Source organism: Mucilaginibacter dorajii (assembly GCF_024808255.1).
Classification (GTDB): domain Bacteria; phylum Bacteroidota; class Bacteroidia; order Sphingobacteriales; family Sphingobacteriaceae; genus Mucilaginibacter; species Mucilaginibacter dorajii.
Window position 1 is genome coordinate 57,672 of record NZ_JANTYS010000018.1, and the last position, 57,671, is coordinate 115,342.

50 protein-coding genes (2 of these 50 cut by a window edge) are annotated in these 57,671 nt (G+C 44.2%); 27 read left to right on the forward strand and 23 right to left on the reverse strand.

Annotated elements, in window-relative coordinates:
• The 5 genes from FHS10_RS21290 to FHS10_RS21310 all read right to left on the reverse strand — a co-directional run.
• A protein-coding gene (locus tag FHS10_RS21290; RefSeq protein WP_259094411.1) for an MBL fold metallo-hydrolase crosses the window boundary here: on the reverse strand, positions 1-652 show its 5' portion. Its footprint begins 239 nt before the window's first position; 652 of the gene's 891 nt are visible here — the first part of the coding sequence; it begins with the start codon at positions 650-652; its stop codon lies off the left edge, out of view.
• Between the two features lie 81 nt (positions 653-733).
• Complete coding sequence (locus tag FHS10_RS21295; protein ID WP_259094413.1) at positions 734-1,315, reverse strand: Crp/Fnr family transcriptional regulator; 582 nt, start codon at positions 1,313-1,315, stop codon at positions 734-736.
• A gap of 22 nt (positions 1,316-1,337) precedes the next feature.
• Positions 1,338-1,667 carry a DMT family transporter gene (locus FHS10_RS21300; RefSeq protein WP_259094415.1) on the reverse strand — a complete coding sequence of 110 codons (330 nt, stop codon included), beginning with the start codon at positions 1,665-1,667 and terminating at the stop codon, positions 1,338-1,340.
• Positions 1,668-1,974: 307 nt separating this feature from the next.
• The gene (locus tag FHS10_RS21305) at positions 1,975-2,097 is read right to left on the reverse strand and encodes a hypothetical protein (RefSeq protein WP_259094417.1); all 123 of its coding nucleotides are present in this window, start codon (positions 2,095-2,097) and stop codon (positions 1,975-1,977) included.
• A 50-nt stretch (positions 2,098-2,147) separates the two neighbouring features.
• Positions 2,148-2,300, reverse strand: a complete 153-nt coding sequence (locus FHS10_RS21310) for a hypothetical protein (RefSeq protein WP_259094419.1) — start codon at positions 2,298-2,300, stop codon at positions 2,148-2,150.
• Positions 2,301-2,561: 261 nt separating this feature from the next.
• Between FHS10_RS21310 and FHS10_RS21315 the strand changes: the two genes are divergently transcribed.
• A complete protein-coding gene (locus FHS10_RS21315) occupies positions 2,562-3,605 on the forward strand; it encodes a DUF4097 family beta strand repeat-containing protein (RefSeq protein ID WP_259094421.1) in 1,044 nt (347 codons plus the stop codon).
• A gap of 538 nt (positions 3,606-4,143) precedes the next feature.
• On the opposite strand, the gene FHS10_RS21320 is transcribed toward FHS10_RS21315, so the two are convergent.
• The 4 genes from FHS10_RS21320 to FHS10_RS21335 form a co-directional block, all read right to left on the reverse strand.
• Complete coding sequence (locus FHS10_RS21320) at positions 4,144-4,818, reverse strand: phosphonatase-like hydrolase (protein WP_259094424.1); 675 nt, start codon at positions 4,816-4,818, stop codon at positions 4,144-4,146.
• 46 nt (positions 4,819-4,864) lie between these two features.
• Positions 4,865-7,225 carry a DUF5690 family protein gene (locus FHS10_RS21325; RefSeq protein WP_259094426.1) on the reverse strand — a complete coding sequence of 787 codons (2,361 nt, stop codon included), beginning with the start codon at positions 7,223-7,225 and terminating at the stop codon, positions 4,865-4,867.
• Positions 7,226-7,399: 174 nt separating this feature from the next.
• The gene (locus tag FHS10_RS21330; RefSeq protein WP_259094428.1) at positions 7,400-7,873 is read right to left on the reverse strand and encodes a carboxymuconolactone decarboxylase family protein; all 474 of its coding nucleotides are present in this window, start codon (positions 7,871-7,873) and stop codon (positions 7,400-7,402) included.
• A 374-nt stretch (positions 7,874-8,247) separates the two neighbouring features.
• Positions 8,248-8,592 (reverse strand): winged helix-turn-helix transcriptional regulator, encoded by a 345-nt coding sequence (locus tag FHS10_RS21335; protein ID WP_259094431.1) that lies wholly within the window; start codon positions 8,590-8,592, stop codon positions 8,248-8,250.
• A 19-nt stretch (positions 8,593-8,611) separates the two neighbouring features.
• On the opposite strand from FHS10_RS21335, the gene FHS10_RS21340 reads away from it, so the two are divergent.
• Entirely contained in the window at positions 8,612-9,259 is a 648-nt protein-coding gene (locus tag FHS10_RS21340) for a hypothetical protein (protein WP_259094433.1), read from the forward strand.
• 99 nt (positions 9,260-9,358) lie between these two features.
• Here the strand turns inward: FHS10_RS21340 and FHS10_RS21345 are convergent, their stop codons facing one another.
• The 6 genes from FHS10_RS21345 to FHS10_RS21370 all read right to left on the reverse strand — a co-directional run bounded on the left by FHS10_RS21345 (position 9,359) and on the right by FHS10_RS21370 (position 20,622).
• Positions 9,359-11,347 carry a retaining alpha-galactosidase gene (locus FHS10_RS21345; RefSeq protein ID WP_259094435.1) on the reverse strand — a complete coding sequence of 663 codons (1,989 nt, stop codon included), beginning with the start codon at positions 11,345-11,347 and terminating at the stop codon, positions 9,359-9,361.
• Between the two features lie 249 nt (positions 11,348-11,596).
• A complete protein-coding gene (locus tag FHS10_RS21350) occupies positions 11,597-12,487 on the reverse strand; it encodes a hypothetical protein (RefSeq protein WP_259094438.1) in 891 nt (296 codons plus the stop codon).
• Between the two features lie 283 nt (positions 12,488-12,770).
• Positions 12,771-13,997: a family 16 glycosylhydrolase gene (locus FHS10_RS21355; protein WP_259094441.1), complete on the reverse strand. Its 1,227-nt coding sequence runs from the start codon at positions 13,995-13,997 to the stop codon at positions 12,771-12,773.
• A 150-nt stretch (positions 13,998-14,147) separates the two neighbouring features.
• On the reverse strand, positions 14,148-16,025 hold the full coding sequence (locus FHS10_RS21360; protein ID WP_259094443.1) for a glycoside hydrolase family 30 beta sandwich domain-containing protein: 1,878 nt from the start codon (positions 16,023-16,025) through the stop codon (positions 14,148-14,150).
• Between the two features lie 981 nt (positions 16,026-17,006).
• Positions 17,007-18,917: a 7TM diverse intracellular signaling domain-containing protein gene (locus tag FHS10_RS21365; RefSeq protein WP_259094446.1), complete on the reverse strand. Its 1,911-nt coding sequence runs from the start codon at positions 18,915-18,917 to the stop codon at positions 17,007-17,009.
• Positions 18,918-19,134: 217 nt separating this feature from the next.
• Positions 19,135-20,622, reverse strand: coding sequence for a glycoside hydrolase family 30 protein (locus FHS10_RS21370; RefSeq protein WP_259094447.1), 1,488 nt, complete (start codon positions 20,620-20,622; stop codon positions 19,135-19,137).
• A gap of 211 nt (positions 20,623-20,833) precedes the next feature.
• On the opposite strand from FHS10_RS21370, the gene modA reads away from it, so the two are divergent.
• The 3 genes from modA to FHS10_RS21385 are packed head-to-tail and all read left to right on the forward strand — an operon-like array spanning position 20,834 to position 22,911.
• A complete protein-coding gene (modA, locus tag FHS10_RS21375) occupies positions 20,834-21,610 on the forward strand; it encodes a molybdate ABC transporter substrate-binding protein (protein WP_259094449.1) in 777 nt (258 codons plus the stop codon).
• 15 nt (positions 21,611-21,625) lie between these two features.
• Positions 21,626-22,297, forward strand: a complete 672-nt coding sequence (gene modB / locus FHS10_RS21380; RefSeq protein WP_259094451.1) for a molybdate ABC transporter permease subunit — start codon at positions 21,626-21,628, stop codon at positions 22,295-22,297.
• Positions 22,294-22,911, forward strand: coding sequence for an ATP-binding cassette domain-containing protein (locus tag FHS10_RS21385; RefSeq protein WP_259094453.1), 618 nt, complete (start codon positions 22,294-22,296; stop codon positions 22,909-22,911). Before modB ends, FHS10_RS21385 begins: the two co-directional genes overlap by 4 nt.
• Position 22,912: 1 nt before the next feature.
• Here the strand turns inward: FHS10_RS21385 and pnuC are convergent, their stop codons facing one another.
• Together pnuC and FHS10_RS21395 are read right to left on the reverse strand one after the other, a co-directional pair.
• Complete coding sequence (pnuC, locus tag FHS10_RS21390) at positions 22,913-23,530, reverse strand: nicotinamide riboside transporter PnuC (protein ID WP_259094455.1); 618 nt, start codon at positions 23,528-23,530, stop codon at positions 22,913-22,915.
• 620 nt (positions 23,531-24,150) lie between these two features.
• On the reverse strand, positions 24,151-25,092 hold the full coding sequence (locus FHS10_RS21395) for an NADP-dependent oxidoreductase (RefSeq protein ID WP_259094457.1): 942 nt from the start codon (positions 25,090-25,092) through the stop codon (positions 24,151-24,153).
• An 88-nt stretch (positions 25,093-25,180) separates the two neighbouring features.
• Between FHS10_RS21395 and FHS10_RS21400 the strand changes: the two genes are divergently transcribed.
• The 9 genes from FHS10_RS21400 (at position 25,181) to prfH (ending at position 36,406) form a co-directional block, all read left to right on the forward strand.
• On the forward strand, positions 25,181-26,032 hold the full coding sequence (locus tag FHS10_RS21400; protein ID WP_259094459.1) for a helix-turn-helix domain-containing protein: 852 nt from the start codon (positions 25,181-25,183) through the stop codon (positions 26,030-26,032).
• A gap of 403 nt (positions 26,033-26,435) precedes the next feature.
• A complete protein-coding gene (locus FHS10_RS21405) occupies positions 26,436-27,845 on the forward strand; it encodes a glycosyl hydrolase family 18 protein (RefSeq protein WP_259094461.1) in 1,410 nt (469 codons plus the stop codon).
• 472 nt (positions 27,846-28,317) lie between these two features.
• A complete protein-coding gene (locus FHS10_RS21410) occupies positions 28,318-28,938 on the forward strand; it encodes a hypothetical protein (RefSeq protein WP_259094463.1) in 621 nt (206 codons plus the stop codon).
• The gene (locus tag FHS10_RS21415) at positions 28,935-29,237 is read left to right on the forward strand and encodes a winged helix-turn-helix domain-containing protein (RefSeq protein WP_259094464.1); all 303 of its coding nucleotides are present in this window, start codon (positions 28,935-28,937) and stop codon (positions 29,235-29,237) included. Before FHS10_RS21410 ends, FHS10_RS21415 begins: the two co-directional genes overlap by 4 nt.
• Before the next feature lie 50 nt (positions 29,238-29,287).
• The gene (locus FHS10_RS21420; RefSeq protein WP_259094466.1) at positions 29,288-31,783 is read left to right on the forward strand and encodes an XrtN-dependent VIT domain-containing protein; all 2,496 of its coding nucleotides are present in this window, start codon (positions 29,288-29,290) and stop codon (positions 31,781-31,783) included.
• Entirely contained in the window at positions 31,764-33,122 is a 1,359-nt protein-coding gene (gene xrtN / locus FHS10_RS21425) for an exosortase N (protein ID WP_259094467.1), read from the forward strand. Before FHS10_RS21420 ends, xrtN begins: the two co-directional genes overlap by 20 nt.
• A gap of 676 nt (positions 33,123-33,798) precedes the next feature.
• On the forward strand, positions 33,799-34,377 hold the full coding sequence (locus FHS10_RS21430) for a hypothetical protein (protein ID WP_259094469.1): 579 nt from the start codon (positions 33,799-33,801) through the stop codon (positions 34,375-34,377).
• 12 nt (positions 34,378-34,389) lie between these two features.
• Entirely contained in the window at positions 34,390-35,787 is a 1,398-nt protein-coding gene (locus FHS10_RS21435; protein WP_259094471.1) for an RtcB family protein, read from the forward strand.
• 4 nt (positions 35,788-35,791) lie between these two features.
• A complete protein-coding gene (gene prfH, locus FHS10_RS21440) occupies positions 35,792-36,406 on the forward strand; it encodes a peptide chain release factor H (RefSeq protein ID WP_259094473.1) in 615 nt (204 codons plus the stop codon).
• Between the two features lie 24 nt (positions 36,407-36,430).
• On the opposite strand, the gene hemH is transcribed toward prfH, so the two are convergent.
• The 5 genes from hemH to FHS10_RS21465 all read right to left on the reverse strand — a co-directional run bounded on the left by hemH (position 36,431) and on the right by FHS10_RS21465 (position 41,662).
• A complete protein-coding gene (gene hemH, locus FHS10_RS21445) occupies positions 36,431-37,462 on the reverse strand; it encodes a ferrochelatase (RefSeq protein ID WP_259094475.1) in 1,032 nt (343 codons plus the stop codon).
• A 223-nt stretch (positions 37,463-37,685) separates the two neighbouring features.
• Positions 37,686-38,426, reverse strand: coding sequence for a tyrosine-protein phosphatase (locus FHS10_RS21450; protein WP_259094477.1), 741 nt, complete (start codon positions 38,424-38,426; stop codon positions 37,686-37,688).
• Positions 38,427-38,428: 2 nt separating this feature from the next.
• Positions 38,429-39,481, reverse strand: a complete 1,053-nt coding sequence (gene rfbB / locus FHS10_RS21455; RefSeq protein WP_259094479.1) for a dTDP-glucose 4,6-dehydratase — start codon at positions 39,479-39,481, stop codon at positions 38,429-38,431.
• Between the two features lie 15 nt (positions 39,482-39,496).
• On the reverse strand, positions 39,497-40,519 hold the full coding sequence (gene galE / locus FHS10_RS21460; protein ID WP_259094481.1) for a UDP-glucose 4-epimerase GalE: 1,023 nt from the start codon (positions 40,517-40,519) through the stop codon (positions 39,497-39,499).
• A gap of 159 nt (positions 40,520-40,678) precedes the next feature.
• Positions 40,679-41,662 (reverse strand): UDP-glucuronic acid decarboxylase family protein, encoded by a 984-nt coding sequence (locus FHS10_RS21465; protein WP_259094482.1) that lies wholly within the window; start codon positions 41,660-41,662, stop codon positions 40,679-40,681.
• 266 nt (positions 41,663-41,928) lie between these two features.
• Between FHS10_RS21465 and FHS10_RS21470 the strand changes: the two genes are divergently transcribed.
• The 8 genes from FHS10_RS21470 (at position 41,929) to FHS10_RS21505 (ending at position 49,813) form a co-directional block, all read left to right on the forward strand.
• Entirely contained in the window at positions 41,929-43,155 is a 1,227-nt protein-coding gene (locus tag FHS10_RS21470) for a 3-deoxy-D-manno-octulosonic acid transferase (RefSeq protein WP_259094486.1), read from the forward strand.
• Positions 43,156-43,845: 690 nt separating this feature from the next.
• The gene (locus tag FHS10_RS21475) at positions 43,846-44,655 is read left to right on the forward strand and encodes an alpha/beta fold hydrolase (protein ID WP_259094489.1); all 810 of its coding nucleotides are present in this window, start codon (positions 43,846-43,848) and stop codon (positions 44,653-44,655) included.
• 4 nt (positions 44,656-44,659) lie between these two features.
• Positions 44,660-45,283, forward strand: a complete 624-nt coding sequence (locus tag FHS10_RS21480) for a lysophospholipid acyltransferase family protein (protein ID WP_259094492.1) — start codon at positions 44,660-44,662, stop codon at positions 45,281-45,283.
• 467 nt (positions 45,284-45,750) lie between these two features.
• Positions 45,751-46,371 carry a 1-acyl-sn-glycerol-3-phosphate acyltransferase gene (locus FHS10_RS21485; RefSeq protein WP_259094495.1) on the forward strand — a complete coding sequence of 207 codons (621 nt, stop codon included), beginning with the start codon at positions 45,751-45,753 and terminating at the stop codon, positions 46,369-46,371.
• Between the two features lies 1 nt (position 46,372).
• The gene (locus FHS10_RS21490) at positions 46,373-47,461 is read left to right on the forward strand and encodes a glycosyltransferase family 2 protein (RefSeq protein WP_259094499.1); all 1,089 of its coding nucleotides are present in this window, start codon (positions 46,373-46,375) and stop codon (positions 47,459-47,461) included.
• Positions 47,440-48,114, forward strand: a complete 675-nt coding sequence (locus tag FHS10_RS21495; RefSeq protein ID WP_259094501.1) for a carotenoid biosynthesis protein — start codon at positions 47,440-47,442, stop codon at positions 48,112-48,114. The genes FHS10_RS21490 and FHS10_RS21495 overlap by 22 nt, the downstream gene beginning before the upstream one ends.
• Before the next feature lie 148 nt (positions 48,115-48,262).
• Positions 48,263-49,114, forward strand: a complete 852-nt coding sequence (locus tag FHS10_RS21500; protein ID WP_259094552.1) for a 4-hydroxy-3-methylbut-2-enyl diphosphate reductase — start codon at positions 48,263-48,265, stop codon at positions 49,112-49,114.
• 30 nt (positions 49,115-49,144) lie between these two features.
• A complete protein-coding gene (locus FHS10_RS21505; protein ID WP_259094504.1) occupies positions 49,145-49,813 on the forward strand; it encodes a fatty acid desaturase in 669 nt (222 codons plus the stop codon).
• 197 nt (positions 49,814-50,010) lie between these two features.
• On the opposite strand, the gene FHS10_RS21510 is transcribed toward FHS10_RS21505, so the two are convergent.
• Positions 50,011-52,197, reverse strand: coding sequence for an alpha-galactosidase (locus tag FHS10_RS21510; RefSeq protein WP_259094506.1), 2,187 nt, complete (start codon positions 52,195-52,197; stop codon positions 50,011-50,013).
• 456 nt (positions 52,198-52,653) lie between these two features.
• On the opposite strand from FHS10_RS21510, the gene FHS10_RS21515 reads away from it, so the two are divergent.
• The 5 genes from FHS10_RS21515 to FHS10_RS21535 form a co-directional block, all read left to right on the forward strand.
• The gene (locus FHS10_RS21515) at positions 52,654-53,688 is read left to right on the forward strand and encodes an SAM-dependent methyltransferase (protein WP_259094508.1); all 1,035 of its coding nucleotides are present in this window, start codon (positions 52,654-52,656) and stop codon (positions 53,686-53,688) included.
• Complete coding sequence (locus FHS10_RS21520; protein WP_259094510.1) at positions 53,685-54,818, forward strand: alpha/beta hydrolase; 1,134 nt, start codon at positions 53,685-53,687, stop codon at positions 54,816-54,818. Before FHS10_RS21515 ends, FHS10_RS21520 begins: the two co-directional genes overlap by 4 nt.
• A gap of 1 nt (position 54,819) precedes the next feature.
• Positions 54,820-56,112, forward strand: coding sequence for an NAD(P)/FAD-dependent oxidoreductase (locus tag FHS10_RS21525; RefSeq protein WP_259094512.1), 1,293 nt, complete (start codon positions 54,820-54,822; stop codon positions 56,110-56,112).
• Positions 56,113-56,127: 15 nt separating this feature from the next.
• The gene (locus FHS10_RS21530) at positions 56,128-56,934 is read left to right on the forward strand and encodes a DUF1365 domain-containing protein (RefSeq protein ID WP_259094514.1); all 807 of its coding nucleotides are present in this window, start codon (positions 56,128-56,130) and stop codon (positions 56,932-56,934) included.
• A gap of 88 nt (positions 56,935-57,022) precedes the next feature.
• A protein-coding gene (locus FHS10_RS21535) for an SAM-dependent methyltransferase (protein ID WP_259094516.1) crosses the window boundary here: on the forward strand, positions 57,023-57,671 show its 5' portion. It continues 590 nt past the right edge of the window; the window shows 649 of its 1,239 coding nt (coding positions 1-649); the start codon lies at positions 57,023-57,025; its stop codon lies beyond the right edge, outside the window.

Genomic DNA, 57,671 nt, shown 5'->3' on the forward strand with positions numbered 1-57,671 from the left:
TGTTTAAAACACCGATCCATTGTGTGCGGGCTTCCGCTGTTTGCGCATCGGCCATCCAAAGATTGAAGGTGGTTCCAAAGATGTTGATACCGCCTACAACTGCTTTAATGGATGGTATCCACACAAACGTTTTGGCCGGGAACTCATCTAAGCCATAAACCTCTAATTTCTGGCCTTCCAGATCAATACTATTCCCTTTTAATACCTGCGGTAAAATAACATTTGAGGTTACCTTATTGCCCAATTGCCCACCCCAAACATCTAATTTCTTTTGAGCAGTAGCTTTAATATGATCTACAGTTGATGCCGAGGCATAAGCCGTAACTTCGGGAAAATACTTTTTGAATACTTCAAGGCCGAAGTAAAAATCAGGATCGCCGTAAGAAACATAAATAGCTGTTAACTTCTTACCGGATTTTTTGATCTCCTGAGCCACTTTTTCAGCATCCGCCAGGGTAAATTGCGCGTCGATCAGCACAGCATCAGTTTTTCCTGATACGATGACTGATGCTACGCCAAAACTGTTTTCTGCCGCGTTGTAAATCTGAAGTTTTAGATCGTTTGCTTCAATAACTTTGAAGCTTTGTGCCTGTACGTCCATTTTGAATAAAATTAAAGTGGTTAGTAATACAATTGAAAAAATTTGTTTCATCTTCTTAATTTAAATGATGAATCAAAAATGCTTACAGTACACGCCTTAAAACATTGAACAAGTTCAATAAATGCAGGCCACTTATTTTCGACCAGCAATCTTCCGTCTGATCTTACTCAAAAATTCGTGGCTGATACCTAAATATGCGGCGATCTGAAGATTGGAAAGCCGTTGGAAGAGCTGGGGATATTTTTCTATAAAATCAAGGTAGCGTTGGTCGGCCGTTTTACCCAGGTTATCTATCATCCTTCTTTGCAGGGCAACATGTGTCTTTTGGGTCATTATCCTGAATAGCTTCTCTATTTCAGGTAGGTTTTCGTAAGCAAACTCCTTATCTTTTTTCGAAATTAACAGCACCTCGCTATCTTCCAACGCTTCAATAAAAAGTTGGGATGGGATTGCGTTGGTAAAACTATCAATATCGGTGATCCACCAATTTTCAATTGCAAAATAAAGAATCTGATCAAAACCATTGGAGTTAATGTGATATACGCGAAAAAGCCCTTTGATAACAAAGCCTTCAAATTTGCAAACTTCGCCCGCCCTCAAAAGAAAGCTTTTTCGCTTGATAGATTTTTGTTGGAATAAATTGCAGAAATCCTCCAATTCCTTAGCCGAAAGTACGATATGACTACTGATATTTTGTTTAAGTAGGTTGTTCATCTTTAATTAAGTAATCTGCATCTTAGTGTGCATTCGTTTTTGACAAGAAATTAAGCACGAGTACACCAGAAACAATAAGCAAAATGCCCATAATAGCTGGCAGATCCATTTTTGATTTGAAAACTACGACAGAGACAATAGCTGTGAGTACAATACCCAAACCTCCCCAAATGGCATAGGCAACGCCTAAAGGAATGTATTTTAATGTAACAGACAGGAAGTAAAAGCAAGCCAGGTACGATATAACAGTAATGACGGATGGAAGGGGCTTAGAGAACTGGTTTGAGGCATTAAGAAAGCTTGACCCGGTCACCTCTGAGATGATAGCCAACGCCAGATATAAATATTTCATTTTTAAACTTCTTGTTTAATACGTTGATCTAACATGTAAACTACCCGCTTATCCTCGCGGTTGGGCATCCCACTTATTGAGGTACAAAGGTATTAACATCACAGCAACTAAAATTACCTTAAATAAATCCCGCTCGTAATCGTTTTTTTTTAAATGAGCAGTATACTTTATTATATCATAAAAAATTCCGATGAGGGGCTGTGCCTTAGTACTGGATGACATAAGGAAAGTAACCATTTTGATCAATAACTTAAAAAATCTTTAACTCCAATCAAATCGTCAACAAAACGATGCAGGTGTTCAACATTTACCCATGCCAACGTTTGCCTAATTGATCTTTATTATCGGTTGCCGCCTCATAAACTACTGCTGCTATAACGGCGGGTTCCGAAAATTCCATGAGCGTACCATCGGTAAAACCAACCATCATGTGTTGGTTTTACTCATCGCAAGCACTATCCTGCATAACCGTCATCACATTCATATAATTGCTTTTGATGCCACCCGGTTCAGCTCTGTTTCTTTTTCCGGAGATCGCATGGTGGTAATTACGCGCCAGCCCACCGATTGAAATAATATAGCAGTTGCCTTACCCAAACCCGCAGATACACCGGCAATAAAAATAGTCTTCATGTTTTGTATGTTTTACAGTGTTTGTACTGACTGATACAAAAGTGAGAGTTACGGCAATTCCCCCACTTAGCTAAAACAGACGGCTTTGTAGCCAAAATGAAGCCGGACACAAAAGAGCCGGGAATCAAGATTCCTGTTGGCTAAATCTTACGTTGCCGGGTGAGTATGATTTTTTGGATATCCTTTCCATAAAAATTCATCATCCCTGCAACGAAACTAACCGGGCTGCTGTCTTATACCTGTAAACCAATTTCAAACCAAATGAAAAAGTACCTATTACTATTTTTACTTGCAGGCCAAACAGTTGCGGCGCTTGCACAGGATAACGACGATAAAACCCCATATTTAACCAAATCATTAGCAAGCGATGCCATTACCAGTGTTGTGGTGAATACATCGGCCGGTGGTATTGCCGTGAGCGGCCAAAGCGGACAGGCCCCCCGGGTTGAAGTATATATCCGCGGTAATAACGGGCGCGAATTATCAAAAGAAGAGATCCAGAAACGCCTTGATGCCGATTACGACCTGAGCGTAACCGTAACCGGCCATGAAGTACGTGCCATTGCCAAAAACAAGCACCAGAACATGGACTGGAAAAAATCGATCAGCATATCCTTCAAAGTATTTGTACCAAGCCAGGTTACTACCGATCTGAAAACCAGCGGTGGCGGTATCCGTTTAGATAATTTAAAGGGCAACGAAACTTTTACCACCAGCGGCGGTGGTTTAGAAGTTGACCACTTATATGGCGTTATCCATGGCAATACATCGGGCGGTGGCATCCGGGTTTCAAACTCGGGCGATAACATCGACCTGCAAACCAGCGGTGGCGGCATCGAAGCAAAAAACTGCACCGGCAAAATTAAACTGGAAACATCGGGCGGTGGTTTACGCCTTACCGATTTAAAAGGAACTATCAGCGCGCACACCAGCGGTGGTGGCATTGAAGGCAGCAACATTGGCGGCGAACTGGTTACCAGCACATCTGGCGGCGGTATCGACCTTAAAGGGATGGATTGCAGCCTGAGCGCTTCAACCAGCGGCGGCAGCATGCGTACCCAAATGAACAAGGTTGGCAAATACCTTAAACTGGAAGTAAGCTCTGGTAACCTTGACCTATCGTTACCGCTTAAACAAGGCCTTGACCTTGATATCAGCGGCGACAGGATCAACCAGCACCCATCAACCATCAGCGATTTTAGCGGCAATTGGGACAAAGAACATATTAAAGGCAGTGTGAATGGCGGCGGCATCCCGGTTACAGCAAACGCGTCGAGCGGCAACGTTAGCGTAAAATTTAACTAAGCAAACCAATAACAGATCATATATAAAGACAAAGCCCCGCGTTGAAAAATGCGGGGCTTTTTTTGTAATCAATAATGTCATTGCGAGTTATAAAATCCGGTGGCTTCTGAGGGGGAAAATGACATAGGAAATTTGTCATCCTGAGTTTTAAAATCCGCGGACTTTAAAGTGGAAAATGACAAATAAAACGCGTCATTGCGAGGCACGAAACAATCCCCGACTATGCAGATCCGCCCTGTAAGTAGGGGATTGCTTCGTCGTTCCTCCTACCCATGACAAATATAAAAATATGTCATTGCGAGCGCAGCGTGGCAATCTCGTAGCCATACAGAGCGAATATGCATGGCGACGAGATTGCTTCGTTCCTCGCAATGACAAGAGGGCGATGTTGTCATTCCACCTTCAGAGTCCGCCCGATTTTACAACTCGCAATGGCGATTCAATAAATAACGTCATCCCTATTTTTTTAGAATTACCCCTAATAGATACCCGCAATGACATGGTTTTATAATCTTTTTCTTACCCCGAGAGAAACCCCTTATTTATCCAACAAAGGCAACAGCTCCAACAAATCATCAATAATAGCATCGGGATTCGCCGATTCAAGCTGGGCTTTGGTATGGGCACCGGTGGTAATGCCTACACTGAGGGCGCAACCGGCGTTTTGGCCTTCTTCAATGTCAATGATCGAATCGCCAACTTTAACAACCTCGGCGGCATCGGTAATACCAAATTGCTCCATAGCCAGCCAGATCATATCCGGGTTGGGGCGGTTTTTGCCAACATCGGTAGCCGTAACCAGGCCGTCAAACGTGTGGCCTTTTTCCCAGCCTAATTTATCAATCAGCGATTCGGCAGTTTCTTTGTTATAGCCGGTGTTTAATACCGTTAATACGCCTTTTTCGTTCAGTGCATCAAAAAGAGTCACCGCGTTGTTTTGCGGGAAAATTTCGATATTGGCATAGGCATCTCTTAAATGCACTACAAATTTCCCATATATCTCGCTGGCCAGTTGCTCGTCGGTATTATCGGCGTATGTAGCTAAAATACTTTTAATCGCCTGGAATTTTTCTTTCCCGGCACCTTGTGCCAATACCTGGTCGAGGGTAAAATCAAAACCAGCCTCATTGATCGCTTTTTGCAGCGTTTTATAAACTACATTGTTTTCATCTATGGTAGTTCCGGCCATATCAAACACAACCATTTTTATCATAATACTGTTATTTATTGTTTGTTAATACTTTTTTTAATGATCAATTTTAAGCCGGGTCGCTTATTTTAATGCCTACCCTTACCGGCTTGCTGGCCGTTGCAAATGTAAATGCTTCTGCAACCTCATCCAACGGATATTCCTTTTCAATTAAAGCTTCAAAAGGGTATTTAAGGTAGTTGTTTTCGATGAAGGCGGTAGCGTTCACAAAATCTTCGTAATTGTAATTATGCAGCCCGCGGATCTGCAACAGCCTGCGCACCACTTTTTGCGCGTCAACAGGTACCGGTTTCTCGGGGAATACCGCGCCTATCCAAATGGCAATACCACCAAGTGCAAGGGAATCTAATCCAACTTTCATGGCCTGTGGCACACCGGTCATGTCAAAAACAAAATCAGCATCGGGCCACGGCAAGGTATCCAGGTTATCGGCTGCGGGGAAAGCGTAGCTCTCATCAGCCGCGAATTTTTGCCCCCAGTGTAAGCGGGTTTCATCGTTATCTATTAAACCAATCCAGCTGGCCCCGGCTTCTTTACACATGGCAACACATGAAAGGCCTAACAAGCCCGCGCCAAAGATCAGTACCTTTTTGCCGCTTAAATCGCCAGCCACCCTTAGCGCGCCGGTTACCGTAGCATGCGCGCAGCTTATGGTTGCTGCAACAGGGATAGGGATCTCTGTTGATATTTTAAGCATGGCGGTATTGGCGTGCAGTACGCAATAGTCGGCAAGGCCGCCGTTAAATACATCGTCGCCAATGGCAAGGGCATGGCCATATTTAAAGAGCTGGTCGCTTTTCTGCGGCATATCTACGCGTGGGGCAGTTACATCAGCCGGTACCGAAAATATCGACCAGGTGATCCTGTCGCCAACCGTAACAACATTACCATTAAAATCTTTCCCGGGATGAGCAGGGTCTATCCACAGGATCTCGCCAACAATTTCGTGTCCTAAAACTACTTGTGCCGGCTCAATACGCCGGCCGCAATAGGTATGAATATCGCTGCCGCAAAGCGTGGTATACAGGTTTTTAACCAGGATTTCGCCGGGTTTAATAAAAGGCACCTGCCTGTCAATAAATTCAAAAGGTAAGCCCGCACCGTTAAATACGGCAGCTTTACCTTGCGGAAAGTTGGTTTGTTTATGATTCATTCCTTTCAATTTTATTTTAAAATACCAGAAGCAAAACAGCACGATAAGGCCGGATACGATACCCAGCACAATGCAAATTTTGAGATAAATGTTGAGGATAGAATAGCCCGATGGCGCGGCATACCTCAAAAACATTAAACCGATGTAGCCGGTGTAGCCTACCGAATCAACAATGTACATCAGGAAGCCCACATTGGCTTTTTCGCGGGTGATGGCTATCAGGCGTTCAAATACAATGGTGTGGATAGCCACATAAGGAAGGTAAACCCCCAGGCCCAGCATCACCATAAATGAAAATGTACCAAGCCCATGGCTTAGGCCAAAAACAGAAGCCAGTAATATGGCAAAGCCGGCCATACAAATAAACAGCGAAAAGCGGAAGGCCTTGTAATGGTTCAGTATTAAAACCACAGCCCCGTTCACGATGATAACGCCGAATGAAACCAATAACTCCGATTGGGTAAACAATGCCGGGGTTTGATGATAGCCTAAACCGGCCCAAAGCTCAACCGCGAAATCGGCCCGTACGCTTCTTAACAGGGTAACAAACAGGTATACCGCGATGATGCCGATGAGGCCGGGCGCGTATTTCCAGAAAAAATGCCACCTGTCTTCGGCTTTCATTGGTTCGCGGGCAGACCTGGCCGCGATATCTGTTGGCGATGGCAGGGGTACGCAGGCCAGCATGGCTATAAAAATGAGCGTGGGCACTAAAAACACCAGGCCGGCAAAAAAAGGCATCCAGTTTTCTGATACGCCGTAGCCCAACAACAAAGCGCCTACAGATTTGGAAACCCCATCTGATACGATGAAGCTGGCGCACAAACCGGCAATCAGAAACTCGGTATTTTTACGGCCCTCTAAAAAGCCCAGCACCAGGCCGAAGATGACACCAAGCGGCAGGCCGTTCAGTAATAAACAAACAATGTTCCAGGGGCGGGGCACAATACCGAAAAGCAGGAGCATTAACTCGGCAAACAGAATGAGGCCTAAAATGGCTTTGATCCTTTGGTTGTGTTTTATCTCGGATACTATTTTGATGCCTACCCATTTGGCAATTACGTAGCCTATGGTTTGGGCGATGATGAGCAGTATTTTATAATTGATGCCCAGGAAAGAGGCATCGGCATAAGTAGCAGCGGTGTAGGGCTTACGGAAACCGTACATGCAAAAATAAGTGCCGAACGCGGCCACCAGCGCCCATGCCGGATTAGAAAAAATCCGTTTTAACCGCGCCGATGATTCAGTTTGCTGCATGCACCATTATTTGAATGGCTTTTGCATCAAATGATCCACAACAGTAGTTAAAATAAACACAAGGGGATTTATGGAGCAAAAGCATCTCTACGTAAAAAAACAAAGATACTTGCTGCAAAAAAGCCCCTGTGTTATTAAAAGCTTATCAAATTGTTAAATAACAGGCGATTGGGATCAAGTAGTTAAAGCCGCGTGTTCGCCAACTTTGTAGCCGCCCGCTTTAATCCGAAATGTGATATTGAGCCTGTTGAAACTATTGATCTGTACAATAGATAGAGTGAGGTCAATCAGTTCGGCATCGGTAAATTGCCGGCACGCTTCATCATAAACCTCATCAGGTACGTTTGCGCCGGTAAGTTTGGTAATGGCTTCTGCATAGGCCAATGCCGCGCGTTCCCTGTCGCTGTAAAACGGGGCTTCGCGCCATGCATCTAAAACATATAGCCGCTGTTCGGTTTCGCCGGCGGCACGCAGATCTTTGGAGTGCATATCCAGGCAATAAGCGCAGCCGTTTATTTGTGATACCCTGAAATGAATGAGCTCCAGCAATGATTTTTCAACCGGCGATTTTGACAGGTGTTGGCTTAAGGCATACATACCCGCCAGGGCGCTATGCCCTTTTTGATAAAAATTCAGTCGTTGTTCCATAGTTTTTGATTTTACAGCTATGACGACCGGAGCAAAAGAAATAGGACAAGGTGGCAGAAAAATAAGTTAAGATCCGGTTATTGCGAATTTTAAAACCCTTGGGTGATGAAGGAAAGCATAACGTAAACCGCGCGCAGACGACTCACCCCGACTCGGCTACGCCCGTCTGCCCCTCTCTCCGACTGCGTCGCATAGAGGGGCTATAAATTTTCGTTTTTTCTAAACCCTCTTTGCGGCTTGCCGGAGAGAGGGTGGCGGGCGTAGCCTCGCCGGGTGAGTCGTAGCCACCATGCCATCTACGTCATTTCCACCTTCATCCTCCAGGAATTTTATAACGCAACAACGGTTCCCTTTCTGATATAATTAAAAAAAAACTACGCCGATAACCGCTCCAGGTCCTTCAGCCCCCACTGTTGCAAAACACCAATAACCGGCATTAACGACATGCCGTAATCTGTAACCTTATACTCCACCCGCGGCGGGATCTCGGCATAAATAATACGCTCAATAATCTGGTCTTCTTCCAGTTCACGTAGCTGGTTTACCAGCATTTGCTTACTGATAAGCGGGATAGCCCGCTGCAACTTACTGAAGCGGTTACAGTTTTTACTGATGGCGTAAATAAGCAGGATTTTCCATTTGCCGCCAATAAGGTTCAGGCAGTGGGTTACCGGGCAATTATTGGGGTTAAAATCTTTGTTTTTGCGTGTATTGGCCATTGGTCTAAAAAAATGTACTATGATGCTTTATACAGACTACTTGTTTGATATAGACAAAGATAGCAACTTTACTATCACCAAAAACAAATACCAAATGACAGCAGAACAGATTAAACAGTACATTATAGGCGGCGAATGGGTAAGTATAACACCCGAAGTGCGGCCCAGCATCAGTCCATCGGCAACGGGTGCCATCCAGCCGTTTTACCTTACCCGGGTTTTTAGATACACTGCCGGTGATAAATTTGAATGCATAGTTATCAACTATGCCGACCCAAACGGCAAAGTGCCCCTGGTGAAAATTGAAATTAAAGGCCATATCATTTTCCGGGGAGAACACCTTATAGCCGAGGGCGCTTACCAGGTTGATTATGTTACCGATGAAGCTTACGAGGTTACACCGCTGCACCAGGGCTTTGCCGATGCCATCAACAAAATCCCGACAACTGTTTTTAACAAATGGGAAGTAAACGTAATGCAGGATGTAAAGGGCAAAGCCTTCCCTGCCTTCGGCCTTACCGAGGGGCAAATTTATGTTGACTACGATCTCATCTATATTTATAACGACCTGTTTTTTAATGGCAGCAAAAACGTAGACGGCCGTGCCTTTGATAAACCAGAAAACAGGCCAACTAATTTGCAGGTGCCGCTGGTGAGAAGGGGATAAAAGAGGGGGTAAAATTCGACGCACCGAAAAGATTTACGAAGTTTTTAAAACTTCGTAAATCTGGGTTTTATAGCTTGCTATGGGTGAGAAATCAAGGATTCACTGCACCTTCTCAAACCTTGCAGCCCAGCCACCTCCCGATGCCAGTTTTACAGCCAGCTTATCTTTAGCCGTTACCGTGCTTACAGTTCGTTTGTAGTCCGTTGCATCTTTATCGGCATTTACGCCATCTTCAAAAATAATGGCTTTGTAGCTGCCTTCGCCTAAAAATGACAGATCGACGGTGAGGTCCCGGGCGTCCCAGTTGCTCATGGCACCGGCAAACCAGGTGGTACCTTTGCGGCGGGCTATGGCTACGTACTCGCCAACTTTGCCGTCAAGGGCTATGGTTTCGTTGAATGTGGTGGGTACAGCGGCTATAAAATCGGTGCTCTCCTGCTCTTTGGTGTAAATGGTTGGGTTATCGGCCATCATTTGCAGCGGGGCCTCAAAAATAGTGTACATAGCTAACTGGTGGCAACGGGTACCCTGGCTCATGGGATTACCATTAACCGGGCGAAAATTAGCTTTATTAGCATTACGCATAGCGCCGGGTGTGTAATCCATCGGACCAGAGAGCATACGGATAAAGGGGATGCTTACATCATATCCCGGGTGATTAACCACACCCCATTTTACATTCTCCAAACCTTTTACACCTTCAAAATTTAAAATATTGGGGTAAGTGCGTTGGATACCACTTGGTTTATACATGCCGTGGTAATCAACTATTAAATGATGATCGGCTGCTTTCTGGGCTATATCATAAAGCGAGGATACCATTTTCTGATCGTCACGATCAATAAAATCTATCTTAAAACCCTTCACGCCAATTGCCGAAAACTTGGCTAAGGCCGCGTCTGTTTGGCGGGTGAGGGCATACCAGCTGGTCCACAGGATAAGGCCTACATTTTTTTGTTTGGCGTACTCCAATAATTCGGGAAGGTTGATATCAGGCGAAATCTGGTTCAGATCCACAATGTTCGACCAGCCTTCATCCAATACCACGTATTCAATTTTATTGGCCGATGCAAAATCGATGTAATATTTATAGGTGGGATTATTGATGCCTGCCTTAAAATCAACATGACTGATGTTCCAATCGTTCCACCAGTCCCAGGCTACCTTGCCGGGTTTTATCCAGGAGATATCGGCCACACGTGATGGCGACGACAGCTTTTGAACCATATCGCTATTGGCCAGCTGCTTATCCTCAGTACTAATGATCACCACCCGCCATGGGAAGCTTCGGCTGCCCGGCGTTTTGGCAATATAATCGGCCCGGCCGTTAACCACATAATTCATATTGGCGTAACCACCGGTTTGTTCAACCGTGGGGTATTGCGCAAAAGCCCCTTTCAGGTTTTTGGAATTTTGACCGTCGCTGGTTAGGTACATGCCCGGATAGTTTTCCAGGTCGGCCTCTAAAATGGCGGCTTTGATGGGGTTTGCCACATCTACCAAAACCGGTAAAAATGCCAGTGTATCCTTTTTTACTGCCGATATATTGATGTTGTCATACAAGGCCTCAAAAGAGGTTGTCCATTTATCCTTGTTCCTGAAATCGTTTACAAAGGGCAAAAAGGCCTTATCATCATCCTTAAAATTAAAATTGGCTTCTTCATTAGCTATGGTGATCTCACCTTTCTTTTGGGTAATAAAGCGGTAAGCTACCCCATCGTCGTAAGCACGGAACACCAGGCTATAGTCGCTTTTAAAATTGATGGCAATTTGGTTGTATTGATCGTGAACTTTATCTTTTTTATAAATAGGCGTATTAAAATAGGTATCGGCCGATGAAGCTTTGCTGCTTTTTACAACCGCGTTTTTACCCAATACCTCGCCGCCGGCCAGTGTCATGGATACGGTTGACGGGGTGATCACTTCGGTTTCCTGGTATTTTACGCCCCAGCTAATTGCAGCCCCTGCACTTACGCTTAGATCAATTTTACCGTCGGGCGATTTTACATGATAGCTTTTTGCCGATTGGGCAAATGATGCAGCGATAGGCAGGCACAGGCAAAATGAAAGTAACAGTTTGATGTTCATAGTAGAGGAGAAAAACGGTGGTTTATATCACCCTAAACTAAGCATTAATACTCACGCGGAATAATGCAATCCGTACAAATTGTGATGAGAAAAAAGCAGGGGTGACAACTTTTGTAGAGCCGCATATTTGCGTCTCCCACTATACAGAGCGAAAATACAGGGTTGATGTGCATAAGTGATTTGCTTGTTTGCATTTGCACGCGGGAGACGCAAATATGCGTCTCTACGGAAAGAAAAAAAGCGGTGACATTAATAGCTGATACTCAATCCCCCATAAACCTCAAATCCATTCCTCACCACCTCATTCAGCTGTGTTTTATCAACTTCGCCGCTATTGAGGTAAAGCTGATCGGTGCCGTTGCCGGTTTGCCAGTTAAAATAAGTGCCGCCTACATACACGGCCAGGTGCGGCATAATGTTGTAATTAAGCTTGCCACCCACGTTTATACCATAGCCGTTGGCGTTATGATGATAGCTTACCGGGTGTTGAAAACTGGTGATCAAATTCCAGTTGCCATTGCTGGTGTAACCTAACTGGTGATAGGTAACATCGGCCTTAAAGGCCAGTTTGTTAACCAGTTTAATGGTAGAGTTAATTTTTAAGAAGCCGCCTTTCCAATAGGGAGTGTATGAACTGTTTAAATCGGGATTGCTGTTAGGGCTACCTAAAAGGCGAAGGTTTTCTTTGCTTTCACTGTAACCCACGTATGGGGTAAGGCTAAACCTGTCGTTGTTAAAAATAACATAGCCTGCCCCTAAATGCCATAGCCGAGTGTTACCTTTATTGGCGTTAAAGGTTTCATTGTAGGTGCGGTTTGTACGGTTATCGCTACCATAATCTGAATCGTTTACCGTTCCTGTGGATATAAACTGGCGGGAGTAATCGGCGTAAACAGCAAAGCCTTTGTAAAAATTATAGCTGGCAGATGCCGCTACGTTTTGGCCGCCAACCTTCATCCACTTTAACTCGGATAATACATTGGGGTTTTGCCCGCTGATATTGCCCGAGATTGACCAGTGGAAGTTTTCCTGCTGATAGCCGGTTGATACAGCCACCTGCAATTTTTGATCAACCGACTGTGCGTGTAATATGCCTATGCCGCAAAACATCAACATTAAAAAACCGGTAAATTTTTTCATCAGGTAAAAAAATAGCCTGCCTTTGGTTTATAAAACCGCTGTATGTACAAACTATTAGTCTATTTCTAAACTAAAAACGTTGTCATTTCGCACCCTTGGAAGGCGGGGTTTTGCGGGGCAAAGGTGAGAAATCTTATACGACATGCAAACGTTACTTGTCATATAAGATTTCTCTTTCGCGCCACGCTCACACCCTTCCTTCGCTCTATCGAAATGACACCTTCTTAGTTAGAAGAATCTGTACTCCTTTGGTTTATAAAAGGCAGGCTAATATAAATGATAACTATTGATTTACCCCAAAAGATTCCCAGCCCGATGCTGTTGTGCGGGTACAGGTCATGGGTTGTGTGCCGTTTTCGCTCGATATGAAATCGCCGTTATTGCCTCGCAGGGTTACTTTACCGTCTGAGGTGGTTATCCAGTCAAATTTCTCCCAGTCGCCAACGGTTGTGCGGTTACAGGTAATGGCCTGTGTACCGTTCTCGCTGCTTACATATTTACCCATGCTTTGCAGGGCCACTTTGCCACCGCCGGCATCAACTACGGTAAACGTTTCCCAGGCCGAAGCAGTGGCACGGTTACAGTTCATAGCCTGTGTGCCGTTTTCGCCGCTTACATACTGGTTGTTGAAACCTTTAAGGGTGATGTTTGAACCTATTGGCGGCGAAGTGCTGCTGCCCGACAGGTTGTACACTCTTACATAGTCAACCACCATATTACAAGGCAGCGCGCCATCGTTAATGGTATTGCCCGGCAAATCGCCGCCTATGGCCAGGTTAAGGATAATAAAGAACGGGTTATGGAACGCGCCGGTGTTGTTGATGTTACCTGCGATGTTACCGGTTACGTACAAGGTGTTATCCACATACCAGCGGATAGAATTGGTATCCCACTCCACCGCGTAAGTATGAAAGCCGGTTGGCGAGGTGGTTGTACTGCCGCCATATTGCGAGTGCCCGTTAACATACCAGTGCATGGTACCCAATATGGTATTGGAGGTATTTACCTGCTCCATAATGTCAATTTCGCCGCACTGTGGCCACCCTACGGTACCAATGTTGGCTCCTAACATCCAAAAGGCAGGCCAGGTGCCTTGTACAGCCGGCAGTTTGATACTGGCCTCAATACGCCCGTAAGTTGGCTGGAATTTGCCGGCAGTGGTTAACTTGGCCGAGGTGTAAGGCTGTCCGCCTACGGTTTCCTTACGCGCGGTAATGGTTAAATAACCGCCCGATACAGTAGCATTTGCCGACTGGTAATACTCCTTCTCGTTGTTCACTCCCGGATTGCCGTTGTCGATATTCCAGTTGGCGGTGTTTACGCTGGTACCGTTGAATTCATCGCTCCAAACCAGGGTGGCAGCCCTTGGCGTGGTGGTTTGATTAGCATCGGCCGCCGCGACATTGGCCGGTGATGACGGGTGGTTTAAATCTTTTTTGCAGGACGTGGCTAAAGCAGCCAGGGCCATTAAGGCTAAAGCGCCCTTCTTTAAGTTCAAAAGTGTTTTCATAAAGTTTGTATTTTGGTAAATAATTGGTGGATTGCAAGGGTTGATTTTTAATGTAGAGACGCAATATTTTGCGTCTCCCACCAGACAAGCAAATTTGCAAGACCTGATTTGCAAGCGGGAGACGCAAAATGTTGCGTCTCTACATTTTTTTTATTGATTTACGCCAAACGCTTCCCAGCCCGATATGGTAGCCCGGTTACAGGTCATGGCCTGGGTGCCGTTCTCGCTGCTTACATATTTGCCGTTGTTGCCGCGCAGGGAAATTTTTCCGTCGGCATTTACTACCCAGTCGAATTTTTCCCAGTCGCCGTATGTGGCGCGGTTACAGGTGATGGCCTGGGTACCGTTTTCGCTCGATACGTATTTGCCCATTCCCTGCAGCGCTATTTTGCCTGCGCCGGCATCAACCACGGTAAACTGCTCCCATGCCGACGCGGTTGGTCGGTTACAATTCATGGCTGTGGTACCATTCTCGCTGCTTACATATTGATTATTGATGCCTTTGAGGGTAATTATCGAACCGATAGGTGCGCCGGATGATGAACTGCTTGATTGTGTGCCGCTCCATTTAAAAGTAGCTACCGCGCCTGCTGCCAGGGTATAAGTGAAAGATTCGGCACCCCATTTAACTTTAAAGGTTACGCTGGCCGATCCGCTGTTTAACGCGACAAGTACCTTGCTGCCATCAGAGTTTTTGAAAGCCACGTTCTGGATATCGCCGGATAGATTCGAGGAGATCCTTACAGCACCCGGGCGAACAAAACGTGCCGCGTGACCGATAATGTAATAACCCACATTGCGGGTAATGGATGTGCCGCTTACAGTTATAGCACCTACGCAGGTACTGCAACCGCCGGCGGTATGGGGGTTATAGTTAACATCTGCAGCTAAGTTCCATTCCAACACGTTACGGCTCCAGTTACGGGTAGCGCCTATCACCAGGTTGTTTACATGCCATGAAAGGTCGCCGCCAAAGTTACTTGGCGCACCTACCCATTGCTCGGTGAAGTACACGTTTTTAGATGGGTATGCGTTATGCACATCGCTCAAAGAAGCTATAGCCCCGGCATACAGGTGAAATGCCGAACCATCAACATAAGGGTTGGCTCCGGCATCGGCCAAAACAGCCTCGGGGTAATCAATCCTATCGGTGTTATGGTCATAAGCGATGATCTTGGTGGCAAAACCTGCCCCCCTAATCTGCGGACCAAGATTGTTTTTGATAAAATTAGCTTCCTCGCCGGCCTGCATCACCATACTCGGGTTATTGTATGGGTTAAGCGGCTCGTTTTGCGGGGTTATGGCATCAATGGTAATGCCCTGGGCTTGCATAGCCTGCAAATATTTTACAAAATAGCGGGCATAAGCGTCGTAGTAAGCTGTGTTTAAGCTTCCGCCGGTGTAGCCGTTATTGCCTGTGGTGTTTATTTTCATCCAGGTTGGGGCCGTCCATGGGGTAGCTATAATTTTGATGGATGGATTGATGGCGATGATCTTTTTCAGAATGGGCAGCAAATCGGTATTTTCCTGATTGATGCTGAAACTGTTCATGTTTACATCGCCGGCCACCTGATCGTAAGTAAAATCGCTTGAGCTTAGGTCAGATGCGCCAATGCTGATACGCAGGTAGCTGATACCGATCTGCCCGCTGGCAGTTCCAAAAAGTTCATTTAAAACCGCGGCCTGGTTACCACCAAGTCCGTTCAATAAACTAGCGCTGCCCCCTGTTAAAGTAAAGCCAAAACCATCAATACCCTGGTAGGTGGTGTTTTCATCAACGGTTACCGTGGTAGCGTTGGTGCCCGCATCGGCAGCAAAATTGAAGCTGGCCTGGGCCTGTAATAGTTTAGATTGATCGGATGTGGTTACCCAGGCATTTACCACTTCGTTGGCGGCACGGCCAACAGTGCCGCTTGTTTCCTGCGCTTTGGCAGCACCGGTGTTGGCGTCCTTTTTACAGGAAAACAGCAGGGTTGCGGGTAGCAGGGTGAGGACTGTCAATCGCCTTAAATTGTAGTTGATGTTCATAAAATTACTATTTGGTTTAATTGATTTGCAAGGTAAAATCCACCACAAAACCCTGGCTGCGCAATGTTTAAGCCCACAAAGAGTTTAACCAATGCTTAAAACATTGACGACTAAGCAGCTGCAAAAAAGACAGTGCCTAAAACTATTTTTCAGGAAGACAGACGTATGTATGGTTTGTAATTGTAAAACAAATTTATGCTATTTTAAACGTAATAAACAAGAATAATGTTCATAAATAACTGATTAATAGTATATTATATGTATTTTGATACGCTTGATTAGCAGTAACATAAATATTAAAAGGCGATGCTAAAACGCTTTAAACCCACATTTTAAAGAATCGCATTTTTTTTGCGATACGCTTACCTCGCAGTTAATTTTAAAGAAAATAAAGGAGGATTGCGCTCAAATAGAGCTGTGGTGTTTGAATAACACTAAGAGGAAAGGGAGTTTAGATGATAAAACTATGTCATTGCGAGTTATAAAATCTGCGGACTGTGAAGGAGGGAATGACGATTAAAAGCGAGGGCGTGTGCGAATCCCCTCTTGAGAGGGCTACCGTGTGTACACATCTTCTGAAATCGTATTACTAAACAAAAACGATGTCATTTCGAACGAACCGGCAGGGATTGTGCGCCGGGGTGAGGAGAAATCTTATAAAAGCGGACATTCAGCCGTGCAAGACGTATAAGATTTCTCCTCGCAGCCTCGCTTTTTCCCTACCCGGCTCGTTCGAAATGACATTTTTTTTGATGAAAAGATGTGTACATACAGTAGCTTGAGAGGGAGGGGTGTGTTATGCAAGCGATAGAACGCTGGCTAAACACACCCCTGCCATCGCTTATTCCGGCGCGCCCCCTCTCAAGAGGATTTAAAAAATAACCAGCCCAAGAACTTTTCATGGGCAAGAACGAAGGATGACAAACACTTTTACAACATGTTGTGGGTAGGCACGAATCAATGATATAAGAAATCCACCTATCAATCCACCGAGTTATCAATCACCAATTTGCTCCAGCCTTTTGAGCCGGCATTTTTGATCTCTTTTTTGTGGGCTTCCATGGCTTTTTTGATGCGCGTGCTGTAGGCCCAGCAGGTGCTTTGGCGGATAGACAGGATCTCTGATAATTTGTGCGATGAGATCTTTCCTTTGGTAGAGTACATTAAAAAGATCATGTAAAAGGCTTTGTTGATAGGGATGCGGGTGTTTTGTAAAATGGTATAAGCTATCACCGATTCTTCATAACCGCATTTTGAGCAGCGCCTGCTGTACGGCAAATGCCCGCCGCCATAATGTGTTCCGCCACATTTGCGGCAGGCGTAACCGTTTTCCCATTTCAGGTCGCTCAGGAACTTAAAGCAGGTTTCCCTATCGGGGTAGATCTTACTAAACTCTTCAAAGTCCACCTCGGCCGACATCACACGATCATGTGTTACCTTCTCAATATCATTGTGCAGGATGATGTTATCTTTCTCCAACAGCACATTCATTCGCGAAATTTCTTCGGCCTGCTGTTGTAGCAGGTCGTTAACAGAGCGTAGCTCCTCGTTCTGGTCGGCTATCATTGATGATTTTTCAACCAGCTCTTTGGTGCGTTCCTGCACCTGCTCTTCCAGGCGTTTGTTCAGGTTATCCTTCAATTCCTCGTTTTGCTTCATCTGGGCAATAATGGCCAGCTGGGCATCGTCCGTTTGTTTTTTAAGTATCCGCACCCTATCGCCTATGGCAAAAGAGATGAACAGCATTTCGGTAATAAAACAAACGCTCAGGCTATAGTAAGCAAACTCGGTAACAGGTAATACCCACCAGTTAAGTGCTATGCAGCTTTTAATGATAAAGCCGGTCAATAAAAACGAATACCCAATTACAAAGAACCTGGCCGGTTTATAACCCTTAACCCAGGTATAACAACCCGAGTAAAATGCCAGCAACAGCGGCACAAACTCAATGATCTTATAATTAAACCAGCTGTTATTGATGGTAAGGCAAGCCAGGAAAAATACACTGCGCAAAGCGATAACCCAACTGGTAGCTTTATACAAACCAGGGGCGTTCTGTTTTAAATTCAGCAGACTTTGGGTAAACAACACCGCGAAAATGCTTGCGGCAAACAGGGCTATACCGTAAGCATAATGGTTCCATACAGGGTTATTAGGCCATATATATTGATAGGCAATACCATCGGCACACATTTCATAAAGGCCGATGCTGATGTTGTAAGCAATGTAGTACAGGTACTGCACCTTACGCATGGCCACAAACATCATGAGGTTATACAGGCCAAAAACCAATATCATCCCATAAAAAACCCCAAAAAAGAAGTACTCATCCAGCGCGTAACTGATAAACCAGCTTACGGTACGCAGCACCATAATTACGTTTACCGAATGGTGCGACCGGATACGCACATAATAAACCGCGTCTCCATTGTTGGGGTTAATTAAATTAAGACTGAAATTTTTGTGGTGATAAAACCGGGCTTCAAAAGGGCGGTTGCTGCCCAAAAGCGTGGCGGTATATTGGTGCTGCGCGTTGGGTGCATAAACAGTGATGCTATCAATAGTTTGATCAAAAAACTCCAGTAGCCAGTTGTTTTTGGTGTTGGGGTTGCCACCTATTTTGATGCGGTACCAATAAGCTGAATTGATGTTCCTGGTAACGGGCGTCGGCTCGGGATTTACTTTAAAGCGGGTATCAAAAGCGGGAATGTTTTCGGGGTTAAATTGCACCAGGCCAGTAGTATCTTCAAAGTAATAAACCTGCTTGTATTCAAATATGTGTTGCTTTATGCTATCATTAAGCGGTACAACAGTTTGGGCTGATGTGGGGGCAGTAAGGCAAAAAAATAACAGGAAAACGGTTGTAACTAATCTTGTTAAAAGTTTAAACATACGCAGGCAAACGGGGTAAGTATCTCCCGTACCCGCAGCTTGGTTCTGCGGGCACGAAAGCTGGTTAGTTGGTTAGCGTCAGGCCGGATACAATGATAATATATTTATTTTTATATTCCTATTAAAGGTATATAATACAGTTATTTAAAATACATTTCTATCAAATTCGCCCCTCGTTTCGCCGTGCTTTTTAATAACTTTTATAAAGTATTGACACTTACCATACATATGTAGCAACCGAGCCTGCACCCAGGGTTGAGGTGGCCGTTTTTCCGTCAATTTTAAAACTGAAAGTTTGCTGCGCAGTACCTGAGTTTAACACAATTAGCACCTTTGAGCCATCGGTATTTTTGAAGGCTACGTTGGGTAAAGTTGATAGGTAATCTGATGCTATCCTCACCGCGCCCGGCCTCACAAATTTGGATGCGTGAGCAATAATATAGTAGGATACATTACGTGTAACCGATGTTGCCGAATTGATAGTTAAAGCGCCTTTACAACCATCGCAGCCGCCGTTTGTATGCGGCCCGTACGATGGATCTGTAGCCAGGTTCCACTCCAGCACATTACGGCACCAGTTGCGGGTAGCGCCCACAATAAGGTTGGTTACATGCCATGACAAGTCGCCGCCAAAACCGCCTGTTGCAGGGGTATACTGTTCGGTAAAATAAAGATTTTTAGCAGGGTAAGCATCGTGTACTGTAGAAACAGCACTGATATTACCTGCATATAAGTGGAATGCCGCGCCATCGATATAAGGATTAGCGGCAGCGTCTTTATAAATGTCGGTGGCGTATTCAGGATGGTCGGCGTTATGGTCGTAAACAATAATTTTGGTGGTTATACCAGCGGCTTTAAATTGCGGACCGAGATTGTTTTTCACAAAATTGGCTTCCTCGTTTGATTGCATGGTCATGGCCGGGTTATTATAGGCATTCAGCGGTTCATTTTGCGGGGTAACGGCATCAATGGTAATACCCTGCGCTTTCATAGCCTGAATGTATTTTACAAAATATTTGGCGTAGGCGTCATAATAGGTCGTATTTAAGCTTCCTCCTTTAAAGCCGTTTTCACCAAGCGGAGAGGCTTTCATCCAGGTTGGGGCTGTCCATGGGGTAGCCAGTATTTTAATAGCTGGGTTTATGGCGATTATCTTTTTTAGAATAGGGATCAGGTCGGTTTTTTCCTGGTCGATAGAAAAGCTATTCAGGTCGGGATCGGTTTGGCCAGGTGTTACCTCATCGTAAGTGTAATCAAAAGCGCTCAGATCTGATGCGCCAATGCTGATCCTTAAATAGCTTACACCTATATGCGTGCCATCCGTTGCAAACAGGTCGGTAAGCAGATCGTTCTTTTGAGCGTCGCTCATCAGGTTAATTACCTGGGCGCTGCCACCGGTAAGGCAATAGCCAAAGCCATCAATAGTTTGGTAGGTGGTTGCCGCGTCAATATTGATCAACGGACCTGATGCCGCGCTGGTGCCGAAGTTAATAGATACATTTTGCTTGCTGAACACGTTGGTTTGATCGGCAGTAGTAAGCCACATGGCTACATCGCTGCTTACGGGTGTTACGGGCGTAACCGGGGTAACCGGGTTGACAGGCGTAACAGTGCCTGCCGACGATTTTTTACCGCACGACGACGCGCTAAAAACACTAAGGGTGATGAACGAGGTAATAACAGTACTGGTGAAATTTATTTTCATAACGGGTTTGTAAAAACAGTTTAAATTGTTTTCAATTGGTATTAAATTTGGGTTAAATTAGTGGTTAAGCATCACTAATATATACATCAATTAACCGCTTAACAAGTATATATTTGTGGTGTTATAGTATCAAACGCTTTGTTTTTTATTTATTGATACGCTTTAATCCCAAGCAAACCTGTGCAGGCTTATTAAAACAAAACAAAAACCAATGAAACATCAACAATACAATAACAAGGCAATAAAAAGCATATTTTTTTTAATTGCCTTTTGCGTTTTGGCACATTTGCCGGTATTTGCGCAAAATGTAAGGGTTGCGGCCGCGGCCAACCTGCAAACCGTAATTGAGGTTTTACAAAAAGATTTTAAACAAAAAACGGGCATCACCATTGACCCGGTCGTAGGTTCATCGGGCAAACTGGTGGCACAGATCAGTAACGGAGCCCCCTTTGATGTGTTTTTATCTGCCGATATGAGTTTCCCCGAAACTTTGTTTAAAAGCGGGTTCGCGTTACAAAAACCCGTGGTTTACGCCAAAGGGAGTTTGATCATCTGCAGTTCACAGGATATCGGTTTTAATAACTGGGAAAGGCTTTTGTTAACCGCCAGGGTTAAAAAACTGGCCATTGCCAACCCCGCCATTGCCCCTTATGGCAAAGCAGCCGAAGAGGTTTTACAGCGCAAAGGCATCCTGGATAACGTAAAATCGAAAATTGTGTATGGCGAAAGTATTTCGCAGGTAAACACTTATATCACTACCGGTGTGGCCGATGTTGGCTTTACCACCCAATCGCTTATTAAAGAAACCGAAAATAAAACGAAGCTTTTTTACCAGGTGATCAACCCAAAAGATTACGCGCCCATTTTACAGGGGATGGTGATCTTAAAACATAGTAGCGGCAACCCTGGCGCTGAGAAATTTTACCAATACATTTTGAGCCCTGCGGCTAAAAGTATTTTTGAAAGCTATGGCTACCGTGTACAATAACCCTTATTTTTGTTGATGGACCTATCGCCCATTTGGCTCACCCTAAAATTAGCAGGTATCACTACGGCCTTGCTTATCGTAATCGGCGTGCCTTTTGCCTGGTGGCTATCGCGGGGCAAATCATTTTTTAAAATCATCATTGAGGCTATTATAACCATGCCATTGGTGCTGCCACCATCGGTATTGGGCTTTTATTTGCTGCTGGCATTTAGTCCGCAGCATGGTATAGGCAAGTGGCTGCGCGATAGTTTTGATGTGCAGTTTGTATTCTCGTTCCAGGGCTTGGTTTTGGCATCGGTAATTTACAGTATGCCTTTTATGGTTGGCCCGGTAAAATCGGCTTTGCAGCAGCTCCCCGCTTCCCTGGCTGAGGCCTCCTATACTTTAGGCAAAAGCCAATGGCAAACATTTAAAAGTGTGTTGCTGCCCAACATCAAACCATCACTGTTAACAGCCATAGTGCTCAGCTTTGCCCATACCCTGGGCGAATTTGGGGTGGTGCTGATGATAGGCGGCAATATCCCGGGCGTAACAAGGGTGGCATCCATAGCGGTATATGATTCAGTTGAGAAAATGGATTATGCATCGGCCAATAATTACTCGCTCATTTTGTTTTCCATTACGTTTGTACTGGTGATAGCGGTTTTTGTGTTTAATAAATATCAAGCCAAAAGCCACTTAGGATGATCAACGTAACCATCGAAAAAAAGCTTAAAGGCTACCACGGGCAGCAGGTGATCAAGGTTGATCATCAGTTTACTGCCGGCAGTGTAACCAAAATTTACGGCCCATCCGGATCGGGGAAAACCACTTTTCTTAAAGTAATAGCCAGCTTAACCAAACCCGAAAAAGGACGGATAGTTGTCGGGGGGATTACCTGGTTTGATGCGGAACAAAAGATCGATGTACCCACTCAAAAAAGAAACGTTGGTTTTGTGTTTCAGCAATATGCCTTATTTCCTAACATGACCGTAAGGCAACACCTGGAATATGCTACCACAGATGAACTATGGATAAAACGCTTATTGTTGTTGGGTAAATTAGATACCCTGCAAACCCATAAGCCCGAATACTTATCGGGCGGGCAGCAACAGCGTTTAGCCATACTGCGTGCGCTGGCCACCCGGCCAAAACTGCTTTTGATGGATGAACCCTTCTCGGCCATCGACCCTAAAATGAAAGCAGAATTAATGGCCGAACTGAGCGTACTTTTAAAAGAGATGGAAATCACAACCATCATTGTAAGCCACAATCCTCAGGAACTGGATGGATGGGCTACCGATGAGCTGGTATTTGAATAGACTACGTCGCCGGTTTTAAACCTTTATACTCCCGGTACCAATCGCGGTAGCCAATACTGGCCAGTACCAGTAAAATGATGTATAATATCGCGGTAACATACAGCCCCTTGTAAATGTATAGCGGCACATAGCAAATATCAACAAATACCCAAAGCGCCCAGTTTTGCAATATTTTACGGGTCATGAGCAATTGGGCCATAAAACTTACCGAGGTACAAAACCCATCGATATAAGGCACCTTACTTGGGGTGAATTTTTGAAGGAACAGTCCAAGTAAACCTGCAAGGCCCAGCGTGGCCAATAATACCAGGCTATACTCCTTAAGGTTTAAGCTGATTACCGGCTTCTCCTGCCGTTCCTTTTTACGGAGCCAAAAGTACCAGCCGTAAATGCCTGTGCCCAGGAAATAGATCTGCAAGCCGGCATCGCCAAATAAACCGCTTTCAAAAAAAACAATGAGATAGGCCAACACGCTGATGATGCCCGTAAGCCAGTTCCAGATATTTTGCCGGGCGGCAAGGTATACGCAACCAATACCTGTTATGGCGCCAATCCATTCCAGGGAACTGGTTTGCCTGATTTCCTGGATGATGTGACTGCCGATAGAGAGGAATTGCATTTACCTCAAATATATAAAAGGAAACGTAAGGGGCAAAGTTGAGGTTTGCACGTTTTTTACAGAGATACCATTTTATAGTTAGTATCCTCAATAATGTTGTTTTTAGAATGATAAAAGGAGCCTGCAAGTTTTACAACTTGCAGGCTGTGTTGTGCCCCGCCGGGGCACAGATAATCATTTGTGTGTTTTCTACAAAGCTTTTGCTCCTCTGGAGTACCTTGTTAATGGGGTTGAGTTTAAAATCATCTAAAGACACCGATCAGCCGGCCAGGCACCACATCGGGGTGCAAGCTTGGTACCAATAATCCATCAATATTTTTAGAGCTCCAGCGGAGCTCAACTTATGCGTGCAGAAACACATTTAAGCCACCATTTCTCCCCTCTTAAAACCTACTGTGTGTACACATCTTTTGATTTTTACCATATAATTAAAAAACGTTTGTCATTTCGAACGAACCTGTAGGGATTTGTGTGCCGGAGGTGAGGAGAAATCTTTTAAAAGCGGACAGCCGGCCGTGCAAGGCGCCGAAGATTTCTCCTCGCCCCCCCGCTTTTTCCCACGTTTGCTCGTTCGAAATGACATTTTTCTTTGACAAAAAGATGTGTACACACAGTAGCTCTTAAAACGCCAGCGTAATTTTCCCGGCAGTCCGCCCTTTTGCCAATTCCAGGTGCGCATCGGCCAATTGGTCAAAAGGGAATGTTTTGTACACAACCGATTTAACAATGCCTTTAGTTAAAAAGCCCGCTATGGTTTCCATATCCGCACCGCTGGGGTATACCAAAATGTTATGGGCGTTGATACCAAGTTCGGCGGCTTTTTGTAAAAGCGGTTCAGTTAAGCCCCCCATAATGCTGATGATAGTGCCTCCCTTTTTAACGATGTTAAGTAAAAGCGATGTGTTATCACCACCTATCGGATCCAATATATAGTCGATATTTTTGGCTGCCTGCTCAAGCGACTGCGCATGATAGTCGATATGCTCATCGGCACCTAACGACAGGATGAGATCTTTGTTGGCTGCCGATGAAGTACCTATAACATAAGCACCCATGTGTTTGGCAATTTGTACCGCATAATGGCCAACACCACCGGCTGCCGCCTGGATCAATACCCTATCGCCGGATTTTATGGTTACATGAAGGGTTAAGGCTTGCCAGGCAGTTAAAGCCGCTAATGTGGCGGCCGCAGCCTCATCATGGCTGATATTTGCCGGCTTTATGGCTAATTCCGACGGTTTTGCAACCACGTATTCAGCATAGGCCTTACCTAATTTAGGAAACTCGATCATCGAAAAAACTTCATCGCCTGCTTTGAAGCCGGTTACATCTGCACCCGTTTCGGTTATCACACCACTAATATCCCAGCCTAAAATAATCGGCATCGGATCTTTTATACGACTGGCCATACCTTTGCCTTCGCGGGTTTTTACATCAACCGGGTTTATGCTGATGGATTTTAGTTTGATCAATACTTCATCGGCTTTGATGACCGGTACGGGGATTTCGATGGTTTGGAAATTCTCTACTCCGCCAAACTCTTTTAAAATTATTGCTTTCATTTTTACTGCCCTGATTAAAAGAACAAAATTATACCAATATTTATAATTAAATTGGTACATAATTTCTATAATTTGGTACATTTGCAACATGATCAGGGAAAATTTGTACGAACCATTCTCCATTACTTATTGCACTTTAGATAAATGCCCCAAGTTTGAGCATAAGCACAATTTTTTTGAGCTGATCTTTATTATCTCGGGCACGGGCAGACAATGCATTAACCAAAGCAGTTTTAATTACGGGCCGGGTCATATGTTTTTGATAACGCCCGAAGATTGCCACTCTTTTGATGTGGAAACCCCTACCGGGTTTTTCTTTTTGAAGTTTAACGATATCTACCTTAAAAAAGGCGGTTTGCTAAACGAAAACATTAAACGGCTGGAGTATATTTTACATAATGCCAATCACCAGCCGGGCTGTATCCTCAAAAACCAACCCGATAAACGGCTGGTTGGCCCTATGATTGAAGCCATCATCCGCGAGTACGAGCACAAAGATATATACAACCAGGAGCTGATCCAGCAATTGGTAAATACCCTGATCATTGTAGTGGCCCGTAACATTGCCCGCTATTTGCCCGAGCAGGTGAATATGGGCACCGAAGAAAAGGCCATGGATATTCTGCAATATGTACAGCACAATATTTACTATCCCGAAAAGCTGAAAGCCGATGTGATCAGCGATGTTTTCAGCATATCTGAGGCCTATATGGGGCGTTATTTTAAAAAGCACGCCAACGAAACCCTGCAACAATACATTACCAACTATAAAACCAAACTGATAGAGCACCGCCTTCAATTCAGCGATAAACGCCTTACCGAAATTGCCGGCGAATTTGGCTTTACGGATGAAAGTCATTTCAACAAATTTTTCCGCAAGCAAAAAGGCCAAAGCCCTAAGGAGTATCGCAAGGTTGTGCAGCTGGCAAGGGCTTCGTAATTGGTTCAAACTGTTCGTTATAAACAGATCTTCCTGTTCATTTAGGACAATGAATATTCCTACAATACCTTTCTTATTCTCAATTAAAAATTAAACTGTGAGTTAAGCGTATCGGGTAAAATAAATACGCTGCACCGCTTATCCTAAACCTGCACTACAAATACACTACTGCGCTTGCTATCAATGCGTATCAGATCGATACAAGGCATTTATAATGAGTTAATTACATCTTCATAAGTTAATTTTATAGCTGCAAAACCTATTGAAAACCATTTTTATCACTCGCCGGGTTGCAGCTATTTAGTAGCCATGTACCCGGTAAACACTTTTTGAATAATGGTTTTATGGCCTTGCCTATGCCTGTAATCAACAATAATTATATAAACCATTTAACCATTACTTTATGAGATCAAATTTTAACTCTTATTTACTTTGTGGCTTGTTTGCCTTTGTAATAGCACTGGCATCATGTAAAAAGGATAATTTCAGTAATATGGGTCCGGCTCCCTTAAATGCCGACGCGGTGAAGGGCAACCAGGCCAGTTTGGCCGTTACCGCGGCCAATTTTAAAGTAATAGGTTATTTGCCAAGTTGGGAGGGCGAACTAAACACTATTCAGTTTACCAAGTTAACACACATTAACTACGCCTTTTTAACACCCGAAAATGATGGCAGCCTTGATCCGCTTGATAACCTGAGCAAATTTACCAGCCTCATCCCCACCGCGCACAGCAACAATGTTAAAGTGCTTATTTCTGTTGGCGGTGGCGGTGGTGGCGATGCTTTTCACAGCATTGTAGCCAACGCCGGCTACCGTACCACCTTTGTGAATAACATGGTGAATTTTGTAAACCAGTATGGTATAGATGGTGTTGATGTAGACTGGGAGTTTCCATCAGCAGGTACCGAGGCTAATAATTTTTATACGCTGATGCAGCAATTGGCTACGGCCATGCATAACAATGGCAAGGTATGTACCATTGCCGCTATAGCCAATTCGGCAAGTTATGTGGTTGATGGTATGTTTACCACGCTGGATTGGATTAACATTATGGATTATGATGATAACAACTTCCAGCACTCTACCTACCAGTCGGCGGTAAACAGTTTAAATTACTGGCTGGGCAGGGGCTTGCCGGCAGCCAAAGCCATTCTGGGTGTACCGTTTTACGGGCGCGATAACCGTTACGATTATTTAACGGTTAATTATAACGTGATCCTGTCACAAGGTGGCAGTCCTAATTCAGATACTTTTCAAACCATTGGGTATAACGGCATCCCGACTATACAGGCCAAAACCAACCTGGCATTTGCCCAGGCCGGCGGCATGATGATCTGGGAACTGGCCGGCGATGGCACAGGTAGCAACTCTTTGCTATCGGCCATAAATGCTATTGTGCTTACCCACGGTAGTACGGGTGGCGGCACAACTGCGCCTATTGGCCAAACCGTTACCTTAAAAGGCTTTAACAATCAATATGTAAGCGGCGAAAACGGCACCCAGGCCATGAACTGCAACCGGGCAACAGCATCGGCATGGGAAACATTTACCGTTGTTGATGCAGGCGGCGGCAAGGTATCCTTGCGGAGCATGGGTAAATATGTATCGAGCGAAAACGGCACGCAGGCCATTACCTGTAACCGTACCACGGCCGGCGACTGGGAAAAATTCGACTGGATAACCACAACCGATGGTAAAGTAACCCTCAGGGGAAACAACGGCAAATTCATCTCCAGCGAAAACGGCACGCAACCCATGACCTGTACCCGTACAACGGCATCGGGCTGGGAAGCTTTCGGGATTAATCAGTAGTATTTAATAATTTGATTATAAGCAGCCGGTGTGCATTTGTGCATCGGCTGTTTTTGTTTGGAAAGTCACGGGATTTCCTCTTTCACAATAATAATTGTTTCATTTTCGACAGCATCTGAAGGAAAGCATAACGCAGACGACTCACCCCGACTCGGCTACGCCCGTCTTCCCCTCTCTCCGGCCAAAGCCGCATAGAGGGGCGGGAAGTTTTCCGTTTTTTAAAACCCTCTTTGCGGCTTGCCGGAGGGTCGGCCAGCGAAGCGCTGCCGGGGTGAATTTTCGTCGACATACGGAGTAGATTACCAGGTCTACATCATAGACGCCCTTATAAATAAGAGTTACGAGGTAATGACGATTCTTTTTGTGCTATTACATTTCCTAAAACCATTTTAAAAATCTTCGTAAAAAATATTCCCGCTCCCTATTGGAATTATAAATTATATCCATAACTTTGAACAACAAAGTACTTTTAATGAAAGATCAAGACATTCACGCCGAACTGAGCTCTATCCGCGACCTTATGGAGCGCTCTTCCAAGTTTATTTCGCTAAGCGGCTTATCGGGTATAATGGCCGGCATATACGCACTTTTGGGTGCTGGCCTGGCATATAACATAGTTTATAAGGAACACGATGGCGTAGTTGGCCGGGTTTATTATGAAAATGCGCCACAGATAATCCCCCAGCTGTTTTTGATAGCCTTATTTGTGCTCATCCTATCACTGGCAACGGGCATTATTTTAAGTTACCGTAAGGCAAAAAAAATGGGGCAGAGTTTTTGGAACACAAGCAGCAAAAGGCTGCTGATTAACCTTGCTATCCCCTTAGTTACCGGCGGATTGTTTATCCTCATTTTATTTTTGCAAGGCAGGTACAGCACTATATCATCGGCCAGCCTTATATTTTATGGTTTGGCTTTAGTTTCGGCCAGTCATTACACATATAAAGGCGTAAGGGGTTTGGGGATATTGGAGATTTTGTTAGGTTTGCTTGCCGCGCTGATACCCGGTTACGGATTAATTTTTTGGGCTACCGGTTTTGGTCTGCTCCACATTATTTATGGTACGGTAATGCATTTTAGATACGATAAGTGAAGATATCATTAGAACAATTTGATAAAGCGTTTGAAAACCGCATTCGCCTGCAAATCATGAGCGTACTGGTTGCCAATGAAAGCTACGACTTTAATTCCCTTAAAGATCTGCTTGACCTTACCGACGGCAACCTGGCATCGCACCTGAAAGCATTGGAAAAAGAGGAATACATCCAGGTACAAAAAAGCTTTATAGGCCGCAAACCCAATACCCGTTACCTGGCATCAGAAAAAGGCCGTGCCGCTTTCAGGCTGCACCTGCTTGCCCTCGAAAATTTAATAAAACAACAGAAGCTTTAATTTTTTTTATCTATTTACTTTGAAATACAAAGTTCTTTTAAATTAACAAAATGAAAAAACTACAATCAATTTTAACGGAAGACCGGGTAATTAAAACCGGTTTAATTATGATACTGATATCGGCCGCGCTATTCGCGTTTCCCGAACTAAACCTTATCGATCTGAAGGAAGGTGCCGATATCAGCTTTTTTTTCACCAGCTACCTACTCTCGGTAGTGTACCTCATTGTTGTACTTTTAACTAAACCCAAGCGACTGGCTTACTGGGCATTGGTGTTCATCCTATGGTTCATCAGTGCCTTCGCCTTAAATCGCGAAATGAATGTGTTTGATACCTCGGTACCCTGGCTGTGCGTAGCCATTTGTGTTTCATGTGGTGCGGTTATCTTGTCGGCGTTTGCTGATCGATTTAGCAATGCTGCTAAACATTTGCTAATATTTTTTTTAGGGATAGCCTTTCTATTGTTTTTATACTACAGCCTTTACCTAACCTCTATGTACATTATAGGAATATTGGCGGCTATAGCTATCGGCATCTCGCTGCACGTTTTTGCTCCTGTAGCTTTAGCGGTTACTACCTTTATTATCATCAGGCGGAATGTTGCTGGTAGCCGGTCGTTAAAAATAGCGCTTGCTGCGGGCGTGTTTATACCGGTTATTGCTTGCGCGTTGTTTGTATGGCAATGGCGCGGTATTAACAAACAGGTAAACCAGGCCATTAACCATAATATTTTAAGCGAGGGTAAATTGCCGGCCTGGGTGGTTATCAGCCAAAACATACCTAAAAATGACATTGCCGAGCGTATTATAAAAGCCAACCTGGTATACAAAACCGCCAACCTGCAGGACAACTGGTTTTGGGGCAACTTTCATAATACATCATTTGATGAACCCTTAAAGCATGATCCGCTGGTGGTAATTGCCAGCATCTTTAGCACCCAAACCAACCTGGAAGAACACGAACGCATCAAAATACTGGAAGCCATGTACGATTCAAGGCACAAAGCCCAGGAGCGTTTGTGGGGTGGCAATAAGCTAACCACCTCATCGGTAATTACCAATGTGAAGATCTTCCCCGAGTACAGGATGGCCTATACCGAAAAAACATTGTTTGTGAAAAATCATGAAGAGCGTACCTGGTGGGGCGGACAGGAAGCTATTTATACCTTTCACGTGCCCGAAGGATCGGTAGTAAGTTCATTATCTTTATGGATAGATGGCAAGGAAGCTAAATCGCGCTTAACTACCAGGGCCAAAGCAGATTCGGCTTATAAAACAGTGGTAGGTGTGGAAGTCCGTGATCCATCTGTGGTTCACTGGCAGGAGGGCAATACCGTTACCGCACGTATTTTCCCATGCACGGCAACCGAGGCGCGTAAATTCAGGGTAGGCGTTACCAGTCCGCTAAAACTACAGGGGCAGCAATTGACCTATGAAAGCATTTATTTTGATGGCCCCCCGGCCGATGATGCCAGCGAAACCATCCAGGTTTCCTTTTCAAAAAAGCCGGCGCTGTTTAACCTCCCCGGTTTTGAGGAGATCAATGAAGGTGTTTTTACTGCCGATAGAAAATATCAGCCCGATGAAGAAATTAGTTTCGCGGTTGTTCCATTGGCCGACAAGCCCTTCGCTTTTGCAGGTAGCGGCTATCAGCTTAAAGAGTATAAGCCACAATTTACAATGTTTGATCCCGGCACCATCTACCTTGATTTAAACAACTCCTGGACCAATACCGAGTTTGACAGCCTTTGGCAAAGCATTAAAAATAAAAAGGTTTATTATGACGATGGCGGGCTAAAACGGTTAACCGACCAAAATAAAACGGCTGTTTTGGCAAGGGCTCAAAAATTAAACTTCAGCCTATTCCCGGTAAACGAGATCAGGGATGCAGATAATGCCTTGCTCATCACCAAATCAACCCAAACAGCACCCAATTTAAATGACCTCGACGATTCTGAATTTCAGAAAAGATTAACCACTTACCTGGCTACCGCTAAACCGATTAGGCTATACAACGTCGGTACCAAACTAACGCCGTACTTAAAAGCGCTGAAAGAAATGCGGGTATTTGTTTATGACGATGGCGGTGTGCAAAAACTACAAAGCAACCTTGCTAAGCACCTGTTTTTAAAAAGCCAGGAGGATGATAAACATGTGGTGTTAGATCAATCGGGCGTGATGATAGCGCAAACCGCCGATACCACCGGCAGTAATGCCCCCGATCACCTGCTGCGGTTATTTGCTTACAACGATGTGATGAAAAAGGTTGGTCCGCATTATTTTGATAAAACCTATGTACAGCCGGATATTATTAAAGAAGCGGAGCAGGCTTATATTACCTCGCCGGTATCAAGTTTAATTGTGTTAGAAACCCAGGCCGATTATGAGCGCTTTGGCATCGATGCCAATAAAAACAGCCTGGCCAATGCATCCATGAAATCATCGGGTGCTGTACCCGAACCGGGCGAATGGTTGCTGGTATTGATTGCCATTGCCGTAATTAACTTTTTAGTATACCGCGCTAAATATGCCAAACACGATCTTTAAAATGCAGCTTCCGGATACGCAGGCAAGTAGCAGCCGATTATTGATCAATGGCTGCTGCTTATTGTACCTCATCATCGCCATAAAACTACTTGCCGTTTATTTTTTATGGAACGCCGATGTATTACTTGGCCTGGCATTGGCCCCATATATATGCAGGGTAAAAACCGGTGGGTTTTCCATGCGCTATTTGCTGCCAGCACTTTTATTTACCGTCACCGCGCTTATCTTCCCGGTTAAAACCACCTTGTTTGTAGCATTGTTGTTTGCTGTTCTGCTATTTTTCGAGAATTTTAAGGGGAAGGTAAGTACGGTCTTGTTCTTTTTGTTGTTGCTTATCTCGCCGCTGTTTTTGTACATCAGCAATGCTATCAGCTTCCCTGTCAGGATCTGGCTGAGCCAAATGGTGGCGCAAATTTTAACCATTTGCGGTGCGCAGGCCCACGCAGCAGGCAATATCATTGAACTAAATGGGGCCGAGTTCGCGGTAGACCAGGCTTGCGCCGGTTTACATATGCTGAGCATGTCGCTTATCATATGCCTGTTTGTAATTGCCCATTGCCAGCGGCAAACTGTAAAGCAGTTGAGTTTTATACAGGTTACGTTGCTGTTGTGCCTCACCTTTGTTTTAAACATCGTATGCAACCTGTGCCGCATTATGTTGCTGGTACTGTTTAAAATTCCGGCGGGTAATGTATTGCATGATATTACAGGTGTTATTTGCCTGCTGGTTTATGTGATATTGCCGCTATTATGGCTCTCGCAGGTTTATCTTAAAAGGTCGGTTAAGGTTGAGAAAAATCCACGGCAGTACCAGCTTATCCGCTTGGAACCTTATGAACTACGCTACCCTGTAATTCACGTAGCATTGGCTGTTACACTTATCATCAGCCTTTTCAACCTAAAAACCATGGACGAATTAAGCAACAAAAATGCCGATGCCGTAGTTCTTAGGGGCTACCATAAACAATTGTTAGCAAGCGGGGTGATCAAGTTTGAGAATGCCCATGCGCTGGTTTACCTGAAGCCTACACCATTTTATGCCCCTGAGCATAACCCCATGATATGCTGGCAGGGCAGCGGCTATAATTTTACCAGTATTAAAGCCGAGGTAATGAACGGACTGGAAGTTTACTCGGGCATCCTCGCCAAAGGTAAGGATAGAATTTATAGCGCCTGGTGGTTTGATAATGGCAGCATGCAAACCATCAGCCAGTTTGAATGGCGCTGGGAAGCGGCAAAAGGCGGCAGGCCGTTTTATTTGGTTAATGTGAATGCATTGAGCGAAGCGGGGTTGAAAGCGTCGATAGATAATTTGCAACAACAGGGAAATCGCTTTTAAAAGGAGGCTCCTACGGAGCCCAAAAAAGCAAGCTAATTCATAGCTATAAACACGCAACTCCTCTGGAGTTGTAAAATTAGGGGCTACAGCGTAGCCTCGTGTTTATAGCATACAAACACCAATGATTTGGCTCCGTAGGTGCCTCCTTTTAAAAGCGAATCCCATGCGAGAGACTACCCACCTTTCCTTCAGTTTTCTAACTCCCGAAAATAAAAAATTGCATTTTAAATAATTTTTGCATCTTTGTGCCAATTCCTTAATTGTTAACCCTTTAATTATTAGGAATCATGCAAGAAAGTATCTCCTCTATATCCCATTAGGTAGCTGCCCCAAAACAGGCGGACAACAAATTCATTTGCTTTTTATTTTGAGATCGGTTTAACTACATTGTTTTAACCCCGGCTTGGCTTTGTTTGTCGTTCAGTTCTGTGTTTTGCGGTTTGGCTCGCCTTTTTAGAATGGGTATATCTGCTACGGCAGATGAATTTTGAAAAACACAACAGGTTTAAAAATTAGAACGCAAAGCGTGATGGACATGCATGATTGGCCGCACATTAAAAAGTCGGACCGGAGAAAGAAGCGGCTCGTAAAAAAAGACTTCGACAAAAAACTGATCAGATTAATTAAGCAACGAAAAGTATTAAAAATACAAAAGCGGAATTTGCCGCCGGTGATATTGGATAAACCCTATCAGCGTGGTTGGGTGCGCTATTTTGTTTTGCGGAGTGATATCGCCCGGAGTGAAAAAGCGCAGTTTTATAACAATCTGTTAGCTAAAATAAATACTTACTGGCGGCATTATGATAAATCTTTTAAGCGAAGAAAGATTCGCAGAGGTGCTTATGAAAATTGCGACGCCAGTCTCCATAAATTGAATGAGTTATGGCCAACGGATTTTCACGGTGATAAACTGAATTTAACTGATGCCGAAAAAGACTGCTTTTATTTAAAAGAAACCTGGAACGACAGATACGATCGCTGGGAAAGCAAATATGTATTTGCCGAAGCCTGGCGGTATGTTTTAGTAATAAAACCTTATATGGTTTATGCCGAAAAACAGGCTGATGGCTTACTTGAGCAGGAATTAGCTCAAATTGAGGATCAACTAACCTGGAATTGTCTATTCCCAAGGGTAAGAAAAATAAAGCGAAGCGTGTATAAATACTGGAAGCCCGAAGATGAGGACGTTCGGTATACTAACTATTTAAAAAACAAACCCAGGTACACCTCAAAAGAGGCCTACCTGGATCACTAAAACAATACCCTTATGGGCAATTTAAAAACAAAAGAATTAGATAACATAGGCTACACGGATGACCGGCTTAAAAGCATCACCATCAACACCGTAGCCAAACATTTTAAGCATCAGCATAAGACAGATACCCTTGCGCTGCTGACAGCGGTAAAAGATAATCCTGCAGCATACGTGGGCAACAACAACCTGCAAAAGATAGCGGAGGCGTTGCTGATTGTTGTAGCGGAGCCGGTAGAAACATTTGAGTTAAAGCAGCAGGCATCGCCATTAAAAATTTATGGCGGGGACGATATTGAAGAGATAGCAAAAAAACAAATGAGGCTGGCGCTTTCGCTCCCGGTAAGTGTGCAGGGCGCTTTAATGCCCGATGCGCATAGTGGTTATGGCTTGCCTATTGGTGGAGTGTTGGCTACCCGCAACGCGGTGATCCCCTATGGCGTAGGCATGGATATTGGCTGTCGCATGGCTTTGAGTATTATTGATGCCGATGAAAAGTTTATTAAACGTTATGAGCATCAAATAAAACAAGGCATAGGTACGTGGACCCATTTTGGGATGGATGGCGGTTTGCGGGTAGTGCAGGATCATGAAGTATTAGATAGCCCTTTGTTCCGCGAAACGGCGATGCTTAAAAAACTGCATGGCAAGGCGGTACAGCAATTGGGTACATCGGGCGGAGGTAATCATTTTGTAGAGTTTGGGCTGATGACCTTAAAAACGGATAACACGTTAGGCCTGCCTGCTAAAACCTACCTGGCCTTGCTCACACACTCGGGCAGCCGCGGTTTGGGAGCCAACATCGCGAAGCATTATACGCAAGTGGCCATGAATACTTGTAAGCTACCGCGGGAAGCGCAACCATTAGCCTGGCTTGATCTTGATACACAAGCAGGGCAGGAATACTGGTTAAGCATGACACTTGCCGGCGATTATGCCCAGGCCTGTCATGACCGGATTCACGCCAACCTGCTAAAAGCATTAGGGTTAAAAGCTTTGCACGAGGTAGAAAACCACCACAATTTTGCATGGCAGGATAAACTTGCAGATGGTACCGAAGTGATCATTCACCGCAAGGGAGCAACGCCGGCCCATAAAAACGAATTGGGTATTATCCCGGGCAGTATGGCAACGCCTGCTTATTTGGTAACAGGCAAGGGTAATGCCGATGCTTTAAACTCGGCATCGCATGGAGCTGGGCGGGCTATGAGCAGGCAGGACGCCAAAAGCAGTACTACCAAATCGGCCATGAAAAAAATGTTGGCCAATGCCGGCATTACGCTGATTGATGGCAGTGTTGAAGAAAACCCGCTGGCTTATAAAGACATCCAAAAAGTAATGAACGCGCAGGCCGGTTTGGTGGAAATACAGGGAGAGTTTTGGCCGCGCATAGTACGTATGAATAAAGAATAACAACATGAAAAAAGTAATTATACAAATAACAACTGGTAAAGGCCCGCTGGAGTGTTGCCGGGTAGTAGCCAAAGTACAGGAGTTGATGCTGAAACAGGCAGCTGCTTCAAACATCAGCCTATCCGTCATCGAAGAAAAGAAAGCCGCGGTAAACGGCACGATGCTATCTGCAACGATGTTATTAGAAGGCGATAGCATCGACAATTTTATAACCGAATGGAACGGCACTATATTATGGATAGCACAAAGCCCCTATCGTAAGTTTCACAAACGTAAAAACTGGTTTATAGGCGTGGGCATTTTTGATACCAATACGCAGGTTATTTTTAACCCTGCCGATGTAAAGTTTGAAACCCTGAGGGCATCAGGCCCGGGTGGGCAAAATGTAAACAAGGTTGAAACCGCTGTACGCGGCACACACTTACCCACGGGTTTGCAGGTAATGGCCATGGATAACCGCTCCCAATTACAAAACAAGAAACTTTGTTTGCAAAGGTTGGAGGCAAAGGTAATGGCATCGCAAACGCGGGCGCAAATAGCCCGGTTAGAAAGCCAGTGGCTCGCCCATCATTCGCTGGTGCGGGGTAACGCGGTAAAAGTAATAGAGCAGGCGTTATAGTTATTGTTATGGTAAGGGCCGATCCTATGCCGAGATATGATTATCCCTTACCATTTTTTCTAATGCCGAGATCCAGGTAGGGGAATCATTGAGGCTTTCAACCAGTTGAACCCGATCACCTCCTAAGGCTTTAAACTCATCGCCGTATTCGGTGGTAACCTCGTATACGGTTTCCAGGCAGTCGGCAACAAAAGCGGGGCAAAATACCAATAAGCTCTTTTTACCTTCTTTGGCCAGGTTAGCAACAACCTCGCTGGTATAGGGCTGCACCCATGGATCGTTACCCAGGCGCGATTGAAAGCAAATGCTATATTTTTCTTTGGGGATATTCAGCTTTTCGGCTATCAGCTTAGCAGTATTGTGCGACTGTGCCGAATAACAAAATTTGTTAGCATCGGTAATAGTTTCGCAGCAGTTATTTACCTTAAGGCAATGCTTTTGCGTATGATCGGCTTTTATCAGCTGCCGCTGCGGTAAACCATGAAAGCTAAACAACACGTGGTCAAACTTTTCGGGATCATATTTGGCACCGTTTTCGGCAAAGGTGGCTATCATCAACTCATTATCATGGAAAGAATTAACGAAAGATATGGTTGGTTTGGTAGGCCAGTCTATCAGTAATTCCATTACCTTATCATAAACAGAGCCTGTACTTGCCGACGCGTATTGCGGGAACAGGGCTATTACCTGGATATCGTCAACCAACGCATCCTTCAACCTGTTTAATGCCGATTGGATAGTTGGGTTTTGATAACGCATAGCCAGCTCAACAATGTACTCATCGCCAAGGCGCTGTTGCAGGGCCTCCTGCTGTAAAATGCTGTAATGCATTAAAGGCGAACCGGTAGTATCGCTCCAGATCTTTTGATATAATCGGGCCGATTTTGGCGCCCTGAAGGGAACAATCAGTCCGCGTACTAAAAGGGTACGCAATACCGGGTTTACATCAATAACCCGCGGATCCATCAAAAACTCATTCAGATAAGTACGAACATCGGCTGTTGAAGCGCTGTTAGGTGTACCTAAGTTTACTAATAAAACACCTTTTTTACCCATAACTATTTAGGCCACAAAATTAAAATAATTTTAGCCCTAAGTGGGTATGGCAGAAATAATTTACAAATAAAGGATGGAATAGTAGCAAGTAATTAGTATTAAGTATCAAGATGGGATTCTGACTAATACTTAAATCATCTAAAAAGGATGGGACAATAGGTATCAAGTATCAATAAGAAAATAGTTTTTTCGTGTCTTGATACTTGATACTAACTACTTGATACTAAAAAAGAAGTTTATTCTTCAATGGCATCTCAAACATCAGCTTTTCGAGATAGGACGTGCGCAGGGCGTCTTTTAATGCCATGGCGTGTTTTTCGTGGTGCATATCGCTTGATATAAAATCTATCATTTGATTATCCACCAGCATTTCGGCCTGCCTTTTTACATCACCACCGTAATAGCCTGTTAGCGCAATGGTATTCAGTTGCAGGCTACAGCCCCAGTTCTGGATGTTTTTATATTGATCCAGATCCAGATATGGATATCTTTCGGGGTGAGCTAATATTGGCTTATAGCCTAAATCATTCATTCTTTGCAAAACGGGTATCACGTTTGGCGGCTTATTGATAAACGAAAATTCAAACAATACATAGTTATCGCCCATCGTCATCAGCCTGCCTTCGTTTACACGGGCTTCAAATGTTTCATCAAAATAATGCTCGGCGGCAGTTTCAATCGGGATGTCAATATTTTCCTTTACCAGTTCGGCTTTCAGCAGTTCGAGTGATGTCGCAATGGTTTCGGGGGTATTTCTATAAAAATCAATCATTACATGTGGTGTGGCAATGATTTTTTTTATCCCCAGGTCTATCATTTTACGGATTAGTATCACCGAATCCTGCGGCGTTTTAGCGCCATCGTCAATCCCAGGTAAAACATGGGAATGCATATCAACCATGATAGACTCATAGTTGAACGTGATATCTTTTCTCCCCTGCTTTTTTTTAAATAAGCCAAACATAATTAACGGTTGTTGTATTGCCCCTTATAATATTGCTGGTAATTTCCCGACGTTACGTTGGCCAGCCACTCTTCATTTGCAAGGTACCAATCTACAGTTTTTTCCAATCCTTCCTCAAAAGTAATTGACGGTACCCAGCCCAGCTCTGTTTTAAGCTTGCTGGCATCAATAGCATAACGCAAATCGTGCCCTGCCCTATCTGTTACATAGGTGATCAGTTTAGCCGATTCGCCGGCTTCCCTACCTAATTTTTTATCCAATATAGTACATAACAGGTTAATCAGGTCGATGTTTTTCCACTCATTATGCCCACCAATGTTATAGGTTTGGCCCGCTTTGGCATTGTGAAAAATAACATCTATAGCACGGGCATGGTCCTCAACCCAAAGCCAGTCGCGAATATTTTCGCCTTTGCCATACACCGGAACCGGTTTACGCTGTTTGATATTATTGATAGCCAGGGGAATTAGCTTCTCTGGAAAGTGAAACGAACCATAGTTGTTTGAGCAATTAGAAATTACTACATCCATACCATAAGTATCCTGGTAAGCCCTCACAAAATGATCTGAGCTGGCTTTTGATGCCGAGTATGGTGAATGCGGATCATAAGCGGTTTCCTCGGTGAACATGCCGTCTTCGCCCAGGGTACCATAAACCTCATCGGTTGATACATGGTAAAAACGGGTTTGATCATAACGGCCTTTCCAACTTTCGCGGGCGGCATTAAGCAGGTTAACTGTGCCTACAACGTTGGTCATCACAAACTCCAGCGGACTGCTGATCGATCTATCCACATGCGACTCGGCCGCAAGGTGGATCACCGCATCCGGCTTTTCATTATCAAACAGGCTGTTTATAAATTCAAGATCAACAATATCGCCTTTGATGAACCGGTAATTGGGTTCGTTTTCAATATCTCTTAAATTTTCGAGGTTACCTGCATAGGTTAATTTATCCAGGTTAATGATGTTATAATTAGGGTACGTTTTTACAAAACGGCGCACCACATGCGATCCTATAAAACCAGCCCCACCAGTAATGATGATTTTTTGCATTTGTTGAATATTAATTTACAAAGGGTTTTGAGCGATATATTTTTCCCACTCCCAGGCCGATGACATCATCGCCTCTAAACCAAGCTCGGTTTTCCAGCCCAGTTTGTTAGTTGATTTGGTTACATCGCCCCAAACTTTCTCCACATCGCCCGCGCGACGCGCACCAATCTGGTAATTAACTTTTACACCGGTTGCATTTTCAAAGGCTTTTATAACACCTAAAACGGTACTGCCTTCACCAGTACCAATGTTAAATACATCGTAGCCGGTATAGTCTTCACGTTCGGCCAATTTAAGGGCAGCAACGTGTGCCTTGGCTAAATCAACCACGTGAATATAATCGCGTACGCAACTACCATCCGGGGTATTATAATCATTACCAAAAACTGTAATTTTTTCACGCTTACCAATAGCGGTTTGGGTAATAAACGGCACCAGGTTTTGTGGCACACCAATAGGCAGTTCGCCTATCAGGGCGGTTTCATGAGCACCAACCGGGTTAAAATATCTTAAGGCTACTACTTTGTAGCTGCTTGTACCAGACTCAATCATATCTTTCAAAATCTCTTCGGCAATTTGTTTGGTATTGCCATAGGGTGATTGGGCAGGCTGCACCGGAGCTTCTTCTGTTACCGGCAATACGGCAGGCTGACCGTAAACAGTACAGCTTGATGAAAACACAAAATTCAGGGGCTTGCTGTAATAAGCTTCCAGTAAATTGATGAGCGAGTAAAAATTATTGCGATAATATTTCAGGGGCTTGGCTACCGATTCGCCAACAGCTTTAAATGCTGCAAAATGAATGATACCCTGTACATCGGGCTCGGCAACTGCCAGGGCTTTTACGCCGGCCTCGTCACATAAATCCAGTTTATGAAACACTGGTTTATACCCGATGATCTTAGCCAACTGATCTAATATTTTAGGGTCGGAATTTGAAAGGTCATCAACAATAACAGGCTCGTAACCTGCATTTACCAGTTCAACAACGGTATGGGAGCCAATAAAACCCAGGCCGCCCGTTACTAATATCTTCATTTTAAGCAGTGTTTTAAGTAGGCCATAAAGGTAAGCAAATTGGTGAATTTACTGCCTTGTGTTTATTACAAAACAACCATCTTTCCGCAAAGCAAAAAGATGGTTGGTCTTATTGTTATGCCCTGTAAAAGCCAGGGATAACAAACATTTTGGGTATCCCTATTTATTATAATAGGTAAAATCCTTATGATTGATCTCTTTTTCGGGCAGGGATTTAAAATAGTCAAGTGTTATTTTCAACCCTTCGCTTCTTGAAATTTTTGGTTCCCATCCCAATATAGCTTTTGCTTTGGTAATATCAGGGCGGCGTTGTTTGGGATCATCTGTAGGCAACGGCAGACTGATCAACTGCTGATCGGTACCGGTTAATTTGATAATCTCTTCACCAAACTGACGGATAGTGATCTCATCGGGGTTACCAATATTTACCGGTTGGGCATAATCACTATGCAATAAGCGATAAATACCTTCTACCAAATCATCTACATAACAAAATGAACGGGTTTGTGAACCATCACCAAACATGGTTAATGATTCGCCCCTTAACGCCTGGCCAATAAACGCAGGCAATACACGCCCATCGTTAAGGCGCATTCTTGGGCCATAGGTGTTAAAGATGCGCACAATACGGGTTTCTAACCCATGAAAGGTATGGTAAGCCATGGTGATAGCTTCCTGGAAACGCTTTGCTTCGTCATATACCCCCCGCGGGCCAACCGGGTTTACATTGCCCCAGTATTCCTCGGGCTGTGGATTTACGTTAGGGTCGCCATAAACTTCCGAAGTGGAAGCGATAAGCATCCTTGCACCTTTTGAACGGGCAAGGCCAAGCAGGTTGTGCGTGCCCAGTGAACCCACCTTTAAGGTTTGAATAGGAATTTTCAAATAATCGATAGGACTGGCAGGCGATGCGAAATGCAGAATATAATCCAATTTACCAGGGACAAACACAAACGTGGAAACATCATGATTATAAAACTCAAAATTTTCCAGTTTAAATAAGTGTTCAATATTCCGCAGGTCTCCTGTAATCAGGTTATCCATGCCAATAACATGATAATCTTCTTTAATAAACCTATCGCAAAGGTGCGAGCCTAAAAAGCCGGCAGCTCCGGTTATCAATATTCTTTTACGGTTTTCCATTAATTATTTATTTGTATCTATAGTACTGTTATCCTAAATCGATATTGGCTGGCAGGATAGGTTCAGCAAATTAAACCCAGCCTCCCATATAAAAAATTTGACTGTATGCCCGATTATTTTCAATTATATATACACAACTTTGCTCCGGTTTAAAACCATATGGTCACTGGTTAGTTTGCCGCAGCTGCATAACAAAGCACAACAGTCGGGTAATTAATTATTGTTATTACTTTTAACCCCGGCTAAGATAAGCAACATAAGCAAAAATGATGTTATTATATACTATAGGCGTACGGTTATATTTTGTTGCCATTTATTTGGCTTCGCTGTTTAATCAAAAAGCAGGCCAATGGATAAACGGCCGCAAACAACAAAAATTTATACGTATAGATAGCTGCATTTGGTTTCATTTTGCCTCGTTAGGCGAGTTTGAACAGGGCAGACCTATCCTGGAAGCACTCAGGGCCCGGCATCCGGGCAAAAAATTGGTGATCAGCTTTTTTTCGCCATCGGGCTACGAGGTACGCAAAAACACCCCCCTTGCCGATTTTGTGTATTATTTACCTTTGGATACGAAAAAAAATGCCACACAATTTATTGAGGCCATACAGCCCGAAATGGCTGTTTTTACCAAGTACGAGTATTGGTACCACTTTTTTAACCAGCTGCATAAACGCCAGATTCCGCTTTATATCGTATCGGGCATTTTCAGGCCCAAACAAATATTTTTTAAATGGTATGGCGGGCTGCATCGTAAAATATTAAGTTTTGTAACTTATTTCTTTTTACAGGATGAAGCATCAAAGCAATTGCTGCAAGGCATAGGTGTTACCAACGCCGTTGTAAGTGGTGATACCCGGTTTGACAGGGTATGGGCCAATGCCCAACAACCCAAAGAGATCCCCGGCATTGCCGAATTTAAAAACGGCCATAAAGTTTTTATAGCCGGCAGCACCTGGCCACCAGATGAAGCCTTATTGGCCACCCTGCCTGCACTATATCCCGACTGGAAATTCATTTTTGCCCCACACGAAATAGGCGAAGAAAAGATCAATAACCTGATTGGCTTACTGCCGGCGGCAACAACAGCCAGGTACTCTGAGTTAAACACTTCCGAAAATCTCAAATCTCAAATCTCAAATCTCAAATCTATCGTTATCGATAACATCGGCATGCTTTCATCACTATATGCCTATGCCGATATCGCTTATATAGGAGGGGGCTTTGGTGTGGGCATTCATAATACGCTGGAGGCAGCAGCTTTTGGTTTGCCCGTTATATTTGGCCCCAATTATCAAAAGTTTAACGAGGCAAAGCAGCTTATAGCCCTAAGGGCCGGTTTTAGTTTAAGCAATGCAAATGAGCTAAAAGGTATTGTTGAAACGTTGATTGGTGACGAAGCTTTTTATAGTGTTACCAGTAAAAAGGCTGCGGAGTTTGTAAAGGAACATGTTGGTGCTACTGAAATGATTTTAGGTCAGATAGATAGTTAACGTACAACGTACGGCACATTCAGCGCGCATAAGCAAATATAAAACTTACGCCGATGACAGGTAGCTCCTATGGAGCACAGAATATATCTGTTTTACTACAAATGGGTAGCCGCTACGCGGCATAACAACCATTAATTTATGCAAGCAGCTTGCAGCGTAGCGCAATGTTATAAGTTAGGAAATTGACCGGGTGCTCCATCGGAGCAAAAGCTTTGTAGTATACCAGAATTAAGATTTTTTGCGTGCCGTAGGTATACGCTACCCAGGTTCCGTACCTACGGCACGGAGCGTCATCTTTTGTTTTGTCTACAAAGCTTTACCCCCTATGGGGACTACCGTGTACCCACATCTTGTTAAACTTTTGGATACAATAAAAAGAGTTGTCATTTCGAACGAACCTGTAGGGGTTGTGCGCCGGAGGTGAGGAGAAATCTTCTACGTGCGAACATTCGACCATACAAAGCGTATAGGATTTCTCCTCGCACCCCCGCTTTTCCCTGCGCTTACTCGTTCGAAATGACATTTTTCTTTAATAAAAAAGATGTGTGCACACAGTAGCTATGGGGAAGAAAACCCTTTGCTAAATGACATTGCGTATGGCGGCTACCTGCTTATTCGTTAGGACTCTTAGTCGTTCGGGCTGATTGCCTATACCGGCACCTCAAAATTATTTTTCTTATTATTGCCCTAATGGGTTTTTTACAGCTGCCCGGCCTGGGCAAAGTGCATTTTCATGAGTATGGTACCGGAACAAAGCCAATATTGGCCTTCCACGGATATGGCATGTTGGGTAACCAGTTTAGGGTGCTCGAACAATCGTTATTACCCAAGTATCACTTTTATGGGTTCGATCACTTTTTTCATGGCCAGAGTAACCTGGAGGGCTGGACGGATAAACAGATCCGTGTAGGCATGGTTAAAGAACAGGTACGCCTTTATTTACAGGAATGGTTTAAGGTTTACGGCGAGCAGCGCATTTCTATAATAGGTTATTCTATTGGTGCAAACCTGGCCCTTATACTGGTAGAGGAATACGCCCATTTAATTGACGACCTGATATTAATGGCGCCCGACGGACTTGCCGTACACAAAGGCTTCTATTTTTTAAGACATCACCCCATAGGCAAATTTATTTTTGGCTGGGCTACCAAAAGTAAATGGCTTGCCCCTTTCTTACTGAAAAGCGTAAAAGCCGTTGGGGTAATTGATGAGGCGCTTTACACCATAGCCTACAACGAAATTGATACCAAAAAAAAACGCCTTGATAGTTATTATACCATGAACCTTATACGCCTGCTAAAACCCGATGTGGTTAAAATTGCAGGCCTTATTAATCAGTATAAAATTAAATGTTTGCTGATATTTGGCAAAGACGATCACCTTTACCCCCAAAAGGCGGCAAAGCCGTTTATTGAGATGCTGGATAATGCCGAGGTACACGAAGTTAAAATGGGGCATTGGCTGGTTACAAAAGCGCTGGATGAATATTTAATACGTTAAAATTATGCTACCCACCCGCAAAACTGATTTTTGGAGTGCCCTGTTTTTACGCCTTGTAAAAAGGCGCGCGAAGCGTAGTTTTAAAAAGGTTGACATCATGCCTTTTGAGCCTAAACCCGGCCATGCTGTTTTGATGCTTTGCAATCATTTTAGCTGGTGGGAAACCATTTTAACCAATATGAGCGCCGCCGATAGCCTGAAACGTCGCTGGCACGGAATGATGCAACAGGAACAGGCCGAAAAGCATTGGTATTTAAGATACATTGGTCTTTTCTCCATTAAAAAAGGATCGCGGGAGTTGTTGGCCTCACTGGCTTATGCGGCTCGGTTATTAGAAGATCCGGCCAATATGGTGGTGGTTTGCCCCCAGGGCGAGATCCGTTCAAATCACGAAACCCATATCAATATCGAAAAAGGTGTTCAAAAGTTAATTGAGCAAATTAAAACGCCCTGCCAGGTAGTTTACCATTGCATTTTGATAGATTATTTTGAAAGCTTTAAGCCAAGTGCCTACATCCACCAGTTTGATTGCGGTGTGGCGGGCGAATGTACCTTTGAAGAACTAAAGCAACGGGTAAACAATTTTCATCAACAGGCGCTGCAAAACCAGATTAATATGAAACATTAGAGTGGCTTTTATCTCCACTGTCATGCTGAGTTTTAAAATCCGGGGGCTTCTGAAGGTGGAAATGACAATATAAAGCTATGTCATTGCGAGGCACGAAGCAATCGCGAACTATGCAGATCCGCTCTGTAGAGCATGAGATTGCTTCGTGCCTCGCAATAACATGGGGGACTTGTCATGGGTAGTTTTAAAAACCGAGCTCTGTGAAGGGGCGCATGACGTAAAAAACTGTCCTCTCCACCCTGTCATGCTGAGGAACGAAGCATCTATTCGTGAACTTTGCAGGGCGAACAGGCATGGCGTATAATATATCCTTCACTGCGTTCAGGATGACAGATGTTTTTAAAGGACGTCATGTGTAGGCACGAAGCATCTATTCGTTAACTTTACAGTGCGAATAGGCATGGCGTAGAATAGATCCTTCCTTCGTCAGCATGACAGTGTTTCGTAAACAACTTATAGCATATTTCATGATCTACAATCAAAACAACTACTTTATTAACCGCGTAATTTACTATTACATTAAGTGGATAGTAGGGCGGCAGTTTCATGAAGTGTTGTTTGATAATATTGAGGTTGATGAAAGCCGGTCGGTATTGCTGATAGCCAATCATTTTAGTTTTTGGGATGCGTTAATCCTCCATACCATAAATGAAAGATCGCTTAAAAAGAAGTTTCATGTAATGGTTGATGAAAAAACGGTACATATGCTCAAATATTTAAAGTATGCTGGTGCGTTTTCGGTCAACAAAAAATCGAGGGATATCTTGGAGTCGATAGATCACGCCGCGGTTTTATTGGGCGATCCTGAAAACCTGGTGCTTATTTTTCCGCAGGGCAAATTGTTCTCCAATTATGTAGACGATGTTCAATTTGATAAGGGTGTGTTAAGGATTATGCAAAAAGCACCAAAAAAGTTTCAATTGGTTTTTGCTTCCACATTTATTCAGTACTTTAAACATAAAAAGAGCACGGCAACCGTTTATTTAAAAAGCGATGCCGGTAGTTACACAAATATAGCCGCTTTAAAAGAGGCTTACCAGCAACATTACAGCAGCTCAAAACTGCTACAAACCGAATTTGATATATAAAGTGACAGCAATTATATTAATTACCCTTTTTTTTATCATCCTGCGTTTTACGGTAACCCTGTTCAACTTTATTTCTGATCCTAAGTTGCGGCGCGTAGCCAAGCATTATACAGATAAGGTTTCTATCCTCATCCCGGCCCGCAACGAGGCCGATAATATCATCACCCTGCTTCAATCCATTCAGCAGCAGGATTACCAGCATTATGAAGTAATTATCCTGGATGATGCATCCACCGACGAAACTTATAGCATTTGCGCCGCTTTCGCTTTACAGCACCCACAGTTTAAGGTTATTAAAGGCCATAAGCTACCCACCGGCTGGATAGGTAAAAACTACGCCTGCCATCAACTGGCCCAACAAGCTACAGGTACCTACCTGCTTTTTTTAGATGCTGACGAAAAGGTACAACCCGGGCTGATCAACAGCGCCGTACACCGCATGCAGGTAAATAACCTGGGCCTGCTTAGCCTGTTCACCAACCAGGAAATGGTAACCCTGGGCGAAAAATTAGTGGTACCGCTCATGCATTACATCCTCCTAAATTTATTGCCGGTAAAGTTGGTGTCCCTTGTCAAAAACCCTTCAGTAGCGGCAGCCAGCGGGCAGTTTATGTTGTTTGATGCCGATATTTACCTGCAGGAACAATGGCACCGGGCGGTAAAAGATAAAGTAGTAGAGGATGTAGAGATCATGAAGTTAATAAAAGCCAAAAGCTACAACGGCGAGGCCTTGTTGGCCAACGGGTTGATCAGTTGCCGTATGTATAAAAGCTATAACGAAGCCATCAACGGGTTTAGCAAAAACTTTTTGGCTGCCTTTAATTATAGTGTGATAGGCTTTTTAATTTACTTAACGCTGGTGATCATCTTCCCGCTGGTACTGGTCATGACGCTTAACCTGCCGCTTATACTTTTCATGTTTGGCCTTATAGCGCTTTCGCGTATCATGATCTCGCTCTCGTCCGGTCAAAACGCGCTTTACAACGTGCTGCTGCACCCGTTGCAAATGGTGAACCTGCTCATTATTGCAGTCCTATCTATTCAAAAACACTTAACCGGTACTACCGTATGGAAGGGACGCCGGATTTGAGCGACCCAATTATGACCCCAGATGCTGAAAGGGAGCGTAATGTCCTTTTTGTGATTGTATTGTTTCACACCGTTGGCCTTATCGGCTTTATCGTTTTAGCATTTACCGTTTTCTTTTTAAAACTGGTACCCTGGCATTTATTACTGATGCTGGTTATTATTATTTACAATCACAAGCAGCTAAACGGCAAATTTATATCGTTTGCAATTACTGTTTTTGTGCTGGGTTTTTGCGCCGAATTAACTGGCGTACATACCGGCTTACTTTTTGGCAGTTACAATTACGGCCTAACACTGGGCTTAAAATTATGGGGAATTCCCCTTGTGATAGGCATAAATTGGTTCCTGCTGATCTACTCAACCGGCGTATTGATGCAGCGCAGCCGGGTAAAAAACATCTTCGTAAGGATATTAACAGGCGCGCTGTTATTGGTTTTGCTCGATTTTTTTATTGAACCCGTGGCCATCCATTTTGATTACTGGCATTGGGCAGCTAATGGCATCCCCCTAAAAAATTACCTGTGCTGGTTTTTAATAAGCGGGGCAATGCTTTTTATTTTCGAAAAATTCAAATTCGACATGCAAAACAAAGCGCCTGTCGCATTACTTATCATGCAGTTTGTGTTTTTTATGATTTTGGGGTTGATATATTGATACACACGAATTTTTCGAATTGATTCTAATTTCACGAATTGAATAAACGCGTGTGAAATTGATTGTGTATCAACAATGCTAAGCATTCGTGAAATTAGAATCAATTGGTGAAATTGGTGTGTATGAAATTCGTGTGTATCTTTGCATCATGGGAGCGTACAATTTAAAGGTTACTATCGATCAGGATTCGGGCTTTTGCTTTGGGGTAGTTTATGCTATTGACATGGCCGAAGAGATATTGGCCCAGGATGGCTATCTGTATTGCCTTGGCGATATTGTACACAATGATGAGGAGGTTGAACGCTTAAAAGCCCTGGGCCTGCGTATTATTGAGCATACCGAGCTAAAAGATCTACGCAACGAGAAAGTACTCATCCGCGCCCATGGCGAAGCCCCTGATACTTACCGTACCGCTTTAGAAAACAATATTACCCTTATAGATGCATCATGCCCGGTAGTGTTAAAGCTGCAAAACCGCATCAAAACATCGTTCGATCAAAACGAGAAGATCCTGATTTTTGGTAAACACGGTCATGCCGAAGTAGTGGGTCTGCAGGGCCAAACCAACAACGAGGCCCTGGTTTTCCAGGATATTGCCGAGCTGGATAACATGGAACTGCCACAAAACATTACGCTGTACAGCCAGACCACCAAAAGCATGGAGAAGTTTTACAACGTGAAAGACGAGCTGATTGCCCGCGGCTATAACCTGAAGGCTAATGACACCATTTGTCGCCAGGTATCCAACCGGGATAAAGACCTGCCTAAGTTTGCCACCCGCTTTGATAAGATCGTTTTTGTATCGGGCAAAAAATCATCAAACGGAAAGGTGTTGTTTGAGGTATGCCGCAAGCACAACCCCAATACCTATTTCATATCATCAACCGACGAACTGGAGCTTTCCATGTTTTCGCCAAATGATACTGTAGGTATAGCCGGCGCAACATCAACCCCGCTATGGTTAATGGAGCAGGTAAAAGCAGCCATTGAACAACTTTAACAGCACGCTTTTTGCTGTTACATCAATCACATGCAAAAAAGCCCCTCAAATATAGGTTTACTGGTTTCCCTTATGGTGATAGGCTGTTGGTCGGCATCTATTATTTTGCTGATGCAATGGCACTTTGGCTTTGCAAATCCCCTGGTTTATTTGTGTTTATTAGTGCAAATGCATCTGTACACCGGTCTTTTCATTACGGCTCATGATGCCATGCACGGCACCATATCGCCCAATAAACCAATCAACAACTTTATTGGCTACCTGTGTACATTTTTGTATGCATCATTCTGGTATCCGCAATTGTACACCAAACACCATTTACATCATAGCCACGTACATACGGATGAGGATCCCGATTATCACCGGGGTGGTTTCTGGAGCTGGTATGTAAGGTTTATCCGCAACTATCTTTCCATATGGCAAATAGTGATTATGGCCGCATTGTTCAATCTTTTAAAAATGTGGATCCCGCAGCAAAATCTGTTGCTGTTTTGGGTAGCGCCATCGCTGCTAAGCACTTTGCAGTTATTTTATTTTGGCACCTATCAACCTCACAAGGGCGAGCATGATAACAAATACTTCGCCCGCAGTCAGTCCAAAAATCATGTGCTGGCATTTTTTAGCTGCTACTTTTTTGGGTACCACTATGAACACCATCATTCGCCGGGTACGCCCTGGTGGATGTTGTGGAAGAGTTAGATTTTTTAAGGGGATACTGAGTGGGGACATCTTTTATTAAAGAAAAATGTCATTTCGATAGAGCGAGGGAAGGGTATGAGCGGGGCGCGAAAGAGAAATCTTCGACGCCTTGCATGGTCGAATGTTCGCACGTCGAAGATTTCTCCTCACCCCCGGCGCGCAATCTCTTCCGGTTCGTTCGAAATGACAAAAGTTTTTTATATCGCCGTCACCTTTAAAACCACGCTCGTTCTGCGTGCATCCACCTGTGGATTAAAACCTATTTTCATCAGGAAATCGCCGGAGTATACTTTGTCTTTATCTATGTAGGACCGACTACCGGGATATTGATTGATCTCTTCTATTTTGTATTTTTTGGATGCATCAAGTCCCTTTAGCTTGATGGGGATGGTAATGGCTGGGCTAATCAGCGTAGATACGTAGTAGTTAAAAACAATGGCGGTGGTTTGCTGCTCATTTACATAAGCCACCGAGGCCACGCTGTTTTCATATGGGTCCTGCAGGCGGTATTGCTGGCCGTGCCAAATGATATCTTTAATGCTGTTGTATACGGCAACCGCGTTTTGGCTAAAGGACAGATCCTTGGGCGATAGCTCGTTTACCTTTACATCGTAACCCAGTTTGCCCATCATAGCCACATCTGTTTTAAATTTAAGGGGCTGGCTGCCCATGGCGGTGATGTGGTTATCCATGGCGATGGATGGGAAATAATACGAATATTCCCATTGAATAAAGATCCTATCAAAAGGATTAGTATTATCGCTTGGCCAAAACTCGGTGAAGTATTGCAGCGCGGCGTAATCAACCCGCGAACCCCCACCGGCGCAAAGCATCATGGGTGTTTTAGGGTATTTCTTACGGATGCGCTCCAAAACCTTGTTGAGCCCGCGTACATAATCTACATAAAAACTGCCCTGATTTTTTAATGTGGGCGAGTTGGCATTATAGATCAGCGAGTTGCAATCCCATTTAATAAAACCTAATTCGGGTACTTCTTTAAAAATATCATCAACGGTTTGATATACAAAATCCTGTACTTTGGGGTTGGTTAAATCCAATACCAGCTGATTGCGCATGTAATATTCCCGGCGTTCGGGCTGCCTGATGATCCAGTCGGGATGATTTTCATATAACTCGCTTTTGGGGTTTACCATTTCGGGTTCCAGCCAAATGCCAAATTTTACGCCTGCCGCGGTGGCCTCTTTGCCCAACGTGCTGATGCCGTTTTTTAATTTCTGACGGTTATATTGCCAGTCGCCCAAACCTCCCGTTGCGTTGTTGCGCGGGTATTTGTTGCCAAACCAGCCATCATCAAGCAAAAAAACATCAACGCCCAGCTTCTTGGTATCCAGGATAAGGCTGCTCAGCTTTTCGTCGTTAAAATCAAAATAGGTGGTTTCCCAGTTATTTAAAATACTAAGTCGCTCGCCGCTACCCTCACGCAGCTGGTAACTCCTGGCCCAGTTTTGCAGGTTGCGGCTTGCCTGGCCCCTGCCGTTTGACGAATAGGTGTACACCAAACGCGGCGTAACAAAGTTTTCGCCGGGTTTTAAAGTATAGTCGGACGGGAAGTTGTTGATGCCTGCTGTGATGCGCAGGTAATACTCATCAAAAGTTTCAAAATCAAGTTTAAAGTTACCGGTCCACTCCAATGATCCGGCTATTACATCGCCCTGGTCTTCGGTGGCAGGCCTGTCAACAGATACCATGAACGATGATGAGTTTAACAGGTTTTCGCGGGTACCCAGTTTTGAATCGATGGTTTTAATGCCATGTAAAAGTTGCTGCTCTTCACTGCGCATTTCGCGGCCCCAGCCGCTGTAATGGTTTTTGAGAAAGAACTTTTTGCCGCTTAACGTAAGGTTGGCCGAGGCGTATTTATTGAGTACGATAGCCCCCTTTTCCTGGTGTTTGATCTCGGCCCATTGCTCAATCACATCCTCCTTAAAATAAGCCAGGTAATTAAGCGCCACTTCAAAATTGTATTTGGGATCTTTTAGATGTACCACAGTAAGCTTGCGGTTTGGGTCAATCTGTTTTTCATCGACAGATAAAAATTCCAGCACGGTAGATTTATTGCCGTCCGCGTGCGTTACGGATAAAGCGGGCTCTAACAGGTTTAATGATCCCGAAGCAATATAAGCCTCGCGCTTGTTAAAAAGGTCATCAGAACCAGGCACATATTTGTCTAATTGCTGTATCGCGCTGTACTCGTCATCATTATCCAGTTTCCTGCCGATGTATGTGCTGATCACCGAATTATCCTTATCCGTTTCCAAAATCAACACATTGCTTTTTGTAGCAATGGAAATAGTTTTTTGGGCCATGCCGGTTAACACCATTAACATAAGCAGCACAAAAGAGGTTAAAAATTTTCTGATCATTTTTAATAAAATCTATTACAATGATACAGAAATGAAGTTGACGTAAATTAGCAGCCTTTTACCGTTTATTAGCCTGTTGCAGGGTAATGAGTTATAACAAACACTGGCTTTGAACACGGGAGAAGACTCACCCGGCTACGCTTCGCTGGCCACCCTCTCTTCGCTTCGCGGAAAGAGGGGTTTGAAGAAGGGTTATGTACTATGAATTTACTATCGGCTATTCAAACCCCTCTATGCGGCGCAGCCGGAGAGAGGGTGCCGTTCGCCAAAGGCGGACTGGCGGGTGAGTTTTCTGCATCATGCGATCTACGCCCACCTAATCCCTCAGGCAAAACCCACTGCTAAAACGCGAAATGAACAATAAAAACATTGTTCAGGCAATCCAACATTCCATCCAAAACGTATACTCTAAAAACAAAAGCGTGGCAATTAAGCGTGTTATGCAAAACCTAAAATATGTGGTACGATAAACTGATTGAACAAGACAAAGTGCCCGACCTGGTGTTGAGGCAGGGTATCCGTAAATTACTAAAACAACGCCTTGAAGACGAAAACAAAGGCGATGTAGAGGCGCAGCAGGCGCATTTAATGTCGCTGATAGCGCAGCTTAAAGCGTCGCCCATAGCGGTTAACACTGCCGATGCCAATGAACAACATTACGAGGTGCCAACCCGGTTTTATCAGTACTGCCTGGGCAAAAACCTAAAATACTCCAGTGGTTATTGGAAACACGGCGTAACCGATATTGATACCTCTGAAGATGATATGCTGGAGCTTACCTGCCAGCGCGCCGAGCTGGCTAACGGTATGAATGTGCTGGAACTGGGCTGCGGCTGGGGATCATTATCGTTATATATGGCCGCTAAATTTCCGAAGAGTAATTTCACGGTGGTATCAAACTCGCGTACCCAAAAAATGCACATTGATGAGCAGGCCAATCAACGTGGTATTGCTAACCTTACTGTGCTTACTGCCGATATGAATACCTTTACCATTGCCGATACTTTTGACCGCGTGGTATCTGTTGAAATGTTTGAGCATATGCGCAATTACCAGTTGCTGATGGCCAAAGTAGCATCGTGTTTAAAACCCGATGGCAAACTATTCATCCATATATTTACCCATAAGGAATATGCCTACCTGTTTGAGGTAATTGACGAAACCGACTGGATGAGCAAGTACTTTTTTACGGGCGGCATTATGCCAAGTGACGACCTGATGTTTTATTTTAATGACGACCTGCTGGTTGAAAAGCACTGGCATGTAAGCGGCAACCATTACGGTAAAACCTCTGAGGCCTGGTTAAGCAATATGGATAAACACAAAGCCGAAATTATGCCCCTTTTTGAACAAACTTATGGTAAAGACCAGGCCGTTAAATGGTGGGTTTACTGGCGCCTGTTTTACATGGCATGCGCCGAGTTGTGGAACTATAACAACGGTAACGAATGGATTGTAAGTCATTATTTATTTCATAAAAAAACTGCATGACCCGGTTAGTTATCTGTATTTTATTATTGCTCATTTCGCTGCTTACCGTTTTCAAGGCCTTTGAATACTACATATGGATGCTGACTATCGTTGCGGCCGAATTTTGCTGGGTATTTATTATTTTTTGCGTTATCGCGCTGCTGTCGGGCTTTTTTACAACCAAATATCAACTGGCGGGTACCATAACCGGGTTTTTAGCGCTGATACTGTTCGTCACACCAATAGTGCGGGCCTACATGGTTGCAGGTACTTTAAAACAAAATTTCACCGCCGTATTTGGCCTGGGGAGCACCATTATTAAAGGCGACAATAACCAGCCGCCGTTCAGCATAGGCAATATGTTTAAGGGCAATAAGCAGGTTAAGCCTAAACAGCTTACCTACAAAACCTATCCGGGACTGTACCTTACTATGGATTATTTCCCTACCCAGGTAGTTGGCCGCAGGCCCTGCGTGGTCATTGTACACGGCGGCTCGTGGAACAAGGGTGATAACACCCAACTGCCGGAGCTAAATAGTTACCTGGCGACAGCCGGTTATAATGTAGCTGCTATAAACTATCGCCTTGCGCCAAAATACCAAACTCCGGCACCGGTAGAGGATGTGCATAATGCGATGGTCTACCTGCGCAAACACGCAGATGAGCTGCATATAGATACCAACAATTTCGTATTGCTGGGCAGGTCGGCAGGCGGGCAGATAGCTATGCTGGCAGCTTACACTCTGCACGAGCCGGGCTTAAAAGGGTTAATAGATTATTATGGGGTGGCCGATATGGTTTGGGGTTACTCTATCCCGGCAAGCCCGTTGATTATGGATTCGCGCAAGGTTTTGGTTGATTATGTGGGCGGTACGTATCAGCAGGTGCCCGATAAATTCGCGGCTTCTTCGCCCATTGAGTATGTGAATGCGCAATCGGTACCAACGCTTATTATTCATGGTAGTAATGATGTGCTGGTATCGCCTATACATAGCCAAAAGCTGGCTGCCAGGCTAACCAAATTCGGCGTCAAGCACTTTTACCTTAAACTACCCTGGGCTACCCACGGCTTCGATTTTAATTTAAACGGACCGGGCGGCCAATTAGCAACCTATACTGTTGAACGCTTTTTAAACGTGGTTACCAAATAATATGTTAAAAACTGCCATTATTGGTACCGGTATTGCCGGTATGGGCTGCGGTCATTTTTTGAACGCCAGTCATGATCTTACCTTTTACGAACAGAACGATTACATTGGCGGCCACACCAACACGGTAACGGTTGATGAGGACGGCAAGCCAGTTTATGTTGATACCGGTTTTATGGTATTTAACTACCATACCTATCCCAACCTTTGCCGTTTGTTTGCCGAGATTGGCGCGCCGGTAAAAAAAACGGATATGTCGTTCAGTGTGCAGCATGTGCCTACCGGGCTGGAATATTCGGGCTCAAGCGTTAACCATTTGTTTGCCCAGCGCAAAAACATTTTCAACCTTAAATACCTCAAAATGCTGATGCAGATAGGGCGCTTCAATAAGGAAAGTGTAAAGATTGTTGACGATCCTAAGTATGCCAATTACTCCATCGGTCAATACGTTAAAGAGTTTGGTTTTGGCGAGGAAATGCTGTGGAAATACCTGGTGCCGATGAGCTCGGCGGTATGGTCGACCCCGATGGAGGAGATGCTGGATTTTCCGGCGGTAACGCTCATTCGCTTTTTTCAAAACCATGGCTTTTTGGGGTTAGATACCCAGCACCAATGGTACACTTTGGAGAAGGGTAGCCAATCGTACCGCGAAATTTTGATCAAACCATTTAAAGACCGCATTAAGGTAAACCGCAAGGCGCTTAAAGTAACCCGGCAACATGATGGGAAGGTGCTAATCAGTGCATCGGATGGATCGGAAGAGATGTTCGACAGGGTGATTGTAGCCACCCATGGTGACCAGGCTTTGGCCCTGCTTGCCGAGCCAACCCAGCAGGAACATAAGCTGCTCTCGTGCTTCAAATACCAGTACAACAAAGCCACCCTGCATACCGACGAAAGCATCATGCCCAAAACCAAACTGGCCTGGGCCAGCTGGAATTACCGCATTCAGCAAGAAAACGGCAAACTAAATCCCAGCACCATATACTGGATGAACCAGTTACAAGGTGTATCTGATAAAAAGAATTACTTTGTATCCATCAACCCGCACAATAACATCGACCCTAAAAAGATTATCAAAGAGCTTGATTATGAGCACCCTTTGTTTGATGTACCAGCCATAAACGCCCAGGAACAATTGTACAAGTTGAATCTTGATGGCCCGGTATACTTTTGCGGTAGCTATTTCAAATATGGTTTCCATGAGGATGCCTTTGCCAGTGCTGTTAAGCTATGCTCGCTGCTATTGGGCAGGCCTGTTTATGATGAAAGTGTGGTAATCCAGCCGCCGGTATAATCCGTATATTCATATATGGCAAACACGGCTATCAATTCCTGTTTATATAAGGCTAAGGTAATGCATCACCGGCTTGCGCCCAAAATGCATAGCTTTCATTACGAGGTGTTTATGTTTTACCTCGATCTGGATGAGATAGAAGGTCTTGGCAAGCGCATGAAGTTTATGAGCCGCAACCGGTTTAACCTGTTCAACTTCAGGGATAAGGATCATTTGCAGTTACCGCGCGAAAAACCTGATACATCCAAAAACATTCGTCAACATATTACCCAATACCTGGGTGATAATGGGGTAGTCATTGGCAATGGCCGTATCATGGTGCTCACCAACCTGTGTACCTTGGGCTACCAGTTTAACCCGGTGTCGTTTTATTTTTGTTATGATGAGGCTAATAAACCGGTATGCTCGGTTGTTGAGGTTTGTAATACCTTTTTGGAAATGAAACCTTATTTTTTGGGTGCCGATACCCAACAAGGCGAAACCTTTAAGCTCAATACCGGGAAATATTTTTACGTATCGCCATTCATCGATATGGATACCAATTTTGATTTTGACCTGGATATCCCCGGCGAAAAACTACAGGTTAAAATTGACGACTATGATAAGGAAGGCAAGCGGTTTTTCGTCAGTACGCTAAGCGGTATACGTAAACCTTTAACCGATGCCAACCTACTGTTGTATTTTTTGAGCTTTCCATTGATCACTGTAAAGATAATTACGCTTATTCACTGGCAGGCTTTAAAGCTGTGGTTTAAAAAGATCCCTTTTCACAAAAAGGACGATCAAAAAGAACTCCAAAAAGAAGTATTCAGGCCTTATTGACAAATATTTGTGTTGTAATAAAAACTTAAGGCCAATTAAATTACGTAACTATTACAATTAACACCATACGCAGTATTTCCTAAATATCATGGCCAACACCATCACACTCGTTAAAAAAAATAGCTTCTACCAGGATGTGGTTTTGAAAACCTTATCAAGGATGGATAAAGGCACGCTTTATCTTACCCTGCCCGATGGGGAACAATTGGCGATGGGTACCGGCGAAGGAAATATCAGCGCGCATATCTCTATCCACAGCGAAGAGTTTTACAAACGTATTATCCTTTACGGCGATATTGGTTTTGGCGAGGCTTATGTAGACGGCTTGTGGGATACCCAAAACATTACCAACGTAATCAGGTGGGCCTTATTAAATATCGAAAATGCCCCGGGCGTATCGGGCAGCAAAGTGCAAACACTATCGTTAAACCTCATGAAATGGTTTAATAAATTATATCATTTCAAAAGGGCTAATACCGTTGAAGGATCGCGCAAAAATATATCTGAGCACTACGATTTGAACAACGATTTTTTTGCCAGCTTCCTTGATCCAACCATGACTTATTCGGCCGCTTATTTTTATAAGGATGGTTTGTCGTTACAAGAAGCGCAGATCGCTAAATATGATCGGCTCTGTCGCCAGCTGCATTTAAAACCAACCGACCATGTTTTGGAAATTGGCAGCGGCTGGGGTGGTAACGCCATTTATATGGCTCAGCAATATGGCTGTAAGGTAA

Excerpts from the sequence above, each read along its gene's own strand:
- FHS10_RS21325 (WP_259094426.1), bottom strand. The coding sequence starts at position 7,225 with ATGCAGCAAACTGAATCATCGGCGCGGTTAAAACGGATTTTTTCTAAT.
- FHS10_RS21360 (WP_259094443.1), bottom strand. The coding sequence starts at position 16,025 with ATGAACATCAACTACAATTTAAGGCGATTGACAGTCCTCACCCTGCTA.
- FHS10_RS21450 (WP_259094477.1), bottom strand. The coding sequence starts at position 38,426 with ATGTTTGGCTTATTTAAAAAAAAGCAGGGGAGAAAAGATATCACGTTC.
- FHS10_RS21420 (WP_259094466.1), top strand. The coding sequence starts at position 29,288 with ATGAAAAAACTACAATCAATTTTAACGGAAGACCGGGTAATTAAAACC.
- FHS10_RS21320 (WP_259094424.1), bottom strand. The coding sequence starts at position 4,818 with ATGATAAAAATGGTTGTGTTTGATATGGCCGGAACTACCATAGATGAA.
- galE (WP_259094481.1), bottom strand. The coding sequence starts at position 40,519 with ATGAAGATATTAGTAACGGGCGGCCTGGGTTTTATTGGCTCCCATACC.
- rfbB (WP_259094479.1), bottom strand. The coding sequence starts at position 39,481 with ATGCAAAAAATCATCATTACTGGTGGGGCTGGTTTTATAGGATCGCAT.
- FHS10_RS21340 (WP_259094433.1), top strand. The coding sequence starts at position 8,612 with ATGATGCTTTATACAGACTACTTGTTTGATATAGACAAAGATAGCAAC.
- FHS10_RS21295 (WP_259094413.1), bottom strand. The coding sequence starts at position 1,315 with ATGAACAACCTACTTAAACAAAATATCAGTAGTCATATCGTACTTTCG.
- FHS10_RS21370 (WP_259094447.1), bottom strand. The coding sequence starts at position 20,622 with ATGAAAATAAATTTCACCAGTACTGTTATTACCTCGTTCATCACCCTT.
- FHS10_RS21485 (WP_259094495.1), top strand. The coding sequence starts at position 45,751 with ATGATCTACAATCAAAACAACTACTTTATTAACCGCGTAATTTACTAT.
- FHS10_RS21505 (WP_259094504.1), top strand. The coding sequence starts at position 49,145 with ATGCAAAAAAGCCCCTCAAATATAGGTTTACTGGTTTCCCTTATGGTG.
- FHS10_RS21520 (WP_259094510.1), top strand. The coding sequence starts at position 53,685 with ATGACCCGGTTAGTTATCTGTATTTTATTATTGCTCATTTCGCTGCTT.
- FHS10_RS21525 (WP_259094512.1), top strand. The coding sequence starts at position 54,820 with ATGTTAAAAACTGCCATTATTGGTACCGGTATTGCCGGTATGGGCTGC.
- FHS10_RS21510 (WP_259094506.1), bottom strand. The coding sequence starts at position 52,197 with ATGATCAGAAAATTTTTAACCTCTTTTGTGCTGCTTATGTTAATGGTG.
- FHS10_RS21480 (WP_259094492.1), top strand. The coding sequence starts at position 44,660 with ATGCTACCCACCCGCAAAACTGATTTTTGGAGTGCCCTGTTTTTACGC.
- FHS10_RS21495 (WP_259094501.1), top strand. The coding sequence starts at position 47,440 with ATGGAAGGGACGCCGGATTTGAGCGACCCAATTATGACCCCAGATGCT.
- xrtN (WP_259094467.1), top strand. The coding sequence starts at position 31,764 with ATGCCAAACACGATCTTTAAAATGCAGCTTCCGGATACGCAGGCAAGT.
- FHS10_RS21435 (WP_259094471.1), top strand. The coding sequence starts at position 34,390 with ATGGGCAATTTAAAAACAAAAGAATTAGATAACATAGGCTACACGGAT.
- FHS10_RS21530 (WP_259094514.1), top strand. The coding sequence starts at position 56,128 with ATGGCAAACACGGCTATCAATTCCTGTTTATATAAGGCTAAGGTAATG.
- FHS10_RS21385 (WP_259094453.1), top strand. The coding sequence starts at position 22,294 with ATGATCAACGTAACCATCGAAAAAAAGCTTAAAGGCTACCACGGGCAG.
- FHS10_RS21350 (WP_259094438.1), bottom strand. The coding sequence starts at position 12,487 with ATGAAAAAATTTACCGGTTTTTTAATGTTGATGTTTTGCGGCATAGGC.
- FHS10_RS21465 (WP_259094482.1), bottom strand. The coding sequence starts at position 41,662 with ATGGAAAACCGTAAAAGAATATTGATAACCGGAGCTGCCGGCTTTTTA.
- modA (WP_259094449.1), top strand. The coding sequence starts at position 20,834 with ATGAAACATCAACAATACAATAACAAGGCAATAAAAAGCATATTTTTT.
- pnuC (WP_259094455.1), bottom strand. The coding sequence starts at position 23,530 with ATGCAATTCCTCTCTATCGGCAGTCACATCATCCAGGAAATCAGGCAA.
- prfH (WP_259094473.1), top strand. The coding sequence starts at position 35,792 with ATGAAAAAAGTAATTATACAAATAACAACTGGTAAAGGCCCGCTGGAG.
- FHS10_RS21305 (WP_259094417.1), bottom strand. The coding sequence starts at position 2,097 with ATGATGGTTGGTTTTACCGATGGTACGCTCATGGAATTTTCGGAACCC.
- FHS10_RS21365 (WP_259094446.1), bottom strand. The coding sequence starts at position 18,917 with ATGTTTAAACTTTTAACAAGATTAGTTACAACCGTTTTCCTGTTATTT.
- FHS10_RS21335 (WP_259094431.1), bottom strand. The coding sequence starts at position 8,592 with ATGGCCAATACACGCAAAAACAAAGATTTTAACCCCAATAATTGCCCG.
- FHS10_RS21500 (WP_259094552.1), top strand. The coding sequence starts at position 48,263 with ATGGGAGCGTACAATTTAAAGGTTACTATCGATCAGGATTCGGGCTTT.
- hemH (WP_259094475.1), bottom strand. The coding sequence starts at position 37,462 with ATGGGTAAAAAAGGTGTTTTATTAGTAAACTTAGGTACACCTAACAGC.
- FHS10_RS21395 (WP_259094457.1), bottom strand. The coding sequence starts at position 25,092 with ATGAAAGCAATAATTTTAAAAGAGTTTGGCGGAGTAGAGAATTTCCAA.
- FHS10_RS21315 (WP_259094421.1), top strand. The coding sequence starts at position 2,562 with ATGAAAAAGTACCTATTACTATTTTTACTTGCAGGCCAAACAGTTGCG.
- FHS10_RS21330 (WP_259094428.1), bottom strand. The coding sequence starts at position 7,873 with ATGGAACAACGACTGAATTTTTATCAAAAAGGGCATAGCGCCCTGGCG.
- FHS10_RS21470 (WP_259094486.1), top strand. The coding sequence starts at position 41,929 with ATGATGTTATTATATACTATAGGCGTACGGTTATATTTTGTTGCCATT.
- FHS10_RS21345 (WP_259094435.1), bottom strand. The coding sequence starts at position 11,347 with ATGAACATCAAACTGTTACTTTCATTTTGCCTGTGCCTGCCTATCGCT.
- FHS10_RS21405 (WP_259094461.1), top strand. The coding sequence starts at position 26,436 with ATGAGATCAAATTTTAACTCTTATTTACTTTGTGGCTTGTTTGCCTTT.
- FHS10_RS21300 (WP_259094415.1), bottom strand. The coding sequence starts at position 1,667 with ATGAAATATTTATATCTGGCGTTGGCTATCATCTCAGAGGTGACCGGG.
- FHS10_RS21400 (WP_259094459.1), top strand. The coding sequence starts at position 25,181 with ATGATCAGGGAAAATTTGTACGAACCATTCTCCATTACTTATTGCACT.
- modB (WP_259094451.1), top strand. The coding sequence starts at position 21,626 with ATGGACCTATCGCCCATTTGGCTCACCCTAAAATTAGCAGGTATCACT.
- FHS10_RS21475 (WP_259094489.1), top strand. The coding sequence starts at position 43,846 with ATGGGTTTTTTACAGCTGCCCGGCCTGGGCAAAGTGCATTTTCATGAG.
- FHS10_RS21355 (WP_259094441.1), bottom strand. The coding sequence starts at position 13,997 with ATGAAAACACTTTTGAACTTAAAGAAGGGCGCTTTAGCCTTAATGGCC.
- FHS10_RS21410 (WP_259094463.1), top strand. The coding sequence starts at position 28,318 with ATGAAAGATCAAGACATTCACGCCGAACTGAGCTCTATCCGCGACCTT.
- FHS10_RS21310 (WP_259094419.1), bottom strand. The coding sequence starts at position 2,300 with ATGAAGACTATTTTTATTGCCGGTGTATCTGCGGGTTTGGGTAAGGCA.
- FHS10_RS21515 (WP_259094508.1), top strand. The coding sequence starts at position 52,654 with ATGTGGTACGATAAACTGATTGAACAAGACAAAGTGCCCGACCTGGTG.